This window comes from Variovorax gracilis (assembly GCF_030317115.1).
In the GTDB taxonomy this organism is placed as follows: Bacteria; Pseudomonadota; Gammaproteobacteria; order Burkholderiales; family Burkholderiaceae_C; genus Variovorax; species Variovorax gracilis.
This window is the reverse complement of sequence record NZ_JASZYF010000015.1, coordinates 55,611-111,087: the sequence shown is the minus strand read 5'-3', so window position 1 is coordinate 111,087 and position 55,477 is coordinate 55,611. Positions and strand designations below refer to the sequence as shown.

Below are 55,477 nucleotides of genomic sequence, written 5' to 3'. Positions count from 1 at the left end.
TGCAAGCAGATCCCTTACGCTCGACAGCGCGAGCGCCTCTGTGTTCGGTCGCCCTGTCTTCCGCAAGAACGCGCCAAGCCCGCACGGGATCGGGGAAGTTTTTCACTGCGTGTTCGCCCATATCGTCGAATATTGCGGGCACCCGCCCTTTGACGGCGGTCCGGACAGACTCCGACACGCAGATGCCGCCCGCGCCAGCCAGCGTTTGCAATCGAGCGGCGATATTTACCCCGTCGCCGTACACCGTGCCGTCATTTTTTTCGATCACGTCACCGAGGTGCAGGCCGATGCGAAAACGCATCTGCCGATTCGATGCTTCTGTCTCGGCTTGTGCGTTCAGCTGTGCCTGAACGACCAAAGCCGCCGCTACAGCGCCCGATGCGGTGCCAAAGATTGCCAGAACGGAATCGCCCGCCATGTCAATGACTCGCCCTTGCTGCGACTCGATCTGGGCACGGATCACCGCTCGGGCCGCATCCAATGCGGTCAGAGTGGCGCAATCGTCGCTGGCCATCAGACGCGAATACCCCACGGCATCGGCCACAAGAATGGCTGCGAGCCGGTGATGAAGACTCGCACCACTCATGGCGTAGCCCGAGCCGATCCCGATGACCGTTGCTCGGGATGTGCTGGCACTGTGAGTCCGGAACTCATTGGCACAGGATACGCAACGCGCGCCGCTTGGCAAGCCACTTCAGGTCGGCCATCACGCTTAGCAAGGAGGTTGCCTTGAAGCGCCCACCCCGAGGGGCCTCAGCGAGGTCGTTTCGGATGTCGACCCCGATTCAAGCCGCCCCGCGAAAGCAGGACAGTCCCCAAGGGGTGAGCTTCACCGGAAGATGGTAGTGCCGCGAAAGATCGGCCAAGCCGAAACGGAAACACTGGACGTCCATGAACGCCGGCTCGGGAAGCGTCTGTCCGCGTTCACGGTAGTAGTCCCCTACATGCAGCCGCATCTCGTACACGCCCACATTAAACAGTTGGGCCTGGCCCTCGAAGCCGTCGACCACGCCGTTGCGCCCTACTTTTCCGGCAACCAAAGGCTCCCAGCGTTCGGGCCGCCCTTGCTCGCCACTTGCCTGACGCAGGATCTCCACCCGCATGCCCACTGCAACAACCCCGTTGGCCACGTCTACGACGTGGATCGACACAGCTTGCATCCTCGCTCCTTGCCTTCCCGCGCCTCGCGCGCTACATGAGCGAATCTAACGGATTGGACGCCGGTCCATCCCTTGGCGAGGTCCGCCGCATCCTCTCATCATGCGGTGTACAGTTGCACGAGATCGAAAGTTGATCGTGAAAACCTTGTTTCTAGTTCGGCATGCCAAATCGAGTCGCGACGATCCGACCTTGCCCGATCGGGAGCGACCGTTGGACGATCGCGGCCGCCGGGACGCGCTCACAATGGGCAAGCGCCTCAGCGAGCGCGGGGTGAAGCCGGATCTGCTCGTGTCGAGCCCGGCACTGCGCGCGCTGACGACGGCACAACTCATCGCCGACGAGATCGGCTACCAACGCAAGGGCATCGTTGTCGATGAACGAATCTACGCCAGCAGCCCGGACGGCCTGCTCGCCGTCGTTTGCGCACTTGATCACAAGCTAAAACGGGTGATGCTTTTCGGCCATAACCCCGAGTTCACTGATCTCTCACATCGGCTGTCGAGCGAAATCACCGACATGCCCACATGTGCAGTCGCCGAGTTCCGCTTCGATGTAAAGGCGTGGGCAGATGTAGGGGAGATTGGTCCGGCGAAGACCAATCTGGACGTGCCAAAGAAGTAGATCGGGAGTCGCAGTTCGAAGCCCAACTCGGACCGAAGCAGCTCGTCTACGATGGCGGCAGCCGGCGAGAGATCGAGGCGTCGCCGGAGCCGGCGGCCCCGACTTCAGTGGGCCTGGATGAGGAATGTCACGCGAAGTCTCATGGACCTCGCGCTGTTACCGCCAATCGACAGCTCGCCAAACCACTAGTCAGACTTGGGCCGTCTTCGCAATCGATCGATGCCGTCCATGGTCTCAATATTCGCGTGGCCATCTCCGTCGCCGACTGCAATCTGGGGTGGTCGTACTTGTCGTGCGGAAGAGTGCGTCGAGCAGGAACTGGGCTTTGCGAATCAAAGGCTGGACACTTATAGTTTTTGCCGGGGGATTTTGGCGGTGCAAGTGCCTGTCGGACAGGGACTTTCATGAGCAAAGTGGACCGATTTCCATGAAAGGTACGACAACCCAGACGACCGCTGCCGGAAGGTCGGGTGCGAAGGTTCGTCGGGCGAAGGCTGCGGCGACAGGTTTGGGGCCACTGGGGTGGGTAGCAGCCAGCGAACTGGGTCCCGCGATCGAATCGCATCGCTCTCTTGACACTAGCCGTGAGCAAACTGAATATGGCGACCCCTCAACGACCGGGGCTTCCAATGCATCGCTCCCTTTCGATTCTTGGCTATGGCGTTCTTGTCCTGGCTGCAACTGCATCGTGGTCGGTGCAGGCCCAATCCTCCGGCATCCCGCCGCTGCAGACGCAAGGCAACGTGAAGTATGTCTGTGGTGGCATCGGGTCGAGACAGTCGACCGCGTTCCGCGAGGCGATGAGAAATCATCCGCTCTCGTTAATGTTCGTGAACCGTCGCGGAGAGTTCCTGGCGGCGGTGGCGGTGAACATCAAGAACGACGCTGGCGTCGGGGTACTTTCTATTCCTTCATCCGGTGGTCCGATCTGCCTGATCGACCTGGCACCTGGGCGTTACTCGGTCACCGCAGAACCGCAGGGGAAGGCGGCTCAAACCCGCGTGGTTGGCGTCGGCACCCGTAACAGTTCCCTCGAGTTCAGCTTCCCGTAAGTGCTGTGCTTCTCACGCGCAGAGTCATGCGCTGGCCTTGGCTGCGCGATGCGCTATCCACCCATGCGCTTCGTCTGCTCCTGCCCGAATGTGCAGACGTGGAGATCGTGCGTCATGCGTTTCCACTCCTGCGCGCGGTGCATTTCGTGATGCACGGCCTGCTGGGCAATGGCGGCTCCAGCAATTTGCGCCCCGATGAGGTCGGAAAGGCCGTCGGCGAGTACATCCTCTAGAAGAACATCGACATTCCGCTCGCACTGTTGGGCGAGATCAATGCCACCTCTTGGCGACACGCGTGGCCAGGAATGCCAGCAGCTCTACGCCCCAGACGCCTGGGGGCCCCTGGCCTGCTGCGCTAGCCTCCATGAGCGCGAATCTCATCACGTCGACCGCACCCTCGGCCTGGTCAAGGCACTGGTTGCCGGCGTCGCGCCCGACACGCTCGGCGGTCTCCTTGGTCTTGGTGGCGCCGAGTTCCGGCTGCCTCCGCTGATCGGCCTCTTCGGCTTCAGTGCACTGCCTGCGGTCATGCTCAACAAGACGATGAGCTTGGTGGTCGGTAAGCGGCCAGGCGTTCCACCTTGCACAGACTCCGTGACGGCGTAGGAGCGCCTATTTCGCTGGCTGCCAGCGATGCGGCAACAACTCGTCGATGCAGCTGTTGAGGTGAGTCGGAAGCCGCTCGAGTACGTCGCGCAGATAGACCCAGGGGTCGTGACCGTTCAGCGTGGCGGACTGAACCAGGCTCATCACCATCGCGGCGCGTTGACCGGTCATCTCGCTGCCCGCGAAGAGCCAGCCCTTTCTTCCGACAGCCCAAGGACGTATTTGATTTTCGAGATGATTGTTGTCGAAGGCGACATCGCCGTCGTCGAGGAATCCGCTCAGCGCTTTCCAGCGCTTGAGGCTGTAGTCCAGGGCTCGGGCCGTGGCACTTCCGTCGGCCACCCGACTTCGCTCCAGCTCGAGCCATTCGTGAAGCGCATCCCAGCGCTTCTGCGTGAGCAACATCCTTGCTTCGAGCCGCCGCTCGCTGCTCAGGCTCGCAATCGATCGCTCGATCCGATAGATCCTCTCGAAGCGCTTGATCGCCTCCGTTCCGACGGGGCTGTTCAGTTCGTCGAACTTTCTGCGCGCGTGCGCTCCACAGCCGGCTTCTTTGCGCACGCCGATCTTGGCCACCGTCTCGTAGACCTTGTAGTCGTCGCACACGATCGTGCCGTCCCAGCCCTTGAGGAACGCGACTGGGTACTTTGCACCGCGGCCGACACAGAACTCGTAGACGACACAGGGCTGAGCATCGAACGCGCTGCGGGCGTAGCCCCAGACGTAAGCCTTCTTGGTCTTGCCCGCACCGGGATCCAGCATGCGCACCGGCGTCTCGTCGATATGCAGCACGCGGCACGACAACGCGAACTTGCGCAGCGCTTCGTAAAGTGGCGTCAACGCCGCGCCAGCGCGACCCGACCAGGCGGCCAACGTGGACCGCGGCGTATGCACGCCGGAGCGCGCGTTGATCTTCTCGATCCGGTAGTACGGCAGGTGATCGACGAACCGACTCACCAGAAGGTAGGCCAGCAGCGCCGCAGTGGGGATGCCGTTGTCGATGATCTGCGGATCCACCGGCTCCTGCACCAGCTTCTCGCAGCACTTGCACGCCCACTTGCCACGGATGTGGCGATGCGCGAAGAACTCGGCCGGCACGATGTCCAGTCGCTCGCTCACGTCTTCGCCGATGCGCACCATCGGTCTGCCGCATCCGCAGGTCGTGTCCTCGGGCTCATGGCGGTGCTCTACGCGGCGCAGGTGCGCCGGCAGTGCCTCGCGGCGAGGCGTACGGCGATCGCGCGCCGAGTGGTTCGCGTCAGGCCTGTCGCCGAGCAAGGCGTCGAGCTCGGCCTGCAGGCTCTCCCTGTCTTCGACGAGCGCTTCTTCGAAGAGCTGGCGCTGCTCGGCCGTCATGCGTTCGCTGTGCGCGCCGAACTGCCAGTGCTTCAGACGTTGCAGCTCGAACGTGATCTTCTCGATCTTGGCGTCCTTGAATTTCAGCGCCTTGTCCCGCTGTTCGATTTGCTCCTGATGCGCCTTGGACTGCTGGCCGATGTGGTTGAGCATCTGCAGCAGCAGCGCGTCCTTCTCACTCGGTGCGAGGCGATCCAGATCGCCGGGCTGCAGAGTATGGACATCGAGCATGTCACCCATTGTGCGAGGCCGCCAACCAATCGTCATTGGTGCATGCGCCAATTGATCTCGCGAGGGCCGCCGAAGCGATAGACAACTACACGCGCGTGATGAGTTGCATCTGCTCCAGACGCTGCCACGGCAAACCAAGAACGAGGGCGTCGAACTGGGCTTGCGAGAGAGCCGGGAGTGGACTGGCCGAGCCTGGAGCCGGCCAAATGAAGCGACCCTGGTTCAACCGCCTGGCCGCGCACCAGATGCCGAAGCCATCGTGAATGAGCAGCTTGATGCGCGTGGCGCGCGCGTTGGCGAACACGTAGCCATGGTAGGCCTGGGCGGCCCCGAAGACTCGGACAACACTCATCAACAGTCGGTCCGGGCCGGCTCGCATGTCAATGGGTTCGACCGCGAGCCACATCGCGTCGATGCGGATCATCGCAGCAGCTCTCGCATCCACGCCGCGCATTCAGACACCGCCGCGGACGGCCACGTCACGACAACCTTGGTCGCCCCACGTTGGAGCTCAATCCGAATGCCCGGCATCGCCGGAGCCGAAGGCAATGGAACCTGCACAAAGCTCGACGGCAGTTGCGGAACTGCCTTCGAGGCGATCGCCACGTCGCCTGCGGGTTCTTCAGGGACCCCGCGCTCGAGTTCCAGGACCCAGCGACGGACCAAGTTGGCATTGACGCCGTTGGCCATGGCCACCGACGCCATCGAAACCCCCGGCTTGCAGCAAGCGGCGACGACATGAGCCTTGAATTCGGGCGAGTGCTTGCGCCGACGGCGCCGGCCCTCGTCGGGAGAAGAAGCAGTAGTGTTCACGTGTCCACGATTTGAGTTAAGTGGACAGGAGCATCCTATTGCCCTGGGGAAAATCAAGACGGGGCGGCCAGCCGCTTACGGTGGTCGTGGCATCGGCGCCGGTACAAGTGCATTGAGCCGAGGCCTGCTGAGCGACAGCGTGCCCGTCGTGTCGCTCGGCGAGCCGAGGGCACCGGGAGTGCGTTCTGCATGTGGGCGAACACCTGACGCTCACGCGCCGGGCTCCGACCAGGCCTGGTCTTGGCGCACATGGAGGCAGGCACCGGGGGCGCTGGGCAAATGAAGTGCCTCCTCATCGCAAGTCAGGATGTCGGCTGCGGAGGGCGGTTGGTTCGGGACGCCGCGCAGGCGCGGCCCTGCCACCCAGGTCAATCGACAAATCTAGTGACGCGCAGCAGGAGGGTTTTGGGCAGCTCGATGCCCAGAGCTTTGGCTGTGGCGCGATTGACAACGAACTCAAAGTCTCGCGGTTGCTCAATCGGCAAGTCGCGAGGCGACGCGCCCTTGAGAATCTTGTCGACGTATTCTGCTGCACGCCTCACGATCGTGTCATAGATTGCGCCGTAAGACATGAGAAACCCAGCTTCGGCAAGAGCGGGTAGGACGCTAACCGAAGGAAGGCCGGCGTCAATCGCGCGGCGCGCCAGTTCTGCCCGATGCTCATAAATCAATGGAGTGGGCAGCGCCAGAAACGCATGCGCGCGTTCGGCGGTAGCGGTCTCGATGGCCTTCGCAATGTCCGAATGATCCTTGACGAGCAGAATGATGAGATCCAAGGAGAGCTTCTGAGCCGCATCCTGCAGCTTGGGACCATCCGTCATCTTCGTCATGATGGCGGCAACCCGCTGCAGTCTGGGTACCGCCATCTGAAGCAGTTCAAGCTGCTTCTGTCCAAGCTGCGGAACCATAACGGTCATGCCGGTTACGTTGCTACCAGGCCGGGCGAGCGATCCGACCCAATGCTCAGCGATGGGATCACTACCTCCAACAGCGACGATTGGGATGGTTCCAGTGACGTTATGGGCAACCTCGCGAACTTCACCCCCCAGGGCGACAATCACATCGGCCTTGGATCGCACCAAGTCCTCAGCTTGATCGACGAGTTTCCGGGAATCGCTGGCCGCGCGAAAATCGATTACGACTGTCGCTCCCTCAACATAGCCCAGTTCCCCGAGGCGCCGAATGAGGGGGGCAGAAAGGCCTGAGCCCTGCGACGCAGATCCTAACCAAAGGATGCCTACGCGAGGAACTTTGCGGAACGCTTCGGGCTGGTCGCCGGCAAGTCTTTGCGTTTGAGCAAAGAGGCGCCCGGAAAAACCAATGGCACATGACGCGCCGCTGGCGAGCATCATTCTGCGACGAAGGCGAGATCGGTCGGCCATAGCCAAATTGGGCGCTCGGAGAGTGCCGTCGTCAAGCCGTGGTTCGGACGGATCGGCCTCGTTGACCGTGCCTGTGCCAACTCGATGCAAGTGCTGGATTGCGTGGGTTCGCTATCCTCTTATGAACACGGGTCGTGGAGCTATACCTGACAGTGTGGCCAGGCCGGCGGAGTCGAAGCTCTACTTGCGTCCTGAGTGGCACACTCACTAGCCTGGATTCACTGGGATTCACCCCGTTACCGCGACAGAAGCCTACGCAACGCCGACGCCTCTGAAAGGTGCGATTGCATGCTCATGGCTTCGAATTCACGAAGGGCTTGATCGAGAGATCGCTCGGCACGGTCCCTATCCCCTATTGCCACCTCGATTCTTGCGTAGCACAGCTGGGTCACGGCCGCTTCGTGCGTCGACTGGCGTGCGCGCGCCACCTTCATCGCGAGGTCGATGTAGTGCCGGGCCCGCTCGAGATCCGACGATTCCGCAGCCGCGCGGGCCAGTGCACGATAGGCCATCGCAGCCCCCAGAAGGTCGCGCTTTCGCAAACGCCAGATGGCTCGCGCGGCGCGGAGTCGCATTTCTGCCGGACGCCCTTCGGCCACAAAGGCATCCGCGAGCCAACCGTGGGTCAGCGAAGAAAAGGCGCCGCCGCGCCGCTCGAGCCAAACCGCCGCGTCCAGCATTGCTTGCAGAGGCTCAGCTGTCCGATCCAACGTCCAGCTGGCATACGCGCCTACTGCGCCACCCATCGAAAAGTACGACAGATTGCGACCGGCTTCAGCGATCCGACATCCGCAGACAGCGGCTTGTCTCGCCTCGTCCCAGCGGCCTTGCCATAGCAGCACGATGCCCTGCAATATGCGGGCAGCGGCCTCGACCTGATGGTTGGCTCCCCCGATCGCATGTAAGGCTTCGTCGAAGCACTCGTGCGCCTGAGCGAACTCACCTCGATCCCCCAGCACGTGTCCTTTGGTGGCAAGGGTATAGCCGAGACCGACGGACAAACGAACGCCTGTGCGGTGACTGCGTTTGACTGCGATCGCGCTGTCGAGCAGTTCGAGGGCGCGATCATAGTTGGATGAAGCCGCTTCAATCTGTCCCAATGCCGCAGCCGCCTGGACCGTCAAGCGATCGTCCCCGATGCATTGCGCGACCTCGAAGCAAAGCGTGCAATGGTGAAGCGCGGGACGTGTTTCGCCGAGCGCGCCATTGAAATAGCCCAGCCAGTAATGGGCCCGCGCTACGAGAGCGTCTTCTCCGCTCTCGATGGCCAAGTCAAGGGCGCGCTGAAACACTGCCAGCTGATCCTTGGATGGATCGAAGACGGACGCAAACCCCAATCTTTGAGCAATTGAGATCCATCGCAATGACAACGACTTTGATGGCTTCAGGCGATCCAAGGCAGCAAGCGTGGCCCGGTACTGAATATGCGCCCGATCAAGTGCTGCGGCATCCATGGCCTTGTCGCCCGCTAGCTCTGCATAGTGGGCAGCTAACGCGTGCTGGCTTGCCGCACCGTAGTGGTAGGCCAGTGCCTCGAAAGGTTCTTCCTCGCCGCTTGCCAGGCCTTGCTCACGTATCAGATCAGCAATGCGCAAATGCATAGCCTCGCGCTCGTGAAGGCCCACAGACTGGTAGATCACATCGCGCGTGATCCCGTGCTTGAAGCGAAGCGTTGTAGACGTTTCACCGGGAAAGATGAAGTCCTGCTCCGCCAGGCTGCGCACCAGCGGAGCGTCCTGCGCGTAGCCGGTGAGACTGAGGAGCAGCCAGGAAGGAATCACATTTCCGATGACCGCCGCAGTGCGGACCAGATCCGACTGCACGTCGCTCAGGCGCCCTACGCGAGACTCGATCACTGCGTTCAGCCAAGCCGCGCCTCCGTGCAGCTGACCGCGCCGGCGCGTCAGATCGCCATGCGCCGCCGAATGGCACAACTCCTCGATGTAGAGCGGATTGCCCCCTGCATACTTTTGCACTTCCTGCACCATGAAAGGGTTCCCTTTGGGTAGCAGATGCCGAATGGTTTCGACGGCTTCTTCCTCGTTCAGGGGTGCAAGCTCGAGCACTTGTGCACCACCGATGATGGGGTCGCCGGCCACTAGACCGCGCGTCGCGATGAGCACGAAGATTGCGCTGCGATCAAGGCCGCGTACCGCGTTGAGGATCTGGTTTGTAGCGTCATCGGCCCACTGCCAATCGTCGATGAAAAGCACAAGCGGCCTTCGCAACGCCAAGACCGCGTACAGCTCACACATCGCTCCAATAACGACTTCCATCGCAGGTCGCTTCGGGTCAGCGACTGAGGCCGTGGGGCTGCTGACAGAGAGTGTCCCAAGAATTGCCCTCTGGTTGGCAGCAGGCCCCGGACGAATTTCAGCGAGCACTTGGTCGACGCACGCCGCTGCGACGACGCCAGACGTAGCGTGGTGCAAGTGGAACAATGAACGCAGCGTCTGCAAGATGGGTTGCATTGGCTCTGCGCTCAAGTAGCTCTCGCAATAGCCGCGATACACTTGGCATTCCAGTGCCGAGGCGTGACGCAGGAATTCTTCAATCAGCCGCGTTTTGCCCACGCCCGTAGGCCCGCAAACGGCGACGCAGCCAGGCTGACCTGCTACCGTTTTGCTCAGGCCGCTCTGGAGCGTCTGCAGTTCGCGCCGCCGGCCAACAAAGGGGCTTAGCCCGCGCTGGACATGCGCCTCAAACCGGGTATGTACGAGCGTCCGCCCGAGTACGGGAAACACGATGACGGCTTGCGTGTGGCCCTTCAGTCGGAGCTCTCGGCGCTGACCGGTGCGAAAGAACTGGCGTTCGAAGCCGAGCGTCTCTTCGCTTACAAGGATCTCGTTGCGCTCAGCTGCATCGGAGAGCCGGGCGGCGATGTTGGGTGCATTGCCAAGAAGTTCGAAACGTCCCCGGACTAGATCACCTTCATCGAGAAGAACGAGACCCGCGTGGATACCGGTGTGAAGTCCCAGTGGGCCGAGCGCTTGCAGCCCGTGATGCCGGATCTGCGCGACGGCCCGGTGAAAATCCAGCGCGGCCTCGGTTGCCCGCCTACCATCGTCTTCGCGGACCTCGGGATAGCCGAAGATCGCCAGCATGCCGTCGCCCTGGATGCGGACGATCGTGCCGCAGTTCCTCGACACAACGTCGGCCCAGACTTGGCCGAGCTGGCCCAGCAACTCGGCATAGTGCTCGGCCTCCATGGAAGCAGCGAGCGTGGTCGAATCCGAAAGATCCGAGAAGACGATGGTGAGGTTGCGCCGAGTCGCTCGCCTCGTCGATGGTGAGACATGTGAAGACTGTTCGCTCATGTTCTATCCATCGAAAGGTTCAGCTGGAGGCTTGCTTCGCGCGAACGACAGCGGTGCGGCGCCTGTCCCAAAAATACAGGGCAACAGTCAAGACCACCCAAAGTGCAAGAACGACCCACGGCGGCACCTCTGAATGTGTCAGGTCTGTGCATGCCGAGAGCGCTTGCTTCCCTTCGTCGATGAGTTGTTGTTCGCATGGGGCAGCTCTCGCCACAGCACGGAAAAGCGTTTCTTCCTGTCAGTGGCGAAGAGGCATTCGAGCACGAAACCCATGGCTGGCTGAGCCGCGAGGAAAAGTACCGCTGCGAACCCGACGCCTTGTCCTTTGGTCCGATGCGGATCGACGTCATACGTGATGATCAACAATAAGATGGTGACGCCAATCATGATGCTGGCTGGCCCATACGGTCCAGGCGGAGCAACAAAAGATATGGCCGCTGAAAGGCACGCCGCAGCGAGCGCGGCGGGGTCGATGCCTCCGACCCCGTGCGATGGTTCCACGACGGCTCTCTCTGTGACCCATTTTGAGGGTTGTCCGGAGGTAACTCAATGCCGAATATCGCAAGAGTGAGTCGCATACGGTCGCTAGATCCAAACTGTCGAGACGTTCTATTCCGCCCGGGGCTAGTCGCTGGAACCCAGGAGTCATCTCTGGGAGAGCGCGCACCGATTTGCGCCGCCGGACCTACGCAGCCGGCATCCATACCAACGTACTGGTATCTTCTGATCACGCCCGGTCGAGACGCAGCTTGTCAATTTCACATGACCGTTTGCGAATTCCTGAAAAGACATTGCGTCATATTCGATTCCTGAGCAAGACTTCAGTTCGGCCACCGCGCCTGTGCATCGCTGAACTTCAAGGGTCTTCGCGGGGCGGCGACCACCTTTGACCTCCCCTTCCCAGGGCGCTCGCCCCTGCAGGGGACGGGCCATCCCCTGGAGCGTACGATTGAGGAGAATACGCCTTTCAGGGCTGGCGCACTCGGCAATACGGGTCAAGTCATGCAGACATGGGCTGCGCGAGCGTGGGATCGTGATCTACCGAGAGCCACTCAACGTTTTTCGGCCGAAGTATGTGCGTGACAAGCGCGACCCTTTTCATCGCAAGCTCCAAGGAAATCCTCCGACGTTTCGTCGCGCCGTGACTGATACGACGCCGGCCGCTGCAGAGGGAATCGTTGATATCCGGGGTGGTGAACATCTGCTACGCGCAAGGCTCTTCGCACTGCTCAGACCGCGTCGATAAGACGGGCCTCGCCATGGCGCATAGTCGACATTCCGATTCACGTCTCGCCACTGGCTTGTGGAGCACTTGCTGGGGTTCACCGCTTCCCTGAGGATCTGACCGGCGTCCGCGCTCGGCGCGCCATCATGCGGCCGATCGCCAGTCCGACAGCGAGGGTCGCGGAGAAGCCGACCAACGTGCCCTTGGACAAGGCGTGTGCAAGTCCGGGCGCCTTTGGCTGGGCATGGGCCTTTGGCGCTTCCGCGTTCGGAGGTCTCGGCAGCACCTTGCTCACGCCGACCGACACCGGATCACTCGCTGGGAACGATTCCTCGATGCCATGATCGAGCGCATGCTCCGTGGGCTCCTGCTCGACGGGCCGCGATTCAGTCATAGGATTTGCACGATGACTATCGGCGGTAGGAAAGGGGAAGGTATGGGACGTATTGGCCATGACGGACCTCCTGTGGCTCGGTTCATGCGGTTGTGGGTGCGTCAAAGCTTGCAACATGCACCTGCACACTCGCGTCCGATACGCGGCGCACACCGACGTAAGCTCCTGCCGACACGAACAGCTTTCGCTTGCGTCTTCATTGCCGGCCCGCTCCGCGCAAGCTGCCCTGCTGACGTCGCGCGCAGGATGAAGACCATAGCTTGCAGGAGTCTTCGCCGTGCGGCCTCCGGCGGCTGCTCAGCGAAGCGACGGCGTCCCGGGCCGTCAAACGTCGCGAAGGGGCCGGCCGGCGTGCAGGAGCCGCCGAAGCTCCTGCGCCCGACAAGATCGCGAACATGCAAGAGGCGTGTGGCCGCCGACCGATCGCATACTGGTAAGCGCGTTCTTCAAGTTTTCGGCTCTCACCTCCAATGAGCGTATGGCGGCCGCCTAAGCACCTGGACGGACATGGAGGGCTGCGCCGTTCTCGTACCGGTCAGATTGCGGTGCGGAAGGACAGCGACGCACACGTGGGTGACCTGTGGCCAAGGGCCGCGCTGTACTGGTGCATGAGGTTATCGAAAAACTTGAAACGCGAGGGAACGCGTGAAGTATGAGTGGCCGCGCCGCATCGGACCGGCGCACTTCTCACACATCAACTTTCGCGGCACGAAGAAGTTCAACGCTAGCCGAGAGATGAATCGCAACAGAAGGACGGCGGGCGTGAAAATGGGCTGCGTCGGTGTTCTCATCCTCCGCGTTTGGCTTGACCGCCACAGTCCGGCCTGCGCATGATGAACAATCCAAGATCGTTCTGCAGCGTAGCCAGAGCACTGTCATGAACCCTTTGGCCTCGATTCATGTCACCTGCGTGCTTCCTGTTAGGGGCTTGGCCCGCGCGCGTCGCTTCTAGGACAAACGCGCTGGGGTGGAGCCGCTCGGTACAATCCTGACTGCAGTTCATCTAACAGTGCGTCGGCGCCAATCGCCCATGCCCAGGCGATCGCTCTGAACAACCAGAGCTCGCCCGTCGCAGACCCGGTGATCATGAGCACCGGAACGATGGAAGACGGCAGGAAAGGCAGAACGTTCATGCGTGCTCCCCGTCGTCGCTGAGTGGCGCACGCATGATGGGAACCGCGGAGTCCATGGGGCGATCTCCGAAGACTGGGCCAATCTCTTGGCGGAGTGTAGGACTGAGCAGCCCCCCGCGAATCCACTCGATGGGGGGCTGGATGTGTTCCGTGATGCCCGGTTGGACTCGGCCCCGGGTGCCCGTTTGCCGCAGACGGCAAGTCGACCCGTGCGCGACCGGCACACGCTCCCACGCGCAGCCCAGGACCAGCGACCGTTCTGGCCAGACGTCACTGTCATCCACCGCATCGATGATGCGGTCGGCTCGCGCCCGGATGGAAACTCGGGTGCGCCAGCGGTGTGCGGCGGCATGAGCCAGGGCCAAGTTCGCCACGATGCCCCGATAGGTCTACATTGAACGCGCCACTGCGCACACCCGCCCGCCGCAACCAGATCAGGAGGCACTCATGCCCAGCCGCAAGACGAATCGCAGAGCTCCCATTCCGCCGCCGCCACCCGCCCCTGCCATGCGCCTGATCTTCGAGTACGAAGGCGAGACACTGCGGCTGGTCAGTCAGCAGCCGGTGGACATGGCCGTGACCGGCACAGATCTGGCCCAGCAGTACACGGCCGGCACCTTTGTCGATGCCCGAGATGCCACTGACCGCACGCTCGCGCGGGTCCACGCGCGCGGCATGTCGGAGAGCGCCGAGGTGTTCCCTGAGTCGCCCGGCGACCCCATCGTGCACGTGGCTCTCGAGCGCCCGAGTGGTGCTTTTACGGTGGTGCTGCCCGCACCTCAGGCTGCGACGCGGGTGGCGGTGGTCCGGGTGCGGCCGGGAGCTGTCACCAGGGATCAGGCGGCGGGCGCCGCGCTCGCCGGGGCCGGTGCCGCGCCTGCGCTGCAGACGACCGACCTGGCGTCGTTCCCTCTGCAGAGAAAGCCCTGATCGGAGGCCCGCATGACTATTAATGATGGTGCCGTCCTAGGCATGACCCAGATCGCTGGCGCAGCGCCACGCAACCGTGCGTTCAACGTCGTGGTCCTGGCCGAGGGATTCACGGCCGCGCAGCAGGCTGACTTCAACACCGCCTGCGCGACTTTCGCCAGCGCCTTCCTTGCCACCCCGCCCTTCGACGAGTTGAGTCCTGCGATCAACGTCTTTCGGGTCAATGTGAGCTCGACCGACGCCGGCGCCGACGATCCTGTGGCAGCCGGAGGCACGGGAGCGACGGCGCGCACCTACTTCGACGCCACCTTTGGCGGCAACGGCATCCGCCGTTTGCTGGTGTGCAACAACAGCACCGCGCTGCAGGTCGCCGCGGCGCAGGTGCCAGAGTTCTCGGTCGTGCTGATGGTGGTCAACTCCACGGTCTACGGCGGCTCGGGTGGCTCGGTCGGCACCTTTTCGCTCGCCGGCGGCGCCAACGAGATTGCCGTCCACGAGATGGGGCACACGGCGTTCGGGCTGGCGGACGAATACCCCTACTACGCCGGCGGCAACGAGACCGGGCACGACCATCATCCGCCCGGCGATCCTTTCGAGCCCAATGTCACGACCAACAGCGATTCGGCCACGCTGAAGTGGAAGTGGGCGGTGGCCGCGGCGACCGCGGTGCCGACCATGAGCAACCCCGCCTGCGGCCAGGTGGACAGCCGGCCGAGCCCTGTTCCTTCGGGCACCGTGGGCTTGTTCGAAGGTGCCCACTACTACCACTGCGGTGCCTACCGTCCCGAGTACGACTGCAAGATGCGCAACCTCGGCGTGCCTTTCTGCCGCATCTGCCGCCAGGCCATCTGGAACCGCATCGGTCCCCTCACCGCCCTGGTGGCGCGCCCTCGCACGCCCATCTCGGTGATTGCGCGCTTTCCCGAGCATCTGGACGTGTTTGCCGTCGCCGACAACGGCCGCACGATGACCGACTGGTGGAACCCCAGCACCGGCTGGGCAGGCTGGACGCACCTGATGGGTGGCATCGCGTCGCCCGGCGGCGCCGGTTCGCCGGTGACTGCCATCCACCGATACGCGGGGCACATCGACCTCTTCACGGTGGGAACGGACAACCGTGTCTACAGTGCCTGGTGGGACGGCAACGGCGGCTGGCGCGCGTGGTTCGCCATCGGCAACCTGGTGTGCCGCCCGGGCTCCACGGTGACTGCGCTGGCGCGCTACAGCGATCACATTGACCTGTTCACCACGGCGAGCGATGGCCGCGTGATGTCCACCTGGTGGGATGCGCGCACCGGTTGGGCCAACTGGTTCCAACTGCAGGGCGGGATCGCGGCTAACGGCGCCACTGTCACGGCGGTGGCGCGCTACCCGCACCACCTGGACGTCTTCACGGTCGGCACCGACAACCGCATCTACAGCCTCTGGTGGGACGAGCGCAGCGGCTGGTCCAACTGGTTCGCCGTCGGAACCCAACGTGCGCGCACCAACGCCACCGTGACGGTCGTCGCGCGGCACGCCGACCAGCTGGACCTGTTCACCACAGACCCCAGCGGCCGCATCGTTTCGACTTGGTGGAACGTCAATTCCGGCTGGGGCAACTGGTTCCAGGTCTCGGGTGGTGTCGCATCGCCGGGATCACCGGTGACTGCCATCGCACGGTACAGCGGCCAACTCGACCTTTTCACCATCGGCACCGACAAGCGCGTCTACAGCACATGGTGGACCCAAGGCGGCAACTGGGCGCCCTGGTTCAATGTGTCAGGCGGCGTCGGACAGGCGGGTGGACAGGTGGCGGCGATTTCGCGCTACGCCGAACACATCGACATCTTCACCGTGGGCAGCGACTCCAAGGTCTGGAGCACCTGGTGGCATGCAGGCACGGGCTGGGCAGGCTGGTTCCAGCTGGGTGTGACCTGAGGGTGAGGTCAGTTCTGACCTTCTCCAACGGGTCGCCGTGACATGAGGACGCCGCGATACGCGGCGACGTAGCTGCTCGTCATCCGGGCCGTCGAATAGTGCCGCACATTGTCCAGGCCCAGCGCGCGCATCTGCTCGAACCGGGCGGCCGCCTGCTCGATGGCGCGCGCGATGCCTTCAGGGTCGTGAGGATCGACGTAACAAGCCCCGGGACCTCCGATCTCATTCATCGGCGCCAGGTCGGAGGTAATGACCGGGCAGCCGCACGCCTGCGCCTCGATCAGCGGCCAGCCGAATCCTTCCTGGAGGGACGGAAACAGCAATGCCGTGGCGCGGGCGTAGAGCACGCGAAGTTCCCTGTGTGGCACCTTTTGAAAGGTCGCGATCCGGTCGGCAACGCCATGCCGCGCCGCCAGTGCCATCTGGTCGGGGTGCAACGCCGGTCCCACGAAAACCAGGTTCTGGACGTACAGGGGCAACGCCAGCCTCTGCGGCACGGCGATGGAGCGCAATGAACGTTTCGACCACCGCCTGCCGGTTCTTGCGCGCCAGATCCCCGCCGACATGGAGGAGGTAAGGCTGTTGCACGAGTGGTCCCAGCCGGCGAATCACATCGGCGACTTCCTCGGAGCTCGGGATCTCGAAGTTGTCGTTCAGGCCATTGAGCACCGTGGTGACCCTGGGTGTCACGGGCAGTTGAAGCCCGAGGAGCTCGCGCTGCGTGGTCTCCGATACACAAGCAATCAGGTCGGCCTGGGAGAGATTCGCGGCGATCAGCCGTTGAAACAGGCGTCCGGTCCAGCCGACTTGCCAACCCTGGATCTCGCCCCGCGCCGCTCGCACGGCAATGACGTCGTGGCATGTGACAACCGTTGGCTTGCGCTTCACCCAACGCACGTACATCGCGTTCGAGTGATCGCAGATGTGGACGACATCGGCCCAGCGGGCCTGCCAAACGAGCGATGGGATGAAGAAGACGAACTTGTCGAGATAGCCCAGCCATTTCCGAAGGCCGGACGTGGAGGGCAATCGCTGGAGCCACTGAGGTGGCGAGATGGCCCGCAGCTCACATCCCAGACTCGGCAGGCCGCGCTCCAGCATGTGCCTGAACGCCTGCATGCTCGGCTGGTTGTCCGGAATGTAGTTGCCGACCAGTAACACCTTCACTGCGGAACGCCTTCTCAAGTTGTGCCACTCCCTCAAACAGACAATTTTCCCCGTGCCGATTCGCTCTCCGGCAGACGCCGAAGCGAGGAGTTGCATCGATGCGAAACAGGCGCGCTCGCGTTTTTTTCCGCGACGCAGGAATCCCAACCAATGGCGTCGCCACGGCTGAACGCGCCGTGGGTTCTGAGAGAAAGCGGGGTTTCGGGCTCTGCGGGCGGGCGAACCCTCGCCATTAGCCATGTCGGTACCTGACCGGAACCTGACCAAACCGCGAAGATGAGGCGTGCCGCGGTTGTCGCACGTCCTTGGTTCGGTGCGTGCTTGACCCGGGCAGGTCCAGCCCCGACGCCGGCTGAGGCCCATGGACAGTCCAGCCAACTCGCCCTGCGGAAGACCGTCCAAGTTGAGCACAGCCGCAACCAAGTCGCGCCGTCCTACACGCGCAAGGACGACGGCACCACGGACTGGACGAGCATCGAACGTACGCTCGACGAGCGACCCGAGGGGTGTCCGCGGATCGGTTGACCCACGGACCGGTTCGGGTCGCCCCCGCAGGCTGGGACGGCGGCGTGCTTGCTTGCCTGCCGTCCCGGATTTCGACAACATGGCTCTGCATCACCATGATCACGACAAGAACACTCCATCCGATCATTCGCGACAGGCCCGGCCCGGTGCAGCCGATCCCGGCGGCGATCGCATCGATCACCGGGCAGCCGCTGACGGAAGTCGGGCGGATGCTATCGCAGTGCATCGATGGCCTGAAGGGGCTCTCCGGCGTCCATGGCGAGGTGTCGCCCGAGGATGCATGTCATGCGACGCTGCATCGGTTCGGCTATGAACCCCACCGTCTGTACGCCGATGAGCGCCGGCGCCCGGCGATGGGCGAGTTGCTTCGCGCCTATGCGCGTTCGCCGGGGCCGTGCGAGCGGCTCCTGGTCCTGGGCGAGTCGGGGGACGCATTCGCGTTCCTGGGCAACCAGGCCGCGGCCTGGACGAGCAGCTCCCCTACCAGTCTCACGGCCCTGGTTCGGGCAGGCGTGCTGAAACTGGATATGGCGGCGCGGTTCGCCATCACCGTCACCGCGCAACGTCCGCTTCCCATCGCCTCGCCCGACCACGAATTTCTCGAATCCGTGGCCATTCCGGCATTGGCATTGGCCGAGGCCTACAACATCGAGGTGCTCCCCGTGGGGTGGCCCTACTGGAACCTGTCCTTTCCCGCAGACATGTCGGGCGACGCGGCCGGCTCCGGTGCGACTCTGGTGTGCGGCGAGCACGAGCTCCTGAGCGTGATCAACGACCGCGTGCGCATGCTCGGGCGGGCGACCGAAGCGGCCGAAGAATTGATGGCGCGATTGCGGCGATAGGCTCATCGCCTCCTCGCCCTCCCCCTCAGCCCGCGTCCGATCGCGCCGTCGCGCAGCCCAGGTGCCTGCCATGAGTAGGCCGGCCACCGACAGAAGGACTGAGCGGTCGCCGACTTGAGCGGTGACGAATCGGGGCTACCTTCCTGCGCGCCCCATTCAAGAGGACACGCCATGTCTGTCGAGTTTCTGAGGCAGATCGCTGCCACACCCCTTCCCTGCTCGTTCAACGCGACGAAGGAGATTGACGCCATCCGAATCCTTCGCCAGGCCGGCTTGGTGCTGGCGCTGGTCGACGAACCCCCTGAGAGGGGCGCCAGGGTCCTTGCGATCACGGAGAAGGGCAGCAACGAGCTTCTGCGGATTCACTACCCCGAGGGCCGTCCCATCCGATCCGCCCAAGGCAAGTGGTTGCAGCTCGTTGCGGGGCGATCGCGCGCAGCAAGCAAGCCGATTGGGCACGATGGTTCGTAAGGGCGTCTGCGATCGGACCCGCTGGCACGTTCCAGCTCTCTTGAGAGGCCCTGCGTGTGGTTCCGTGCTGTCAGGCGTCGGCCTGACTTCAGTCTTGCGGTAGGCCCGGGAGAGGCGTTCCGCCGTCGATGGCACCGCCTCGACGCCCCGCGAAGCCGTGATTGCCCCCCATGTTCGACGGCGCCCAGCTGTTGAATGGATTCGGCCCCCCGATCGCCGCAGCGGCCGGACCCTGCGCGGCCCCGCGGATGAGGGTGCGACCCTGCGGCAACATGGCATGGCTGTCCGCCACGCCGAAGCCTGGCAAAGGCCCCGGGATCCCTCCCGCCGCGCCGAAGGGCAGGCCCATCTCGGGCGCCGGCGCTGCCCTCGAACGCGGGGCCCTGGCCGAGGGCTGTCCGGACACGATGATGTTGGTGGTGGGAGCCATGCCGGCATTTGCGGCCGGTGCCGGGCTGACCCTGGAGTTGGGCGCGGGAGAGCTGCTGGCTTCGCGCGGCGCGGTTCGCGCTTCCTCGAGTGCATCGCGCGCCTCGTCCAGTTCGGCCTCGAGCTGCTTCAGCCGAGTGTCTTTGGCCGCCTCGTCGGGCGATGGGCCCCGCGCGGGCGAAGGACCCTGCACGGCCGCGGCGGTCTGCGCCGGCGAGGGGCCTTGCGCCGGGTTGAAGCTGAAGTTGGAGGTCAGCGAGGTGTTGACCCACGGTACCTGTCGCTCCTTGGTGTCCTGCAGCACCTTCACCCGCACGTTCTTGAACATCTGCTCGACTTCCAGGCCCGGCACCATCATCTCTTCGCCCAGGTTTCGGGTGTAGACGCTGTTGCGCCCGGCCAGCCCGTCCTCCGCCGGTGCGCCGGGTGCCGAGGCATACGCGATCAGCGTCCCGCGCGCACCCATTTCCGCCAGTCCGCCGGCCGAGCGGATGTTGCGTGTCTTGCCGGCGAAGGGGTTGTCCCGGCAGGCGTCCAGGATCACGATGCGCGCGTGCGAGCGGGCCTTGTCGAGGCGGCTGAGGAACAGCTCCTCGATGTCGACCGATTCGTCCTTGACCTCCTCCTGGTCCCGCAGGTTGATGTCCACCGGCAGCAGGTAGTTGCGCCCGTCGATCTGCACGCCGTGGCCGGCGTAGTACAGCACCGCGACGGAATCGTTCTCCTGCACGCGACGCGCGAAGTCGCGCAATGCGCGGCGGAACGGGATCACGCCGAGGTTGACCTGCTCGTTGACTTCGAATCCGAGCTTGCGCAGGTTGTCCGCGATGAGGCGCGCGTCGTTCTCGGGATTGGCCAGCGGCATCGTCGGATAGCGTGCGTTGCCGACCACCAGAGCGATGCGCTTTTCCGGCTCACGCACCTGGGCCTGCGCCGTGCCGGTCGCCACCGCAAACGCAAGCAGCACGGCCGACAGCAGCATCCACCACAGACGCTGGCCATGCGCCGGTCGATGACCCTCCGCGACGCCGACGGCCGGGTCGAGCAGCAGGTCACAGGAAGGCATTGCGGGCATGACGGCAATATGCTCCGCGAACGGATGGGATCGCAAGATGGCCGGGTGTCATACGACCGGCCAATCGGCGCATCGCCTCGCCCGGTGTGCGCGCGCCAGACCGTGAAAGCAGTACCCCATTGGGGGGAGCGTCGAGCGTCGTGGCTGCACCTTTGCGGGCATGAGCCCCGCCAACGATCGGATAGAAACGTTATATTGCGTTACCGTCACCCGCCGCCGCATCGCCCGCATGGACAACGACGAGGTCAATCAGCTGCTCGTACGCATCGGCCGCGAAGACCAGGCAGCCTTTCGTCAGCTGTACAAGGCGTTCAGCCAAAAGGTCTACGCCTACGTGCTCAACATGCTGAACGACCATGCGCGGGCCGAGGAAGTCCTCGCGGACACGCTGTACGAGGTCTGGCGCCATCCGCAGCACTTTCGCGGCGACTCGCAATTTTCCACTTGGCTGATCGGGATCGCGCGCCGAAAGGCGCTGATGGTCTATCGTGCCCGCCGGCCCGACGAAGTGCACGGCGACCTCGATGACATCGCCGAGACCACCGCTTCGGACACGCCTGACGGCTACGCGGAGTTGGCGGGCAAGCAACGCCGCGAAGGCGTGCAACACTGCATGGGCAAGCTGTCGGACGAGCATCGCGAATGCCTGCACCTGGTCTTCTACGAAGGCATGGGCCTGGCCGAGGTGGCAGAGGTCCAGAACTGTCCCGAAGGCACCGTCAAGACGCGCCTTTTCCATGCCCGCCAGAAGATCAAGAAATGCCTGCAGTCGCTGCTGCGCAGCGAGGGGGGCGCCCCTGACGCCAAAGGCGCGCTCGCGTCATGAGGCTTGCGGGGTGTGTGGCAAGCGCGCAAAAATAAACTGAACCATCCGCCGGCTTCGTGCAACCCAGAGGCGACACGGGCATGTCCCGTGCAGGTAGATCGGGGTCTCGGTACGGTCGGTCGTGCACGCTATATTGCGTGATCTCACCACAGTGGCCGCTTGCATGGACAACGATCGGGTCAGTCACAGGCTCGCAGAGCCCGAAGAATTCTTGGTGGTCACCATGGTCGAGATCTTTTCATCGTTGCCGCACCGCGAGGGTGCGACCGTTGCCACGGGAGCGCAGGCATCATGAGTGAACGCTTCGAAGAACTGCTCCCCTGGTACGCCAACGGCTCGCTGGGCCCTGAAGACCGCGCCTGGGTCGAGGCCTACCTGGAACAGCATCCCGAGGCCCGCGGCGAGCTGGACTGGTATCGCTCGCTGCAAGCGCGCGTGCAGGAATGCGTGCCGGCGGTGCCGCCGACGATCGGCCTGGCACGCGCCATGCGCCTGATCCAGGGCGACCGTCCGACCTTCGCCGAGCGGGTCAGCGCCTTCTTCGGCAACTTTGGCATGCGCCCGAGCTATGCAATGGCCGCGCTGGCGGTGGTGGCCGTGCAAGGTGGCGTGATCGTGAACCTGCTGGGTGACGCTCGTGAGAATGCCGACGAGATCCGCGCGCTGAATGCAGTTCGCGTCGAGGAGGGCCCGATGCTGAAGATCAGCTTCGCGCCGGACGCCAAGGAGGCCGACATCCGCATGCTGATGGTCCTGGTTCACGGCGAGCTGGCCGGCGGCCCTGGCCAGCTCGGCGACTACTACCTGCGAGTGCCGGCCGGCAGCGAGGCTGCGGCGCTCGCCCGGGTGCAGGCTGCCCCCATCGTTCAAGCCGCCTCGCTGGCACCCGGCGTGCCGCCTCGGGAGTAGCCGCCATGGCCACGCTGCTGACCCGCCGCATCCTGCTGCGCTGCACGTTGGGCGCCACAGCGCTGCGCTACGGTCGCGCCATGAGCGCCCCTGCCGACGTCCCCGGCGCCGACTCGCGCATTGCCTTAGTGATCGGCAACGGCGCGTACCGCGCGGCACCGCTGAAGAACCCGCCGGGCGACGCCAACGCCGTGGCAACGGCGCTGCGTGGCCTCGGCTATGACGTGACCCTGCGTCAGAACACGCGGCTGGCAGACCTGATCGAGTCGCTGCGCGAGTTTTCGGTGCGCGCGCCGAAGGCGTCGGTGCGCATGCTGTTCTATGCCGGCCACGGCGTCCAGGTGAAGGGCCGCAACTACCTGGTGCCGATCGACGCGGATCCGCAGTCGGAGGAGGAGATCCAGCGGCAAAGCGCAGACGTCGGCGAGTTTGTCGACCGGCTCAGCGCCATTCGCACCGGCATCAACATCGTGGTTCTCGACGCCTGCCGCGTGAACCCCTTCGCCGGCGGCGTCATCGTCGGACCCGACGGCCGGCGCCTCAAATTCCGCGGCGCGACGCCGGGCGGACTGGCGACCCTCGATGCACCCGTGGGCACCCTGGTGGCCTTCTCGACCGCGCCCAACGGCGTCGCGCTCGACGGCGCCAACAGCAAGCACAGCGTCTATGCGCGTCACCTGCTGGCCAACCTGCCGACGCCGGGCTTGCAGATCGAGCAGCTTTTCAAGCGGGTCCGCATCGGCGTGGCCGAAGACACCGGGCGTGCGCAGGTGCCCTGGGAGTCGTCGAGCCTGACCTCCGACTTCTGCTTCAAATCGGACGACAAGGGACGCTGTGGGTAGGAGCGCCCTGCCGTCGGCGCCTGGCGTGGTTGGCGACTGAGCCCGCCCGGGCCCGCTCACGCGTGGTCGTCCATGAAGCGCTCGAGTTCGCGCGAGAAGCGCAGCGGCTCACTGACATGCGGGGAGTGGCCGGCGCGCGGATAGATCGAGATCTGCGCGTGCTTCACCGTGTCGCGATACCAGGCATCGAGCGGCAGGCCGGCGTAATGCGGGCTGCGAGCTCCGAGCACGACCAGCAACGGGGCGTCGAGACGCGACAGCGAAGCGCGGAAGTCGGCCTGCGCCATCGACTCGGCGAGGTCGAGCAACGGCCGGACGTCGATGCGTCCCAGGCGCCGGCGCAGCATCCGTCCGAGCGCTGCTTCGGCAGCGAGCTGGCGCCGGAGCCAGGCGCCTCCGATCGCTCCGACCTCGTTCAACAGCGTCTCGGCCAAGTCCTGGCGCGCCCCCGCGATCAGCCCCGCCAGCATCGCCGCGCTGCAGCCGCCGAACAGCCCGAGACGCCAGCTGTCGTCCGTCACGATGCGCGGTGACTGGTCGATCAGCGTCACCGCCGCCACGCGCTGCGTGCCATACAGATGCAGATACTGCATCAGCGTCAGGGCGCCCATGGAGTGGCCCACCAGCACCGAACGCTGCAGTCCGAAGTGGTCGAGCATCTCGGCCAGGTCGCAGGCCAGTCGCGCCAGCGTGATGCTGCCGCGCACCGGCCGGCAACTGCCATGGCCGCGTGCGTCCCAGGCGAGCACGCAATGGCGCCGCGCCAGCCGTCGCGCCACCGGCATCCAGTCGCGATGCGAGCACCCGACCCCATGCACCAGCACCAGCGGCGAGCCCTTGCCGAGCACGTACACGGGGACCACCTGGCCATCGCTGGCCGTGAAGCTGTCGTACTCGCCGGCTCCCGGGGTACCGAGGCTCACCAGGCCGAAATTGCGCAGCGCGTCCCAGGTGCCGCGCAAACCCGTCAAGCGCGGTGGATGGGGAGGAGGGTCAGGCGGAGCACTGTCGCGCATGGCGGGCGATCCTACGCTGGCACACCCGCCGCCAGCAATCGGCTGAGCCGAACGCCGCCCCGCTCGCCCGCCATGCGTGCAGCGAACGGCAGGCACGTCGCAAAGCCGCCGACATCCCCGCGATGCACTTCAGGAGGCCCTCCAATTTTTCTTTGCGCAACGGCCGCAAATCGTTTGAACCGATTCTGAACCGGGCGCAACCCATGGAGCGGGAAGGCAAGCAGATCGGCAAGCCCCACCAAAACCCTTGTTCACCACTCTCTGGAGATCATCATGCAAATCGTTCGCAAAGCATCCATCCTCATCGCCCTCGGTCTCGCCTTCGGTGGCGCGATGGCGGGCGAAATCGCCGGCTCGACGGTGCTGTCCACCAACGCCAACAACACCTCGTCCGGCTTCCTGGCGACGGCGCGTCAGAACATCGGTGTGTCCGAGGGGAACTCCAAGATCACCAACAGCACGGTGATCGCCAACGGGGCCAACAACTCCGCCTCGGGCTTCCTGTCGACGGCGAACCAAAGCGTCGGCCACGCACGGGACAACGGCGAGCTCACCAACAGCACGGTCATCGGAACGAACCTGAACAACAGGGCTTCGGGCTTCCTCAGCACTGCCACGCAGGAAGTGGGCTTCGCCAAGGGCAACGGCAAGGTGAGCAACTCGACCGTGATCGCCAATGGTGCAAGCAACACCGCATCCGGCTTCCTGTCCACGGCCAGCCAGCAGATCGGTGGCGCGCAAGGCAACGGCAAGCTGACCAACTCGACCGTCATCGCCACCAACTCCAACAACACCGCAAGCGGCTTCCTGTCCACCGCCGCTCAAAGCATCGGTGTCGCCAAGTAACCAGCACTGTGCCTTCGTCCCACATCCGCCAGCGCCGACGGCGCTGGCGGTTTTCCAGCAAGGAGACCCACCATGAATGCACCCCTCATCCGCCGCACCTCCCGCATCATCCTCGTCGCCATCACGCTGGGCGCATGCGCCAGTGCATTCGCGGGGCAGGAGCTGCTGGAGGTCGACTCACGGTTCCGCGCCAAGATCGCGAAGGAAAAGATCCGCATCAGCGCGCAGGAGCGCAAGGCTGAAGAACAAGGCAAGTCCCTGGAGCAAATCCAAAACCAGGGCACATGCGGGAGCCAGAGCATCGGCAACATCGACACGGGCGGGCGCATCGGAGCCGCGCCGCGCGAGGTGTTCGTGTTCGCACCCAATGCCATCAACATCGTCGGCCGCGGCAGTTGCCGGTGAGCCGAAATCGCCAAGAACGGAGATGTCATGAAACCGCCCCGCATCGTGCGCTTCCTGGCGATTGGCGCAATCGCAGCACTCGCAGGCTGCCAGGCGCTCGAGGTCAAGCAGCCAACCCTCGAACAGACCGCCGAGATCCGCGTCGGCCCCGAGCAACGCCCTCAGCGCTCGATCACGGGCTTTTCGCAGTCGCTGCGCTGCATGGACACGCTGATGCTCGACTTCGGCGTGCGCGACGTCACGATGCTGACCGAGGAAATCACCGACGAAACCAAGAAGCTGAACGCCGGAACGCGTGACATGCTGATCTCGGCGGTGTCGGACATGTCGCGGCGCAGCCGCGCGGTGCGCCTGGTCGCGTTCGGCAAGGACACATTGAACGTGGTCAGCTTCCTGTCGGCCGCGCAGACCACGGCGGTCTACCAGGCGATTCCGCGCTACGACATCAAGGGTTCCGTCTCGCAGTTCGACGAGAACCTGATCAAGAACCAGAAAGACTTCGGCATCGGCTACTTCCCGTACCTCAACCTTGGCGCTGCAAAAGACGCGTCCACCAGCATGCTGGCGCTCGACCTGAACGTGCTGTCGACCAGCGACATGGGGGTGCTGCCGGGTGTCACGTCACGCAATGCCGTGGTGATCATGAAGCAGGGCAAGGGCATCGACGGCGACGCCGCGTACAAAAAGTTCGGCATCAGCTACAGCATGAACCTGGCACGTTCGGAAGGCCAGTCGCAGGCGTTGCGCGGCCTGGTCGAACTGGCAGTGGTGGAGCTCATCGGCAAGCTGACGAAGACCCCCTACTGGTCCTGCCTGGGCGTCACCGACCCGAAGGCAAACGAGGAAACGCGTCTCGAGATGCTGGATTGGTACAGCGCGATGGCTTCGACGCGCATCGAGCTGATCGCCTACTTCCAGAACCAGCTGCGCCACCGCGGGTTCTACGACGGGCCGATCGACGGGGAATTCAATCCTGCCATCGACGAGGCGATCTCCAACTATCGCGAGCAGCTCGGCCTGAGCCGCGCGGCGGTGCTCGACGACAAGTTCTTCAGCGCCTTCCTCGCCGCAGACCACAGCAAGATCCAGCGCCCGGCGCAACCGGCACGCTACGTGGCCCCTGGAACGCCCGGCACGCCTGCCTCGACGCCCGGATCACGGACAGCTGGAGCCACCGCACCGACGACGGCCCCTGCACCCACGGCGACGCCCCTGAAGCTGTCCGTCTCGGCCCCGAACCAGCAGACGCGGTTTGCCCGCGGGGAGTCGATCAGCCTCTCCCTGGCGCCGTCGCAGGACGCCCACGTCTACTGCTACCTGCGGGACGAGGAGGCCAAGGTCATCCGCTTCTTCCCCAACCGGTTCACGCGGGACTCACGCATCGCTTCGGCGAAGCCTCTGACATTGCCCGGCTCGATGCGCTTCCAGCTCTCGATGAATGCGAAGGGCGTGCCCGAGACAGTGACCTGCTTCGCAACGCCGCGCGACGTGATGTCCTCGCTGCCCCAGGCGGTGGTCGGCATCGACTTCGAACCCCTGCCCGGCGCCACGCTCGAGATGATCAGCGCCGCCTTCGGCAAAGCCAGCGGCGGCACTTTCGCCCAGGAGAACTTCCATGTACAAGCCAAGTGACTTCCTCTCTGATCGTCAGGCACGGCGCGGCGCCCGCCTGGCAGCGCTTTCCCTGGTGGCCGTCGTCGCCGTGACCGGCATCGTTCTGCAGTGGCCCCGCGGCGCGACCGCAGCTGTCGCGGCAATCATCGGTGGCGACGACCGTGTCGCATCCCAGGTCGCGCCAACGCCGCCGGCAACGGGCGGGAAGGCACCCGCCACCTACCAGCTCCGCTGCTGGCAGTACGGCCGACTGCTGTTCGAGGAAGGTCCGGTCACGCTGAGCGCCGAAGCACGGCAGGGCGCAAGGATGGTGGCGACCGACCGTCGTGGCGGGGCCCTGATCGTCACCGCCGATCCCGGCGGAACCACCTGCATGGCGCGCCCTTACCCGCCCCCGCCCGCCCTCTGGCTGCCGCGCTGAGACCAATTCCGCCGCAACCCGGAGCCCCGTCATGAACTGGTTCACCCAAGCCTTCCCGCAACCGCCGTCGCTCCGGGCTGCGGCCCTTGCCGCCGGCTGCGCTGCGTTGCTTGCCGCGACCCCTTCGGGGCCCGCACAGGCAGCCACCGAAACCCGCAGCGTCGCCGACTTCGACGAGGTCGTGTTTGCCGTCGCCGGCGACGTCCGCATCGAACAGGGCCCGCGCGAGTCGCTGACCCTGGAGGCGGAGCCTGCGGTGCTGCGCAAGATCACGACCGAGGTCCACGATCGGCGCCTGCTCATCGGCCTTGCGCCCGGCCGGGTCGAGACGAAGCAGCCGATCCGGATGAAGCTCGGCGTGCGAACGCTGCGCGCCTTCGAGTCGCGCACGGCCGGCACGATCAGCATCGCAGCGCTGCGCAGCGACGCGCTCGTGCTGGTGCTGGCGGGCGGCGGCTCCATCCGCCTCGACCGCCTGGACAACGCACGCAGCCTCGACGTGCGGATCACCGGCGCCGGCGACGTCGCAGTGGACGGCGGCAAGGTCGTGGCGCAGCAACTCGCCATTACCGGCACGGGCAGCTATCTGGCACCCAGGCTCGCCAGCGAGCGCGCCGAAGTCGCGATCGATGGCAACGGCGAAGTGCGGCTGGCCGCCAGCAGCACGCTGGCGGTACGCATCGGCGGTATCGGCCATGTGCGCTATCAGGGCGACCCGGCCGTGACCCGCTCCATCCGCGGCATCGGCACCATCGAGAAAGATTGAACCGGGCCGGCGGTGCGCGCAACCCATGGGCATCGACGAACCCCATGCCCAAGGAGCCCGAAATGATCCGCTACCTCAGCACTCTCGCCCTCGCCCTCACCGCTGCCCTGGTCCCCCCGCTGGCGAAGGCCGAGAAGGTCGTCATGTACCGTGAAGGCCAGCTCGTGAACCCGCAGGACGTGGCGGAGGTGCTCGGCAAGACCCGCTCGATCCGCCTGCTCGACGATGAGCCCGCACCGCCTGCGAAGTTCATCGCAGCAGCGGCAGTCGCCCTGGCAAAGACCTCGGCACGTGTCCCGGTTTCTGCCCCTGTTGCGCCGGGCGGCTCCAACGCCGACGCCGCGGCGCTGTCCCTGCCGGTGCGCTTCGCCTTCGACTCCGTCGACATCCTTCCGGCGGCACGGGCCCAGCTCGACGCCCTGGCCGAAGGAATCAAGCTGCTTGGGCCGAGAAGCATCGTCACGGTCGAAGGCCACACCGACGCCGTCGGCAGCGATGCCTACAACCTCGAGCTCTCGCGAGGCCGCGCCCGTGCAGTGCGTGACTATCTGGTGCAGCACCACGGCATCGACGCCGCACGACTGAGGACGGTGGGCTACGGCGAAGGCCGGCCGGTCGAAGACGCCGATCCGAACGCCGCCGTGAACCGCCGCGTGCAGTTCCGCGGCGCCTGAACCGACCCGCTCTCGCGCCCCCGGGGCGGCACCATGGCCGCGCCCCGAGGGGCGCTCACTCCCTTGTGCCGCCGCGGCGCAGCGCCGAGAATGGATTCGATCGCCAGTGTCGCGCTTCACACGGTGTGGAACCCGGCATCTCCCGCCATGCCTGTCTGCAGCATCCGTCCTTTTGCCGCACCTTGGTTGCCCGCATGAGTCGCCGTCGCCTGCTCGCTTGCCTCGGCCTGCTGCCTGTGTGGTGGAACGGGGTCTGCCGCGCTCAGGCGCAAGGCAAGGTCGAAGCAACGAGGCAACGCCGCGTCGCACTCGTGATCGGCAATGGGCGATACCCCGACATTCCACTGAACAATCCCGAGCACGATGCCCGCCTGATCGCGCAGACCTTGCGCACCCTCGACTTCGAAGTGGGAGAGCACCTCAATCTCAACGCCCGCGACTTCAAGCGCGTGCTGCGGGAATTCGCTCGCCGCATGGACGACGACCAGGTCGCCTCGGTCTTCTACTACGCAGGCCACGGCGTGCAGATCGGCGGGCGCAACTACCTGCTGCCTGTCGACATCGCGCTGCGCGACGAGGCCGAAGTGCGCGACGAAGCCATCGACGTGCAGCAAGCGCTGCTCTCGCATGTCGACCGGGTGCGCCCCCGCGCGCGCATCTTCATCATCGACGCCTGCCGCAACGACCCCTTTGCGGCGCGCAGGCGATCGCGCAATGCCAACGGGCTGGCCGAGATGGCGGCCCCGGGTGCCCTCATTGCGTTCTCCGCAGCCCCCGGTGGGGTCGCCGAGGACGGCCCGATCGGCGGCAACAGCATCTACACGCGGCACCTGGCCACCGAGCTGCGCGCGACGGGCGTCGAAGTCGAGGAGATGATGAAGGCGGTGCGCATCAAGGTGCTGCGCGACACCGCGCAGCGCCAGATCCCCTGGGTCAACACCTCGATGGTCGTGAACTTCATGTTCAACCCCGGTGCCGCGCCGGTACTGGCCGCCCCCAAGCGCAACCTGCAGCTGCTCGTGCAGGCGCAACGCAGCTTGAACACCGATGCACACAACGCGTCGGCCTCCCTGGCGCTGCGGGTGTATGTGCTGCGCGATGCGGGCGGATTCGAGAAGGCAAGTTTCGACAGCCTCTACGACGATGACGAGGCGACCCTCGGGTCGAATGTCCTGGTGCGCGAGAGCCTGCACCTGCGCCCTGGCGAGGCGCGCGAGTTGGCGCTCGAGCTCAGCGGCGATGCGCGCGCCGTCGCCGTGTTCGGTGCGTTCCGGGAAATCGAGCACTCGCAGTGGCGTGCCATCCTGCCCTTGCCCGTCGGCCCGCTGGCGCCGCGCGCGCGCGTCGACGCGCAAGCGCGCCAGCTGCAAATGGGGTGGGCGAAATGAAGCGGCCCGGCACCGCACCCGCATCGCCGGCGCTCGGCGAATCCGACGGCGTCGACGAGCCGGCGGCCGCGCGTGCGCTGCGCGCGCAGGCGCTCCCGCTGGTCGCATTGATGGCCGGCCTGCGGGAAGCGACGCCCGCCGATCCGGCCGCGCTGCGCCACACGCTGGCTGCCTCGGTCAACCGTTTCGAAGCGGCTGCACGTGCCGCGGGCGTGGACGAGGCCAGTGTCGCGGCCGCGAGCTACGTGCTCTGCGCCTGGGGCGACGAGCAGTTCGGCGCGGCGCCCTGGGGTGCGGGAGGCGCACAACTGCTGCAGCGCTTTCACGGCGAAGCCAACGGCGCCGACAAGCTGTTGCGCCTGCTGACGCGGCTCGCCGAAAAGCCGCGCGAGCACCGCGCGCTGCTCGAGCTCTTCCACACCTGCCTGAGCCTCGGGCTGCGCGCGCGCATGGTCCTCGACAACCGCGACCACGAAACGCTGCGCTCGCGTGTGCACCTCGCGCTGCAACAGGTCTCGCCGGCTCCGGCCTTGGTCCCTCCCTGGCAGTGCGCGGCGGCCGCCGCCAGCCCGCCACGGGCGCCACGCGTCGCGCTGCCGGCGGTGCTGCTGCTGGGCGTTCTCGCCCTGGGAATCTACAGCGCCAGCCAGCTACAGCTTGCGGCGCGCGTCGACGGCGTGCTGGCGTCCTTGCAGAAACTCGTGCCCGCAAGCACCGCCGTGGCGGTACCCGCGGTGGGCACCCCGGCGGCGCCGCCGCGGTTGGCCTCGAGGCTGCGCGACGACATCGACGCCGGCCGCTTGTCGGTGCGCGACGAGGCGCTGCGCAGCGTGGCCGTGATCGGTGCCGACGCGCTGGGCGACGGCAGCGGGCCGCTGACGCGCCTCGGCGCAGCGCTGACGAAGCAGCCGGGCAAGGTCCTTGTCGTCGGCTACACGGATGGCAGCGACCCGCCGACGGCCCGCACGCCCTCGGCCTGGCACCAGGCGATGGAATGGGCGCGCGGCGCGGCCGACGTCTTGCGGCCGCAACTCGGCGACGCGCGGCTCGCGGTCGAGGCCCGCGTCGACGCCACGGGCGGCAAGCCGTTGCGCCGGGTCGAGATCGTCCTGTTCCCGGAATGAAGGCGCCGACCCGCTTCGTGCAAAACGCCGTGAACTTCGGCGCGGCCGGGGCTCTGCTGTGGTTCGCGGCCCCCCTGCTCGCCTTCGGCACCTGGCATCCCTTCGACGGCGTGCGCGCACGCGTCGTTCTGCTGGCGCTGGTCCTGTGCCTGTTGCTTGGCCTGCGTGGCCTGCGGACGCTGCTGGCCCGGCGGCGCAACGATCGCCTGCTGAAGGGCCTTGCATCGGGCGATGCCGGGCCCGAGCTGAGCCAGCGCTTCCGCCAGGCGCTCGCGATGCTGCGCCAGGGCATCGAGGCGGAGGGCGGCACTCGACGCTGGTGGCAGAGCCGCCGACAGGTGCAGCAGCTGCCCTGGTACCTGATCATCGGCGCGCCCGGCGGCGGCAAGACCACCGCGCTGTTGCATTCGGGTCTGCGCTTTCCGCTCGCCGAACGGCTCGGGCGGGACCCGCTCGCGGGCACCGGCGGCACGCGTCAATGCGACTGGTGGTTCAGCCAGGACGCCGTGTTCGTCGACACTGCGGGACGCTACACGACGCAGGACAGTGACGCCGCGGCCGACGCCCGGGAATGGCAGCAGTTCCTCGCGCTGCTGCGCCGGCACCGACCCGTGCAGCCCATCAATGGCGTGATCGTCAGCGTCAGCGTGTCCGACCTGCTGCAAGGCGGAGCCGAACTCGCGCGCCAGGCGGCGGCGGTCGCGGCGCGCCTGGACGAACTGCGGCACGAACTCGATCTCGCCTTTCCCGTCTACCTGCTGGTGACCAAGGCGGATCTGCTCGCCGGCTTCGTCGAAACTTTCGGCGATCTCGACGCGGCGCAACGCGAACTGCTCTGGGGCCTGGTGTTCGACCCCGACCTCACCGGCATCCCGGCCGACCTCAGGCCTCGCCTGGCCGACCTCGCGCAACGCCTGGCGCGGCGCAGCCCCGAGGCCCTGCAGCAGGAACACACGCCGCAGCGCCGCCTGCCCATCTACACGTTCGCGGCACAGGTCGAAGCCCTGCTCGCACCCCTCGAAGGATTCGTGCGCAAGGCCTTCGCCGGCATTGCTGCCGAACCACCGCAGCGCCTGCGCTCGATCGCTCTGACCAGCGGCACCCAGGAGGGCAATCCGATCGACCGGGTGATCGGCGAACTCGCACGCAGCCACGGCTTGACACTGAAGCCGCTGGCGCGACCCGATGCCGGCGGCAAATCGTTCTTCCTGAACGCGCTGCTGAAACGGCTGGTGATCGCCGAAGCGCCGCTGGCAGGCCAGCGTCTCCAGCGGCTGCGTGTGCGTCGGCGGGCCGCGATGTTCGGCGCCGGCTTTGCCGGCGCTGCGCTGCTCGCTGCCTCTGTCCTGTGGTGGCAGAGCTATCGGCGCAACCTCGAGTACGTCGACAACGTGCGCACGCGCGTCGAGCAGTTGACCCAGCGCATCGGCTCGCTGGAATCGGCGAGCCTCGAGCAGGTGCTGCCGCTGTATTCGCTGCTTGAGCGCCTGGCCGCCAACGATGGCGTCGATCCGAATGAACCGCCCGCGGGCTTCGGCTTCGGACTGTTCCAAGGGCCACGGCTCGCGCGCTCGGCCGAGCAGGCCTACCGCGAGATGCTCGATCGCAGCTTGGCGCCGCTGCTCATCGACCGGCTGCGCCGTGACCTGCGCGAAGCCGAGAACAGCGCGACGCGCTACGAGGCGCTGCGCGCTTCATTAATGCTCGCCACCCCGGCGCGGCTCGTGCGCGGCGACTTGCGGCGCTGGGCCGCGCAGACGCTGGGACAGGCAGGCGGCGCCGGCGAACGCGCCGAGTGGGCGCGCCACGCCGAGACCCTGCTCGAGCGCAGCGGGCTGCCCGAGGCGATGCGCTCCGACGAGGCAGGGGTGCAGGCGGCGCGCAGGGCCCTCGCGGAGCTGCCGCTGGCGCAACGCGTGCACGAGCACCTGCTGCGACGCGTTGCCGACGCCGGGCCGGCGCAGGATCTGCCGACGCGCCTCGGCGCGGCCAGCGCACTCGTGTTCGCAGCGTCGGGCGCCGGGCCGATGCCGGCACATTCGAGCGCAGGTGACTGGCGGCGCAATCTCGTACCGGCGCTCGAAGCGACGTTCGATGAGCTCGCGAACGAGGCAGAGTGGGTGCTCGGCGATGCCGGCAGCGATGTGCGGCGCCTGCAGGAAGACCGCGCCTGGCGCGACGAAACCGCCACGCAGGTCGGCAAGCGCCATGCCCAGCGCGTGATCGATGCCTGGTCGCGCCAACTCGATGCCCTTGCCCTGGCGCCCGGCACCGATGCGGATGGCGCCTCCCGCCAGGCCAGCGAACTCACGGCGCCCGATTCGCCGCTGCGCCGCCTCCTCACGCGCCTGGCCGACGAGTTCAGCGCGATCCCGCAGGGCGGCAGCGTGGCCGAGAGTGCTTTCGATGGCACGCTGCGGGCACGCTTCGGCGCCCTGGGCGACTATGCGGCAGGTGCCGGACCGCAAGCGCTCGACCGCCTTCACGCGTTGGCCGCCAGCCAGCGCGACGAGAGCGCCAATGCCGAGCTCGATGCGACCTTGCGCGCCGAGGCGACGCGCGCGCCGGCCGCACTGCGCAAGGTCTACATCGGCCTGGGGACCTTGATGCGCTCGCGCGGCGGCGCCAAGCCGGGTTTCGACACCGCGCTGGCAGAACTCGCGCAGACCTGCAGCGCGTTGACGCGCGAGCGCTTCCCGTTCGGCGCCACCGCGTCGCGCGACATGGCGCCGTCCGACTTCGCGCGCCTGTTCGGACCCGGTGGCCTGTTCGACGAGTTCCGGCGCAGTCAGCTGACCGAACGGGTCGACATGTCGATCAGGCCGTGGAAGGCGCGCAGCGCCCCTGCCGACCCGAACATTCCCGCCGTATTCGAGCAGGCGGCGGCGATCGGCACCCTGTTCTTCCCCGGGGGTGCACCGCTGCCCGAGCTGAACCTGCGCCTCACGCCGAAGCGCATGGATCCCGAACTGCTGCAGTTCAGCATCGATGTCGATGGTCAGCTGCTGCGCTTCGAAAACGGCCCGCCGCGTTCCAAGGAACTGGCTTGGCCGGGACCGGCGACGACGCAGAAGGTGCTGATACGTATCTTGCCGCCCGGCCCTTCCGGCGTCGGCGCCGAAATCCATGAAGGTCCGTTCGCCTGGCTGCGGGTGCTGCTGCGCGCCGACTGGAAGGGGGAACGGGGCGCGCCGGCGCGGCTGGCCCTTGCCGTCGACACGCGCACCCTCGATGTCGAGGCGAGCGCATCCGGGGCGTCAGACGCCGACATCTGGACCCTCCGGGAGCTGGCACGTTTTCGTTGCCCGAGATCCACATGGTGAGGCTGCCGTCGCGTCGCGTGTCCTGGTACGGCAAGCTGCCCACGCGCGGGGACTTCGTCGGCCGCGGCCTGCCGGCACGCTGGCGCAGCGAGTGGGATGGTTGGCTGCAGCGCGGCCTGACGCTCGCAGCGACCACGCTGGACGGCGCCGCGCTGCGTGAACGCCTGGGCGCCTTCGCGCCGTGGCGATATCTGGCGCTGGCGGCACCCGGCGAGACCTGGTGCGGCATCCTCGTGGCGTCGCACGACCGCGTCGGACGCGCCTTTCCCCTGACGCTGGCCGAACGCATCACCGCGCCGGCGCCACCTGACGAAATTGCCGCATGGCTCGCATCGCTGCTCGACGCGGCGGCCGAAGGGCCCGAAGCGCTCGAGGCGGCGATCGCCGCCCTGCCGCCGCGCTCCGGGCAGGACTTCTCGCCAGCCGAGGCGTGGCCGGCTTCGCCGGCCAGCCTCTGGTGGCCCCTCGGCGCGGCGCACGATGTCGTTCCGAAAGTTGCGGCCTGGCCACCGGAGCCGGCGCTGCTGCCTGAATTGCTCGGTATTCAACCGGCCGCACACCAGATCCCGAGCGCGGAATAGTTGTCCTGGTCGCTGCGATCGGCTCGCTGCACGCCCGCTTCGAGGCGATCGAGCCAGGCCTGGACCCCGCTGCAGCCGATCACGCTGCGCGCCATCTCGGCATCGTCGAAAGCCGACCACAGACCGTCGCTGCACAGCAGCAGCGCATCGCCGGATGCGAGCAATTGCGGCGTTTCAAGGACCTCGAAGTCAAAGCCTTCGGGCGAGCCCAGCGCCGAAGTCAGTTGTCCCGCGGCGGCCGCGCTCGCACGCAGGCCCGCGTCGCGCAAGTGCTGCTCGAGGCTTTGATCGCGCGTGCGCCCTAGCAGTCGGGCGTCATGCCAGCGGTACAGGCGCGAGTCGCCGGCATGGGCCCAGAGCGCAGTCCCGCCGTGGAGGTCGAGCAGCAGCACGACGATGGTGGTGCGCATGTCGGCAGTCAGGGTGCCGGCGACCTGCTGCGCGACGACGGCGTCGTTCGCGCCTCGAACAAGCCGCTGCAGCGCGTTCAAGCTGACCTCGGGATGGAGCGCGAAGGCTTCGAGCACATGCGTCACCGCGGCGCGCGACGCCGCCTGGCCGCCGCCATGTCCGCCGGCGCCATCGCACAGGGCGGCGACCAGGCAATCGGCGCCCTGCCAATAGCCGAAGGCGTCTTCGTTGCACGCGCGCCGACCGGTATGCGACAAGGCGGCGAGCGAGACGGTCAACGCACGCCCGGTCATGGCGCCTCCGTCGCGTCGGGGCTGGCGTCCTCGCCGAGGCGCGACTGGGCTTCGTAGGCGCGCAGGAATTCACGTCCGAAGATGGTCTGGAAGTCGTCGTCCAGGTGCTCGAGCAGTTGGGCGTGCTGCATGCGATGGCGCTGCCAGAGGGCCGCGGCGCGAATCAGGGGCAGGCGTGAAACACCGTGCGCCGGGCCCTCCCCGTTCTCGGCGGCCTCGGGACCCAGTCGGGAGAACAGCTCGAACACCGCCGCACGCATGCCGGCCACCATCGCCACCTGATGGACCAGCAGGTCGTGATGGGCGTCGTGCAACGCCGCCACGGGGTCGAGGAAGCCGGGGCTCGCGTCACGCTGCAGCATCCGAGTCAACGCTTCGGTCGCGTCCGGCGAGAACTTCAGGGGGTTGTTCTGGCGCGGAGCGATGTGCGTTCCCTCGGCGCGCATGTGGCGCTTCGCGACCGCGCGGCTTTGCAGCAGCGCCAGCGTGCCTTCGGCCGTCGCCCGCAGCAGCGCGCCGAGGTGCTCCATCCAGGCCGGGGTGAGCGGCGCGACCTCGGCGCCAAGCCCGGCGCCGCGGCCGAATGCCGCCGCAAGCTCGAGCAGGTCCGGCGACATGCCGTCCGCGGCCGGTGCTCCGCGAGCGGCCGCCGAGACGACAGCTGGAGCGGCGGCTGCCGACGCCGCAGCCGGCACCGGCGACGTCGCTCCGCCGGCTGCGGCGGGCGGTGACCGAGGTGTCGCTTCAGGTGCAGGCGCCTGCAACGGCGACGGTGCCGGTGGCATCGAGGGCGCCATCGGCTTCAACGACGTGACGGTGCGCACGACATGCCGACTCGTCTGCCAGGACACCACCGCGCTGGTGGCCGCCGATTCGGACGAAGGTGCCACCGCCGGCAGCGGCGATTCGGCAGCGAGCGGATCGGGCGCCTCGTCCAGATCGAACCAGCGATCCAGACGCGAGCGCTGCGCCGACGTCGCCGCAGCGGGCTCGACGGCAAGTTCGAATCCGCCGATGCGCAAGCGGTCGCCCACCAGCAGGGCATGTTCGCCGCCCGGGTCGAGCTGCATGCCATTCACCCACAAGGGGGCGCTGCTGCTGATGCAGCGCACGCGCGCGGCCTGGCCGACTGCGATCACTTGCGCATGCTGGCGCGACACCATGCGCAGCGGGTCATCCAGAGCCAGCCCGCAATCGACCGAGCGGCCGATCGTGAGGCCTTCGGGCGGCAGCGCAAGCGCCGTCGCGTCGGGTTCGGTGGCGCCGGGTCGGCGCGTGATACGCAGCGCGATCACGGCGATCTCGAATTCAGCCCAGGGCACGCCAGAGATCGGCCTGCACCCGGCGGGCATCGATGCCTGGCGTGAGCTGATCGACCACGTGGGCGACGAACTGCTCGCGAGTTTGCGACTTCGCGGCGCAGCGCTTGGCGACAACCCGCGCAATCGGACCCAGCGAGGACAGCAGTGCAGAGACCGCCTTGTCGATGTCACCCTCGCGCATCGGCATGCCGCCCGGCGCTTCGCCCTCGGGTTGCGTGGCCTGGAAGTCGGTGGCTGCTGCCGTAGCCACGGTCGCAGTGCGCGGCGCACCGGCCTTGGCCAGGAAGCGCTCGCGCGCTTCGAAATCGACGATCGAACTGGCGACGGCGTGGCGCACTGCCGCCAGCGAGGTGAGCCCCCGCGCGGCGCGGCGCACCAGGACGCGAGCCACCGGCCCGACATGCTGGGCGAGTTCGCGTTCGACCTCGGCCAGCGCCGCGGTGTCCCAGCCGGTCGGCACAGGGACCGACGGCGGGCCGGTGCCGGGCACCGACTTCGAGGGCGTCGAGGGTGCCGACGCCGAGCCAGGTGTGGACACGACCGATGGCGCGTGCGGCTTGGGGGGGCCGGGCGAGTCACGATCCTTCGCGGCCGCCGCCTTCGCCTCAAGGGCCTCGAGCCGCGGAGGGAGCACCATGTCGGCCGAAAGCACATCGGGCACCGCCTCCGTGGCGAGTGCCTGCAGCGCTGTTCGCATCGCCAAGGCGCTCGCATAGCGCTGCGCCGGATCCTTCGCCAGGGCCCGATCGAGCACCGCATCGAATGGCTCGAGCTCGGTGTCGTTCGTCACCTCGCTCAGCGGCTTGTGCGGCTCGTAGACGATCTTGTACATGATCGCCTCGTCGGTGCCGGCGAATGGCGTCGTCCCGCTCAGCATCTGATAGAGCAGTACGCCCGCCGAGAACACATCGACGCGGCGGTCGACTTCGCGATCGGTGTACTGCTCGGGGGCGATGTAGCCGGGTGACCCGATGACGGAACTGCGGCGGGTCAAGTTCGACGACTCGGTTCGCGCAATACCGAAATCGGTGATCTTGAGGCGCCCGTCGTCGGCAATCAGCAGATTCGCCGGCTTGATATCGCGGTGCACAATGCCGCGCTCGTGGGCGTAGTGCAAGCCGTCGAGCAGTTGCAGCATCAGGCACAGCACCTGCGAAACGTCGAGCTTGCGCGGTGCCTGGATGTAGTCGCGCAGGTTTCGCCCGGCGACGTACTCCATGACGATGTAGGCGCAGTCGCTGTCTTCGCCGAACTGGTAGACCGAGACGATGTTGCGGTGCGTCAGCCGCCCGGCCGCCTTCGCTTCGACGCGAAAGCGCGCCGTCGCGCTCGGTTCGTCTTCGCTGGATTCGAGCAGGCGACGGTGGATTGTCTTGATCGCCACCGGACGGTCGATGGCCAGGTCGTGCGCCAGGTAGACCATGCCCATCGCGCCCGAGCCGACCACGCCGCGGATCGGGTATGGACCGACAAAGAGCGGGGTGGGTGCGGGCATGGGCGTGATGAGGCTCAGGCGTCGAGCATCTTGATGGCGTGATCGAGGCTGTGGCGCATGCGCGCGAACGACTGGGCCAGTGTCCCGATCTCGTCACGCCCGTGCGTTGCGAAGGCCGGTGCATCGAGTTCGCCCAGGCTGACACGGTTGGCGAGCTTCGACAGCGCCGTCACGGGTCGGATCACGAGCAGATAGAGCATCAGGTTCAACACGATGCCGATGGCCACGAAGATGCCGATCAGTGAAGTCATGAAGACCTTGAAAACCTGGTCGGCACGTGCCAGCGGCACCGACATGGGCACCGACACCACCTGCGCGCCGATCACCTCGTTCAGTTGCCAGCCGAACCCATTGGCCGAACCGTACTTGTCGATCAGTGTGCGGGGCGCCGCCTCGACCGTGCTGTGGCATGCCAGGCAGGCGGCGTTCGTGATGCGCAGCGGGCGGGCGACGTAGAGCGCCCGACCGGTGCCCGACTCGCGCTCGCCCACGAACTCCTTCTGGTCGGCCTGGGTGCGAAAGCGATTCACGATGTCGGCTTCCCAATCGACGGCCCGGTCGCGCGGATTGGTCGGATTCAGCGTCGCTTCCTTGTAGGTGTAGTCGGGGAAACTCTTGGCCAGCGTCGCCAGCACTTCGGTGGCGGAGTAGGCCGGCACCGTCTGGGGCAGGAAGGTGTATTTCATCTGCGTTTCGAGCAGCGGGCGGATCTGGTCGTTGGTGTAGGTGCGTACCGCCACGGCCTTTTCCATCGTCAGGCGCGCATGGTTGAGCACCTCCTGCTTGGCGTTGCTTTGCAGCAGGTCATAGGAAACCTTGCCGGCGCCAAGCACTCCGGCAACGAAGACCACCAGGAAGATCAGGTTGAACTTGAGCAAGAGGCGCATGGAAGGTTCTCCAGTCGAGGCTGTCGTTGGTCGCTGAGTTGCGGCGAGACGCGCGACGGTTGCTATGGTTTACCCGACCCCGCGCTGGTGCTCGGGGAAGCGGCAGCGGCAGCGGCCGCAGCGGCGGCGGCGGCACGGGCGGCCTGGCGCGCTGCCTCGCGCGCGCGCCGGCGCTCGGCCTCTGCGGCCAGGCGGCGCGCATAGCCCTCGGGGTCCGCATACTGTTCCCATTCGGGGTGCTGCGCCAGATTGGCCTTGGCCTCCGCCCGGAAGGTCAAGTCGGCCGCCGCGCGCGGCCGCCACAACGGCAGCAGCGGCAGACGCAGCGCCGGCTCGGTGCGCAGCCAGGCGGCCACATCGGCGTAGGTGATCTCGCCGAGCGCCTTGGGTGCAACGTTGCGCTTGGCGAAGCGCTCGCCGCGCGCCGGCAGCCGGTCGCGGAACTGGCGCGGCACTTTGGCCAGGAACTCGGGCGAGGCGCTCCGCGCAACCGTCGGTGTGCCGCCTTCGCGCCGTTGTGCGAAGTCGCCGCTGGCCAGTTGCGAGACAGTCTGGGCGCCATCGCGCTGCGTCAGCTTGGCGGAGCCGGTCTCGACGAACACGTCGTACTGCGCGCCCTTGGTGTAGGCCACGGTCGTGGCGGCTTGCGTCGCGACCTCCAACGTCGGGCTCACAAAGCCGAAGGCCCCGCTGCTGCTGGTCTTGAGCCAGCCCTGGAGCAGATACAGAGGCGGCGCCGTCAGCCCCTTGCCGACCCGAGGCCGCAACATCAGCCGCGTCGATTCACCGATGCCGACCAGCACCCCCCCGGGAAGTTCGATCTGGGCAAAAGCGCCGGGAGCTGTCTCGATGATGTCCTGCTCGTTCAACGCCACGCCTTCGGCGAGCGCGTAGCGCGTGGTCTGGCGGATCAGCGTGGCGCTGCCTTCGACGATGCCAACGACGCTGGAAGATTGCGCGCAGACCAGCGACGACGCGAGCAGGATCGCGATGCCCAGCAGGAACGATTTCTTCGTGAGCCGCAAGGGGTACCTCCGCTGGCAGAGGGCGTCATTGAATCTCGTTGCCAAGCGAAATGACAACATTGATAGTACTAAAGTCTTCCGCGGTGCGTTCGCTTTTTTGCTGCGGTTTGCGAGGCGTCATGGAGTCCCGCTCAGCTTCCAGGCACGGGAGCGCAACGACGTCGATCGGCCGTGGGATGCAGCCGCCGCGCGCGCATGAGGCACCTCGTTGACGGAGCGGATGGCGGTTTGTAGCGCACATCCAAGGCGCGCGATTCCCCAAAAGAGGGGGTCGGCAACGCACGAATCGCGCATCTTCGAAGCGCTCGGAAACGCGTGCCCTCAGGAGCCGGGCTGCAACTCGATCTCCACCCCCTGCGCCGATCCGTCGCCGGGCAGCAGCGAAACTCTCGCAGCTACGCAAAGGGCGCGCGCCGCACCTCGTCCATCAGCCATCGCTGGAACGCGGCGAGCTTGGGGCCGATCGGCTTGCCTTTCGGGCGCACAAAGTAGTACGCGCTTCCGGGGTCGATGTGCACATCGAGAATCTGCACGAGCTGCCCTGAGGCGAGATCTTCCTGGACCAGTCCGCGGAAGAAGAGAGCGACGCCATGGCCCTCCAGCGCGGCGCGGCGCAGCGCGTGCGAGTCGTCGAATACGACGACATCGAGCTTTCGGCTGACCACGACGCCCGCATTGCGGAACCAGAGTTCCCAATGGCGCCGATCGAACTCGCACATCAGCCGTTGACGGGTCAATGTCCCGATGTCCTTGGCCACTGCGTCCAGGCTCTTCAGGGCAGGACTGCAGACGGCGACGAGTTCGCCCGTCAGCACGGGCTTCACTTCCGCTTCGTCCCAGTTGCCGTGGCCCCAGCTGATGCCAGCGTCGACCTTGTCATGCAGGAAGTCCGCTGGCTGGTACGCGTGTCGGAGCTGCAGGTCGATATTCGGATGCCGGGCCCACCAGCGACCCAGCCTGGGCGTGAGCCATCGTGCCGAAAAATAGGGTGCCACGCCGACGGTCAGTGTGCTTTCCGCATCGGTGTGCGTGAGCTGCCGCACGGCGCGCTCGAGCGTCTGGAGTCCCGCTGTGCAATCCGCGCACAGCTGTCGACCCTCGTCCGTCATCTCGATGCGTCGGTGCAGTCGCAGCAGCAACGCGACGCCAAGGTGTTGCTCGAGATGTCGGACCTGATGGCTCAGGGCCGACTGTGTGACGCTCAGTTCATCCGCTGCGCGCTTGAAGCTGCCGTGCCGTCCGACCGCCTCGAACGCGCGCAGCTGATGGACCAGAGTGGCCGACAAGGTCATGGCTTGGCATCTTACGCTTGAACATGATTCAAGTGAGCGCAACACAAAGCATTTGAGCCATCTACCGGGATCGATGAAGATGACTCATGCGACGCCTTTGCTCAGACGAGATGGGACAGAGGCGGAGACGGAGCTCGACGCGCGTCAACGCATGCCGACGGTCGCCTGCCCCACGGCACGACCGCAGGGTCTTTCACTGCCGTGGGTCTTTCTTCAAGGAGTATTCATGAAGCGCTTTCTGATCGAACGCGACCTGCCCGGCGTGGGGCAGTTGAATGGCCGGCAACTCAAGGAGGCCTCGACCACCTCCAATGCGGCCCTGGCCAAGCTGGCGGGCAAGGTGCAGTGGGTTCAGTCTTACGTCGTCGAAGACAAGACCTTCTGCGTCTACCTCGCCGATCACGAGTCGTCGGTGTACGAACATGCCGAGTTGAGCGGCTTCCCGGCGAGCAAGGTCACCGAGGTGCGCGCCGTCATCGAGCCGATGACCGCAGCCTGAGGCGGTCCAACGGCGCCGGCGGGGCACACCAATCGATGCCGGACCGCGCGCGTTCACACGGCAACGAGGCCGCCCGCCAGGTCGCATGATTCATGCTCGCGGTAGTCGGCGACACGCCAGCGCCCACGTGGTTCATATACTGGGGCGATGTTGGCGATCGACTTGCGCGGGTTATGGTCATGAGCGGTGCATTGCAGCACCAGGTCGACTCGCGCTATGCGATGTGGCGCCTGGCAGTCACGCTGCTGATCATGACGGTGGGCAGCAGCGGCATGTACGTCGTGTCGGTGGTGCTCTCCGCAGTGCAGGCCGACTTCGGCGTGGCGCGCGCCGAAGCCTCGCTGCCCTACACGCTGCTGATGATCGGCTTCGGCCTGGGCGGCGTGGTCATGGGCAAGCTGGCCGACCGGTTTGGCGTGATGTGGCCGCTGCTGGCCGGCGCCGTGTGCGTGGGGCTCGGCTACATCGCCTCCAGTTTCGCCACCGGCATCCTGGCGTTCTCGCTGGTCCAGGGCGCGCTCGTCGGCCTGGGCAGCGGCGCCGTCTTCGCGCCGCTCGTGGCCGACACCTCACTGTGGTTCGTCAAGCGCCGTGGCGTGGCCGTGGCAGTGTGCGCCAGCGGCAACTACGTGGCGGGCGCGGTCTGGCCGCCGATCGTCCAGATGTTCGTGGAGCAGGCCGGCTGGCGCGCGACCTATCTGGGCCTGGGTCTTTTCTGTGGCCTGGCAATGGCCGGGCTCGCGCTCTTCATGCGGGCACGACCGCCGGCAATGGTCATGGCCGCTGCACCGCATGCCGCGGCAGACGGTCCGGTCGCGATGTCGACCCTGCGGCCCTTTGGCCTCAGCCTCGGCGCCGCGCAGGGGCTGCTGTGCGTGGCGGGCGTGGCCTGCTGCGTGGCCATGTCGATGCCACAAGTGCACATCGTTGCCTATTGCACCGACCTCGGTTATGGCGCCGCGCGCGGGGCGCAGATGCTGTCGCTGATGCTGGCCTGCGGGATCGTCAGCCGCCTGGTCTCGGGCGCGATCTGCGATCGCATCGGCGGGTTGCGCACGCTGCTGCTCGGATCGGTGCTGCAATGCGCCGCGCTGTTCCTGTTCCTGCCCTTCGACGGGATGGTGCCGCTGTTCGTGGTCTCGGCGATGTTCGGTCTTTTCCAGGGGGGCATCGTGCCTTCGTACGCCATCATCGTGCGCGAGCATTTCCCGCCGGCCGAGGCCAGCGCCCGGGTAGGCACCATCATCGGCTGCACGCTGCTGGGCATGGCGCTGGGAGGGTGGATGTCAGGCAAGGTCTTCGACCTCACCGGTAGCTATCACGCCGCGTTCGTCAATGGCATCGCGTGGAACCTGCTGAACATGACGATCGCCGTCACGCTGCTGCTCCGGGCAAGAGGCAAGGTAGGGCACCATGCGCTTTCCCAACGGGCCACTTAGGCGCACAGAATCTATCGCGCCCCACTCGGCCCGGAATGCCGGCCATCTGAGAGACTTGCGTGGGTGTACCGATCTGGCTAGAACGGAGTCCTTGTTTCTGACCATGACTAACGACGAACTCGCTGAAAGGCTGGTCCGCGCGACGGACGACTGGATCTGCACGGCCGAGCCGGAGGATCTGCTGAAGGTGCTGACCGGTGGTGGACTGGACGCATCAATCGTTCAACTGGGCGACGAGATCAGCGTCTTCATCGAACTCAGTGATCGACGAGGTCTGCTGTCGAGTGTTGGGATACTTGGCGGCGACTTGCCAGCCGATGAGGCGCTCGCCCTTTACGCGCAGGCCTGGGGCGCCTCCGAGCCGCCTGCCGACGATGAGGCGCAGCGAGTCTGGCTGGCCGGCGATGCAATCGCGCAAGAGGCGGCGCGACGGCATCTGCAGGAAGATGTCGAAGAGAACGTCGACTTGTTCGTGGCGGTGGCCGAGGAGTGGCTTCGGCAGCGCCCGGGGGCGACGTGAGCCGGTGTCGAGCGCGATGTCCCCGGCGGCCCGACCTCGGCTCATGTGAGACGGCCGCCGCCCTGGCCAGCCATGCGACCCCGAAGCAGGACTGCCTGAAGGCCGCGGCCTCGGCTTCAGTTGTCGGGTTTCAGGCCGGCACGTTCGATGACCGGCTTCCAGCGACGCAGCTCATCGCTCATGAACTGGGAGAGCGCCTCGGGCGTGCTGCCGACAGGGTCGAAGTAGGCGGCTTTCAAGCGGCCTTGTGTCTCAGGATCCTTCAGCACCGCCGCGATCTCCCGGCTCATGCGCTGCACGACCTCGGAAGGCGTGCCCTTCGGTGCCATGTATGCGAACCACGGCACGGCCTGGATGTCGGGCAGGCCTGACTCGCGCAGCGTGGGCAAGTCCGGCAACAGCGCCGAACGCTCGGCGGAAGTCACAGCCAGGGGCTTGAGGCGGCCAGCGTTGGCCTGTGGCATCACCGTGACGGGAGGCAGGCAGGCGTACTGCACGTCTCCCTGGATGATGGCCGTGACGGCCTGGCCCGAGGACGCATACGGAATGTGGACGGCGAAGGAGTTCGTCTTGAGCTTGATCAGCTCGACGCCCAGGTGCGAGATCGAGCCGTTTCCGGTCGACGCGAAGTTGAACTTCCCGGGGTTCTGCTTCATGGCCGCGAGCCAGCCCTTGACGGAGTCGACGTTCAGCGCATTCGAGACTGCGCAAACGTTGGGCGTGGTGGCGGCGAGCGACACCGGCACCAAGTCCTTGAATGGATCGTACGGCAGGTTCTTGTAGAGGACCGTGTTGTAGACCAGCGGCGCGTTCACCGACAGCAGGAAGGTGTAGCCGTCGGGTGCCGCCTTCGAGGCCTGATCGGTACCCGAGTTGCCGCCGGCGCCCGGCTTGTTGTCGACGATCAGCGGCTGGCCGATGCGCCCGGAGAGCTTGTCGTTGACGATGCGGGCAAGGATGTCGGGCGATGACCCGGCCGCGAACGGCACCACGATCCGGACCGGGCGCTGGGGCCACTCCTGCGCCTGCGCGGCGTGAGCGCCGAACGCGGCGCAGGAGGCTGCGGCCACTGCCCGAAGGTGAAGGCGGAGGTTCAGCTGCTTCATGCGCCTCCCTCCACATCCACCATCTGCTGATGATCGTGCAGTTCGCGCGCGATGAACCCGGCCATCAAGGCACGGTAGCAGCCTTCGACCACTTCCGGGTAGGCGCCCTCCTGCTCGGCGAGCGCCCTGACCTTTTCAAGCACCTCCTGCTGGCGCTGCGGCGCTGACACCTGGAACGCGTCACGCTTGAAGCGGGCGGCATCCTTCACGTAGCGGCCGCGCTCGGCGAGCAGCGCGACGATCTTTCGGTCGAGTGCATCGATGTGGTCGCGCACCTCGGCGAGATTGGCGCACAGAGGCTGGTACGCGGGGTCGACAAAGCGCCGCAACGGCGCGCCATGGGTCTCGGGTTCTTTTGGCATGGTCGATAGATGCTGGAGTTGGGGATCGTCTTGCGGTCGAATAGCATAGACGCGAACTCAGACCATGCGGGTCGGCCGGGCGCTTCGACCCCCTTGCGCCGGCCCTGTGCGGCGGCGGCCGGCCGCCATCCGAGGCAACACCTACTTGGCGGACCCACCATGCCGAAAGACCGTGCGCATCCAGGTGAAATGTCGATCCAGAAGGCTGTGCCCGCCACCATCGACGAGTACATCGGCGGATTCGCGCCGGATGTGCAGGCGATTCTCCAGAAGGTCCGGCAGACCGTCGCCAACGTGGCACCCGATGCGCAGGAGACCATCAGCTACCGCATACCGGCGTTCAAGCAGGACGGCATCCTCGTGTACTTCGCCGCCTTCAAGAAGCACATCGGCTTCTACCCTCCGGTCAAAGGGGACGCGCGCCTGGAGAAAGCCCTGTTGCCCTACGCGGGCGAGAAGGGCAACCTCAGGTTCCCGCTGAGCGAACCTGTCCCCTTCGACCTGATCGAACGCATCACGCGACTGCGTCTGCAGCAGAACCTCGCGCGTGCCAGCGGCAAGCGCAAGCCATAGCGTGGCGCTCGCCGCGCCAGGCGAGCCCTAGCGCGGCCTTGACGAAGCGCGCGCAGCTGGGGCAGCCGAGGCGGCATTCGGGGCGAAAGGCCGGTCCATCACGACCGCCGAGATGTCTGCAAGACAGACGGTCAGCTCGCCGCCCTCCGCAAGCACCAGGTAGGCGAGTTCACCCTCCAGCCGGACCACACTGCCCTTCGAGCTGGGGCCCGTGCTGCCGCGAACCGTGACTTGGACCATGCGCCCCTGCGCCTGGGCATCCGCCAATACGGCTGCGAATCCGGTGGCGACGGGAACGGCCTCCATCGTCACCTTCACGCCGGTGGCTTCGGGTGCGACCTTCCGCACGCGTTTCGCGAACTCTGCCTTGATGGACTTCTTGATCGTGCTGATGCCCTCCACGATCTTGGGCGCCTTGGCGATGGCGTCGAGCGCGCCGTAGGCAAACACGGCGCCCGTCCAGAAGTTCACCACGGCCTCGATCTCCCAGGAGCCTGGGCGAGACTCGAGGATGACCAGCCTGCCTCGCACCGGGACATCGAGGTTCAGATCCAGGAGCATCTCGTCCATCGCGGCGTCGGCCGCGTCGACCAACGCCTTGTCGAGTTGCGGTCCGTGAGTCTCGACGGGACCGGAGACGATCACGGTCATGCGCGCAATCGGCAGGTAGGTTCCAGCATGCGAGTCTGGTGAGTCGGGCGATTCGAGCGATTCAGACGAGTCGGCCATGGCAGTCCCCCTCGGCGAGGCGCCGCCGAACGCGGCGTGCTGCCCATGCTAAGCCGGCAGAGGCACGGGCGGAACCCTCTCGTTTGGCGAGTTTCCCGGCCCGTGGACGTCATCCGCCTCTGAGTGGAAGGTCCCGCGTCGCGCAGCGACGGGGTCACCTGCGATGCGACCGCGGATCAAACCGCTCCGAACGCAGCGCTGAAGCCTTCGCGCCTGCGCGCATCCTTTCAGACGCGACTGGCAAGCAATACCTCTTCGAACAGCAGCAGAAGATGGCGTGCGAACAGGTCCATGTTCGCCGCGCGATCATGGCTGCCGGTCTCGAGGGTCCGGCTCCGCGTGGTCGAGCCGACGACGGCAATGCAAACGTGGCCCGGGGCATCGCCATAGGGACTGCCCGAGGGGCCGGCGGCGCCACTTTCCCCGAGGCCCCAGGACGCCCGATGGCTGACGCGGATCTTGCCGGCGACCATGCTTGCGTAGGGCTCGGTTTCCCCGCGCATGCCTGCAACGTCGTCCGCCGTCAGGCCCAGCAGGGCTTTGCCGGCCCGCCTTGAATACACCACCGCCCCTCCAAGGAAGAAGCTTGACGCGCCGGGTACGGCCAGCAGTGCGGCGGAAACGAGCCCGCCGGAAGACGACTCCACCACCGCAATCGTCTCTTTGCGCTCCTTCAACGCGGCCCCCGCCCGCTGCGCCAGATCGGCAAGCGAGGGAAGGCTGGAGTTTCTCGATGCAACCATTCTTGGCTTCCTCGTCGTGCGTCGGATTGATTCCCAATGTGATGCGCCGGCAGGGGTGTTCGCAGCCTGCGTCCTAGAGTTCCTTGAGGACTTCCGCACCTGGCGCCGTCATGCTGGGCGTGAACTCCACGACATCCGCCCGGGCGCAACCGCGTTTCACGAAGGGATCTTGCGCGAGGATGGTGTCGAGTCCTGCACGGTCGCCCGAGCGGGCAAGGATCACACCACCCTTGCGCGGAACCTGTCGACCCGACGCGATGAAAAGGCCGCTGGCGTAGTGCTTCTTCAACCACGCGACGTGCTGGGGCATGAGCGCGTCCAGTTCATCCAGCGGGCGCAGGTAGGTCAACGTGATCACGAACATGGCTGGGGTCCGTTGGGTGCAGGATTCATCCTATCGCAGCGCCATCGCTGCCAATGCGCAGCGCGCGGCATGCGCCTACTTGAAGATGGGCGGACGCGCCAGTGCCCGGACGAAGCGGGCGGGAGCAACTTGGACGGCATGAAAGTACTCATTGCCACCCTCCTCGCCGGTGCCGCCCTCGCGGGCTGCGTCGCCGTTCCCTATGACGCCGGGCCGCCGCCCGGTGCCTACTACGCCCGCCCGGCTCCGCCTGGGCCGCCGCCTGGTGCACGTCGCGACTACGACCGCGACGGCGTGCCGGACCGCTACGACCGCCGTCCGGACAACCCTTACCGCTACTAGATTTGGCCCCGTTTCTCCAATCGGAGAGGGGTCAGCCAGCAACGGAAAAGCTAGGGGCTGGCTTCGCCATAGGGGCAAGAACGGACAGAAACGGAAAAAATCTGTCAGACGAACGGCGTGACGCTAGCCACCTAGACGAAAACCATTAGCTATTCTCAGATAGGCGTTTGGTGAGTTGGCCCCCATTGCCATCCCTCAATTCTGGGCCTGGCGGCATCACAGAGGGAATTAACGTGAGTGCCCCACGCCGCCAGTCTGAGCTGCGAACGCTCGCGCAACCTTCGCCTTAGCTTCATCCAGCGAGCGCGCCTGAACTGCGTGCGTCATTTCATAGCCACGCCTCTCTAGGTCTGCGGCCCAATGCTTGTTTGCATCCAACGCATTCAACCAATTCATTGCACCCAAGAAGAGAAAGCTCCACCAGTCCCTGAGATTTTCCGCGCACTCAGGGTCGTATTGATCAAGGAAGAACTCTGCGGGTTTGCAAAGAACAGACACGAGAAATGGATTATCAAAGCTGCCGTTCACCAAACCGAACACGAACAACGTCGCGAGAGTGCCAGCGAGCCGCACCCAGAGCTTGCGCCACGCGAACCAAAGGGGGCCGATGAGCATGGCCGGCCACGAGAAGTCCATCCTTACTGCACGGGGATACAGCACCGGATGCTCGTAGAAGCGGTACTCGAACAAGCCAGCCGTTGCGGGATCACTCATGCCGACGATTGTGCGCGCGGCATGGGAGTTCCTTGTGCCAAGTTTTCCACGCTCCCGCCCTGCAAACGTTGACCATGGGCAGGTCCACGCATGTCTGAGGTGGTGCTGAGCCAATTCACCAGCACATCAGCCCGGCGCATGAGCGGATACAGAGCGTCGGCGCATCAGGCTGAACCCAGCGGCTACGCGAAGCGTGCGGTGAAGGAGCATGAGGTGCAGGAATCTCCTACGGCATGCGCCGGCCAATCCTGACCAGCCGCCACACCGAGCCCTCTAGTCTGATCTTTTTCGCGCCAGAGCCGCGACGGAGACCCACGATGACATCGACCACAGGTGACATTCTCGAAGTGCGTCGGCGAGGCGTGCTCGTCGGCAGCCTGGCCACGGCGGCAGGCGCGCTGATGCCGGCCTCGCGATCCGAAGCGCAAGCGACCGGCGCGCCGGGCCAGGGCGGGGTTACCGCGGCGCCACCGGCCGCGCAGGTTACGCTCAAGGTCAACGGCCGGGCGCACACCTTGACGCTCGATACGCGCACCACGCTGCTCGACGCCCTGCGCGAGCACTTGCACCTCACCGGCTCGAAGAAGGGTTGCGACCACGGGCAGTGCGGTGCCTGCACCGTGCTGGTGGGCGGGCGACGCATCAACAGCTGCCTCACCCTCGTGGCGATGCACGACGGCGACGAGGTCACGACGATCGAGGGCCTGGGCACGCCGAGCAAGCTCCATCCGTTGCAGGCCGCCTTCATCAAGCACGACGGCTTCCAGTGCGGCTACTGCACGCCGGGACAGATCTGCTCGGCGGTGGGCACGCTCGCCGAGATCAAGGCCGGCATTCCGAGCCATGTCAGCACCGACCTCGATGCCGGCCAGCAAGCCACGCCCGAAGAGATCCGCGAACGCATGAGCGGCAACGTCTGCCGCTGCGGCGCTTACTCGAACATCCTGATGGCGATCCAGGAAGTCGAAGGAGCGAAGTCATGAAGGCCTTCACTTTCGAACGCGCGCCATCGGCCGCTGCGGCCGCCGCGTCGCTTGCGAACCACCCGGGCGCGAAGGTGATCGCGGGCGGCACGAACCTCCTCGACCTGATGAAGCTGCAGATCGAGACGCCCACGCATCTGATCGACATCAACCACCTCGGTCTCGACCGGATCGAGCCCGATGCCGGTGGCGGCCTGCGCATCGGCGCGCTGGTGCGCAATACCGACCTCGCCGCCGACGCGCGCGTGCGCCGCGACTACGCGGTGCTCAGCCGTGCGCTGCTGGCCGGTGCGTCGGGCCAGTTGCGCAACAAGGCGACCACCGCCGGCAACCTGCTCCAGCGCACCCGCTGCCCCTACTTCTACGACACGACCAAGCCCTGCAACAAGCGCCAGCCGGGCACCGGTTGCTCGGCGCAGGGCGGCTTCGACCGAAACCTCGCGATCCTCGGCGCGAGCGAGCAATGCATCGCGACGCACCCGAGCGACATGGCGGTGGCGATGCGCGTGCTCGATGCCACGGTGCAGGCAGTGCGCGCCGACGGCTCCCAGCGCACGATCCCGATCGCCGAGCTGCATCGCGCGCCCGGCAGCACGCCCGATGTAGAGACGGTGCTCGCGCGGGATGAAATCATCACCTCGGTCACCCTGCCCGCGCCGCTCGGCGGCAAGCATTTCTATCGCAAGGTGCGCGACCGCGCCTCGTACGCCTTTGCGCTGGTGTCCGTGGCCGCGGTCATCCAGCCCGACGGGCGCGGCCGGTTCGCCTATGGCGGGCTCGCACCGAAGCCCTGGCGGGTGGAGGTGGCCGAGCAGCAGGGCAGCGCGCAGGCCATCACGCAGGCCACGCTCGCTGGTGCGCGCACCAGCGAGCACAACGCATTCAAGCCGGTGCTGCTGGAGCGCACGCTGGCATCGGTGCTGTCGGAAGCGAAGGGCTGAGTCATGAAATTCGATCAACCCGCGACCCGCAATCCGATCGACCGCCTGCAGGTTGTCGGCAAGCCCTACGATCGCGTCGACGGTCCCTTGAAGACGACGGGCACCGCGCCCTACGCCTACGAGCGGCACGACGTGGTGCCCAACCAGGCCTACGGCGTGATCGTCGGTGCCGCGATCGCCAAGGGGCGCATCGTGCGCATCGATACGAGCGCGGCGCGCGCCGCGCCCGGCGTGCTCGCGGTGGTCACGCACGAGAACGCGGGCAAGGTCGGCAAGGCGAAGGCGATCACCGCGAAGCATCTCGCGGGGCCGGAGGTCGATCACTTCCACCAGGCCGTGGCCGTGGTCGTCGCCGACAGCTTCGAGCAGGCGCGCGCGGCAGCCCATCTGGTGCGCATCGACTACCAGGCCGCATCCGGCCAATTCGATCTCGCGCGCGGGCGCGAGTCGGCGGTCAAGCCGAAGATGGATGACCAACCGCCCGATTCCGCCGTGGGCGACTTCGACGGTGCGTTCGCGCAGGCGCCGGTCAAGGTCGAGCAGACCTACACGACGCCCGACCAGAGCCACATGGCGATGGAGCCCTTCGCGACGATCGCCGCATGGCAGGGCGACAAGCTCACGCTCTGGACCTCGTGTCAGATGATCGACTGGGCGCGACGCGACCTGTCCGAGATCCTCGGCATCCCGCGCGACAAGTTGCACGTCATCTCCAGCTTCATCGGCGGAGGCTTCGGTTCCAAGCTGTGGGTGCGCAGCGATGCGGTCATGGCCGCGCTGGCATCGCGCGCGGCGGGCCGTCCGGTCAAGGTGGCGCTCGCGCGGCCGCACATTCCCAACAACACCACCCACCGGCCCGCGACCATCCAGCGCATCCGCATCGGCGCGGGGCGTGATGGACGCATCACCGCGATCTCGCACGAGAGCTGGTCCGGCGACTTGCCCGGCGGCCAGCCCGAAACGGCGGCGATGCAGACACGCCTGCTGTACGGCGGCGCGAACCGCCTGACCTCGCATCGCCTTGCGACGCTCGACCTGCCCGAAGGCAACGCGATGCGCGCGCCGGGCGAAGCCCCCGGGATGATGGCGCTCGAGATCGCGATGGACGAGCTCGCCGAAGCGCTGAGGATGGACCCGGTCGAACTGCGCATCCTCAACGACGTGCAGACCGACCCGGAGAAGCCGGGCCGCGCGTTTTCGCACCGCGACCTCATTGGCTGCATGCGCACCGGCGCGCAGCGCTTCGGCTGGGAGCGCCGCAAGGCAACGCCCGGGCAGGTGCGCGACGGGCGGTGGCTGGTGGGCATGGGCATGGCCAGCGCGTTCCGCGGCAACCTCACGATGAAGTCCGCCGCGCGCGTGGCGATCGATGGGCGCGGCAAGGTCACGGTGTCCACCGACATGACGGACATCGGCACCGGCAGCTACACCATCATTGCGCAGACCGCCGCCGAGATGCTCGGCGTGCCGCTCGCGCAGGTGGAGGTGCGGCTTGGCGATTCGGACTTTCCGGTTTCCGCCGGTTCAGGCGGCCAGTGGGGCGGCAACAGCTCGACCGCGGGCGTCTTCGCGGCCTGCATGAAGCTCCGCGACGCGATTGCGCGCAAGGCGGGCCTGATGCCGGCCGACGCGCGCTTCGCGGAGGGACGGGTCAGCGCCGGTACCCGCAGCTTAGCGCTGGCCGAGGTGGTCGGCCGCAACGGCATGACGGCCGAAGACGCGATCGAGTTCGGCGAACTCACCAAGACCTACGCGCAGGCCACCTTCGGCGCTCACTTCGCCGAAGTCGCCGTCGACGCCGCCACCGGCGAGGTGCGGGTGCGCCGCATGAGCGGCGTCTTCGCGGCCGGCCGCATCCTCAATCCGAAGACCGCTCGCAGCCAGGTGATCGGCGCGATGACCATGGGCCTTGGCGCGGCGCTGATGGAGGAAGCGGTGGTGGACACGCGGTTCGGCTATTTCGTCAACCACGACCTCGCCGAGTACCACGTGCCGGTGCATGCCGACGTGCCCCTGCAGGAGGTCATCTTTCTCGACGAAGTGGACGAGAAGTCTTCGCCGATGAAGGCCAAGGGCATCGCGGAGCTGGGCCTGTGCGGCTGCGCCGCGGCGGTGGCCAACGCGGTCTACAACGCGACCGGCGTGCGGGTGCGCGACTATCCGATCACGCTGGACAAGATCATTCGCTCGCTCATGTGAGTCGGGCGGCCGTGGGGATCGCTCGGACATCCCCGAGGCCCGCTTCGGGCGACCGCACCCGATTCAGATCGGCCAGTGCCCGGGCACGGAGCCTAGAGCGGCGCGCGGCGTGAGCCATTCGATCGCTGCCCGATTGAACGCCTCGGCGTTCTCGATATTGCTCAGGTGCCCGGCGTCCGGCAGGACGGTGACCGGCGCGCCGCCGATCTTCGCCGCCATCTCGTAGTGCATGGCCGGGGGCGTCAGCCGGTCGTCCGCACCGACCACGAAGTGGGCCGGCGCCGCGATCCGCGTGATGTCGCCGAGCACCACCTGATCGACGGTGGCCTGCAGCGACTTGATGTACGAAGCCTTGTGCAGCGCAGCGATGCTGTCCACCAGTTGCTGCAACTGCGCGGGCGTCGCCTTGGGCCCGACCAGCGACCGCGCCACCGCATCGGCGATGTCGGCCGGCTCCTTGCCGGCAAGGAGTGGCGCGCGGCGGCTGTCCACGAAGGCCTGGCGTTGCGCCGGCGTGAAGGCTTCGAAACCCTCGTGCGTATCGAGCAGCGTGAGCGTCGCGATGCGCTCCGGATGCAGCAGCGCGGTGCGCATCGCGATGCGCCCGCCCATGGACAGGCCGACGAGATGCGCACGCTCGACGCCGAAGTGATCGAGTACGCGCAGCACGTCGTCGACGAAATCGTCGAAGGCCAGTGCACCCTCGTAGTCCTCGCTGTCGCCATAGCCGCGCGCATCCCAGGCCGCGCAGGCAAAGTGCGGCGCAAAGGCCGGCAGCTGTGCGCGCCAGTTGCCTCGATTGCCGCCGATGCCATGCATGAACAGGGCGAACGGGCCTTCACCCGCGAGGTCGACGGCCAGCGACGGAGCGCCGGGGATGCGGTAGGTCACGGGCATGTCAGAGTCCCAGATAGGCTTGGCGGATGCGGGGATCGCCGGCGATCTCGGCGGCCGGCCCTTCGGCGGCCACACGACCGTTCTCGACGACGTAGGCATGGGTGGCGACTTCCAGCGTGCGGTGCACGTCCTGCTCGGCCAGCAGCAGCGTGAGGCCTTCCGCCGTCAGCCGCCGCACCAGCGCGAAGATCTCGAGCGCCATCACCGGCGCGAGGCCCAGCGTCGGCTCGTCCAGCAACATCAGCCGAGGCTCGGCCATCAGGCCGCGCCCGATCGCGAGCATCTGCTGCTCGCCGCCCGACAGCGTCATGGCCTGCTGCGAGCTGCGCTCCCGCAGGCGCGGGAAGATGTCGAACACGCGCTCGACGTTGTGCTTCCACCGCGGGCGCGCCCGCACGTTGACGCCGCCCAACCGCAGGTTCTCGTGCACGGTCAGCGAGGGGAACACCATGCGTCCCTCGGGCACCAGGACCAGGCCGGCCAGGACCCTGCGGTCCGCGGCGGCGTGGCCGATATCCTCTCCGAGGAACCGCAGCGCACCGCCCTGCACCGGCAGCAGCCCGCACAGGGTCTTCATCAGCGTCGTCTTGCCGGCCCCGTTCGCGCCGAGCAGCGCGGTCACGCCTCCTTCGCGCACCTGCAGCGACAGGCCGTGGACCACGCGCGTCGAACCGTAGCCGGTGACCAGGCGGTCGACTTCCAGCATCGCCGTGTTGCTCATGCATGCGCTCCGAAGTACACCGACAGCACCTTCTCGTTGTCGCCGATCTGCGCCGGCGTTCCCTCGGCGATCAGTTCGCCGTGGTGCAGTACGACGATGCGGCCGCACAGTTCCATCAGCGCCCGCATGACGTGCTCGATGACCAGCAGGGTCAATCCCCGCGATGCCTGGAGATGGCGCAGGGTCGCCAGCATCTGCCCGACTTCCGTCGGCGTCAGGCCGGCCATGACCTCGT

Annotated in this window: 55 protein-coding genes and 1 pseudogene (2 of these 56 only partly in view); 28 read left to right on the top strand and 28 right to left on the bottom strand. The window is 66.4% G+C overall.

Going from position 1 to position 55,477, the window contains the following annotated elements:
- Positions 1-586, bottom strand: partial view of an adenylate/guanylate cyclase domain-containing protein gene (locus tag QTH97_RS24445; RefSeq protein ID WP_286571081.1) — the 5' portion only. Its footprint begins 218 nt before the window's first position; 586 of the gene's 804 nt are visible here — the first part of the coding sequence; the start codon lies at positions 584-586; its stop codon lies beyond the left edge, outside the window.
- 199 nt (positions 587-785) lie between these two features.
- Positions 786-1,160, bottom strand: coding sequence for a hydroxyisourate hydrolase (locus QTH97_RS24440; protein WP_286571080.1), 375 nt, complete (start codon positions 1,158-1,160; stop codon positions 786-788).
- 136 nt (positions 1,161-1,296) lie between these two features.
- On the opposite strand from QTH97_RS24440, the gene QTH97_RS24435 reads away from it, so the two are divergent.
- The 4 genes from QTH97_RS24435 to QTH97_RS24420 all read left to right on the top strand — a co-directional run bounded on the left by QTH97_RS24435 (position 1,297) and on the right by QTH97_RS24420 (position 3,440).
- On the top strand, positions 1,297-1,782 hold the full coding sequence (locus tag QTH97_RS24435; RefSeq protein WP_286571088.1) for a SixA phosphatase family protein: 486 nt from the start codon (positions 1,297-1,299) through the stop codon (positions 1,780-1,782).
- Between the two features lie 584 nt (positions 1,783-2,366).
- A complete protein-coding gene (locus tag QTH97_RS24430; RefSeq protein ID WP_286571079.1) occupies positions 2,367-2,834 on the top strand; it encodes a carboxypeptidase regulatory-like domain-containing protein in 468 nt (155 codons plus the stop codon).
- A 26-nt stretch (positions 2,835-2,860) separates the two neighbouring features.
- Positions 2,861-3,067, top strand: a complete 207-nt coding sequence (locus QTH97_RS24425) for an AtuA-related protein (RefSeq protein WP_286571078.1) — start codon at positions 2,861-2,863, stop codon at positions 3,065-3,067.
- 40 nt (positions 3,068-3,107) lie between these two features.
- A complete protein-coding gene (locus tag QTH97_RS24420) occupies positions 3,108-3,440 on the top strand; it encodes a hypothetical protein (protein WP_286571077.1) in 333 nt (110 codons plus the stop codon).
- A 6-nt stretch (positions 3,441-3,446) separates the two neighbouring features.
- Here the strand turns inward: QTH97_RS24420 and tnpC are convergent, their stop codons facing one another.
- The 7 genes from tnpC to QTH97_RS24385 form a co-directional block, all read right to left on the bottom strand.
- Positions 3,447-5,009 carry an IS66 family transposase gene (gene tnpC, locus QTH97_RS24415; protein ID WP_286571087.1) on the bottom strand — a complete coding sequence of 521 codons (1,563 nt, stop codon included), beginning with the start codon at positions 5,007-5,009 and terminating at the stop codon, positions 3,447-3,449.
- 103 nt (positions 5,010-5,112) lie between these two features.
- Positions 5,113-5,451, bottom strand: coding sequence for an IS66 family insertion sequence element accessory protein TnpB (tnpB, locus tag QTH97_RS24410; protein WP_286571076.1), 339 nt, complete (start codon positions 5,449-5,451; stop codon positions 5,113-5,115).
- Positions 5,448-5,840 carry a transposase gene (locus tag QTH97_RS24405; protein WP_286571075.1) on the bottom strand — a complete coding sequence of 131 codons (393 nt, stop codon included), beginning with the start codon at positions 5,838-5,840 and terminating at the stop codon, positions 5,448-5,450. The genes tnpB and QTH97_RS24405 overlap by 4 nt, the downstream gene beginning before the upstream one ends.
- 368 nt (positions 5,841-6,208) lie before the next feature.
- Entirely contained in the window at positions 6,209-7,192 is a 984-nt protein-coding gene (locus QTH97_RS24400; protein ID WP_286571074.1) for an ABC transporter substrate-binding protein, read from the bottom strand.
- Between the two features lie 266 nt (positions 7,193-7,458).
- The gene (locus QTH97_RS24395) at positions 7,459-10,539 is read right to left on the bottom strand and encodes an ATP-binding protein (protein ID WP_286571073.1); all 3,081 of its coding nucleotides are present in this window, start codon (positions 10,537-10,539) and stop codon (positions 7,459-7,461) included.
- A gap of 138 nt (positions 10,540-10,677) precedes the next feature.
- Positions 10,678-10,926, bottom strand: a complete 249-nt coding sequence (locus tag QTH97_RS24390; RefSeq protein WP_286571072.1) for a hypothetical protein — start codon at positions 10,924-10,926, stop codon at positions 10,678-10,680.
- A gap of 935 nt (positions 10,927-11,861) precedes the next feature.
- On the bottom strand, positions 11,862-12,158 hold the full coding sequence (locus tag QTH97_RS24385) for a hypothetical protein (RefSeq protein WP_286571071.1): 297 nt from the start codon (positions 12,156-12,158) through the stop codon (positions 11,862-11,864).
- A gap of 1,580 nt (positions 12,159-13,738) precedes the next feature.
- On the opposite strand from QTH97_RS24385, the gene QTH97_RS24380 reads away from it, so the two are divergent.
- Together QTH97_RS24380 and QTH97_RS24375 are read left to right on the top strand one after the other, a co-directional pair.
- Positions 13,739-14,221, top strand: coding sequence for a hypothetical protein (locus QTH97_RS24380; protein ID WP_286571070.1), 483 nt, complete (start codon positions 13,739-13,741; stop codon positions 14,219-14,221).
- A 12-nt stretch (positions 14,222-14,233) separates the two neighbouring features.
- Positions 14,234-16,141, top strand: a complete 1,908-nt coding sequence (locus QTH97_RS24375) for a M64 family metallopeptidase (protein ID WP_286571069.1) — start codon at positions 14,234-14,236, stop codon at positions 16,139-16,141.
- A gap of 8 nt (positions 16,142-16,149) precedes the next feature.
- Here the strand turns inward: QTH97_RS24375 and QTH97_RS24370 are convergent, their stop codons facing one another.
- On the bottom strand, positions 16,150-16,653 hold the full coding sequence (locus tag QTH97_RS24370) for a glycosyltransferase (protein ID WP_286571068.1): 504 nt from the start codon (positions 16,651-16,653) through the stop codon (positions 16,150-16,152).
- A gap of 196 nt (positions 16,654-16,849) precedes the next feature.
- Positions 16,850-17,404, bottom strand: a pseudogene (locus tag QTH97_RS37035) (glycosyltransferase family 4 protein); the annotation flags it as partial.
- Positions 17,405-17,928: 524 nt separating this feature from the next.
- Here QTH97_RS37035 and QTH97_RS24360 point away from each other — a divergent pair.
- Positions 17,929-18,675 carry a hypothetical protein gene (locus tag QTH97_RS24360; protein WP_286571066.1) on the top strand — a complete coding sequence of 249 codons (747 nt, stop codon included), beginning with the start codon at positions 17,929-17,931 and terminating at the stop codon, positions 18,673-18,675.
- Between the two features lie 559 nt (positions 18,676-19,234).
- On the opposite strand, the gene QTH97_RS24355 is transcribed toward QTH97_RS24360, so the two are convergent.
- A complete protein-coding gene (locus QTH97_RS24355; protein ID WP_286571065.1) occupies positions 19,235-20,650 on the bottom strand; it encodes a caspase family protein in 1,416 nt (471 codons plus the stop codon).
- A gap of 160 nt (positions 20,651-20,810) precedes the next feature.
- Here QTH97_RS24355 and QTH97_RS24350 point away from each other — a divergent pair, with 160 nt between their 5' ends.
- The 3 genes from QTH97_RS24350 to QTH97_RS24340 all read left to right on the top strand — a co-directional run bounded on the left by QTH97_RS24350 (position 20,811) and on the right by QTH97_RS24340 (position 23,227).
- Entirely contained in the window at positions 20,811-21,476 is a 666-nt protein-coding gene (locus QTH97_RS24350) for an RNA polymerase sigma factor (protein WP_286571064.1), read from the top strand.
- A 291-nt stretch (positions 21,477-21,767) separates the two neighbouring features.
- Positions 21,768-22,385, top strand: coding sequence for an anti-sigma factor family protein (locus tag QTH97_RS24345; RefSeq protein WP_286571063.1), 618 nt, complete (start codon positions 21,768-21,770; stop codon positions 22,383-22,385).
- Positions 22,386-22,390: 5 nt separating this feature from the next.
- A complete protein-coding gene (locus QTH97_RS24340) occupies positions 22,391-23,227 on the top strand; it encodes a caspase family protein (RefSeq protein WP_286571062.1) in 837 nt (278 codons plus the stop codon).
- A gap of 56 nt (positions 23,228-23,283) precedes the next feature.
- On the opposite strand, the gene QTH97_RS24335 is transcribed toward QTH97_RS24340, so the two are convergent.
- The gene (locus QTH97_RS24335) at positions 23,284-24,243 is read right to left on the bottom strand and encodes an alpha/beta fold hydrolase (RefSeq protein WP_286571061.1); all 960 of its coding nucleotides are present in this window, start codon (positions 24,241-24,243) and stop codon (positions 23,284-23,286) included.
- A gap of 273 nt (positions 24,244-24,516) precedes the next feature.
- On the opposite strand from QTH97_RS24335, the gene QTH97_RS24330 reads away from it, so the two are divergent.
- The 10 genes from QTH97_RS24330 to tagF all read left to right on the top strand — a co-directional run bounded on the left by QTH97_RS24330 (position 24,517) and on the right by tagF (position 35,385).
- A complete protein-coding gene (locus QTH97_RS24330; RefSeq protein ID WP_286571060.1) occupies positions 24,517-25,089 on the top strand; it encodes a hypothetical protein in 573 nt (190 codons plus the stop codon).
- 72 nt (positions 25,090-25,161) lie between these two features.
- Positions 25,162-25,494, top strand: a complete 333-nt coding sequence (locus QTH97_RS24325) for a hypothetical protein (protein WP_286571059.1) — start codon at positions 25,162-25,164, stop codon at positions 25,492-25,494.
- 27 nt (positions 25,495-25,521) lie between these two features.
- Entirely contained in the window at positions 25,522-27,126 is a 1,605-nt protein-coding gene (locus QTH97_RS24320) for a DUF4384 domain-containing protein (RefSeq protein ID WP_286571058.1), read from the top strand.
- Positions 27,110-27,529 (top strand): hypothetical protein, encoded by a 420-nt coding sequence (locus QTH97_RS24315; RefSeq protein WP_286571057.1) that lies wholly within the window; start codon positions 27,110-27,112, stop codon positions 27,527-27,529. The genes QTH97_RS24320 and QTH97_RS24315 overlap by 17 nt, the downstream gene beginning before the upstream one ends.
- Positions 27,530-27,560: 31 nt before the next feature.
- The gene (locus QTH97_RS24310) at positions 27,561-28,295 is read left to right on the top strand and encodes a head GIN domain-containing protein (RefSeq protein ID WP_286571056.1); all 735 of its coding nucleotides are present in this window, start codon (positions 27,561-27,563) and stop codon (positions 28,293-28,295) included.
- Between the two features lie 62 nt (positions 28,296-28,357).
- Complete coding sequence (locus tag QTH97_RS24305) at positions 28,358-28,969, top strand: OmpA family protein (RefSeq protein WP_286571055.1); 612 nt, start codon at positions 28,358-28,360, stop codon at positions 28,967-28,969.
- 194 nt (positions 28,970-29,163) lie between these two features.
- Complete coding sequence (tssJ, locus tag QTH97_RS24300; RefSeq protein ID WP_286571054.1) at positions 29,164-30,357, top strand: type VI secretion system lipoprotein TssJ; 1,194 nt, start codon at positions 29,164-29,166, stop codon at positions 30,355-30,357.
- Positions 30,354-31,481, top strand: coding sequence for a DotU/TssL family secretion system protein (locus QTH97_RS24295; protein WP_286571053.1), 1,128 nt, complete (start codon positions 30,354-30,356; stop codon positions 31,479-31,481). Before tssJ ends, QTH97_RS24295 begins: the two co-directional genes overlap by 4 nt.
- A complete protein-coding gene (tssM, locus tag QTH97_RS24290) occupies positions 31,478-34,804 on the top strand; it encodes a type VI secretion system membrane subunit TssM (RefSeq protein WP_286571052.1) in 3,327 nt (1,108 codons plus the stop codon). Before QTH97_RS24295 ends, tssM begins: the two co-directional genes overlap by 4 nt.
- Positions 34,798-35,385: a type VI secretion system-associated protein TagF gene (gene tagF, locus QTH97_RS24285; protein WP_286571051.1), complete on the top strand. Its 588-nt coding sequence runs from the start codon at positions 34,798-34,800 to the stop codon at positions 35,383-35,385. The genes tssM and tagF overlap by 7 nt, the downstream gene beginning before the upstream one ends.
- On the opposite strand, the gene QTH97_RS24280 is transcribed toward tagF, so the two are convergent.
- The 6 genes from QTH97_RS24280 to QTH97_RS24255 all read right to left on the bottom strand — a co-directional run bounded on the left by QTH97_RS24280 (position 35,349) and on the right by QTH97_RS24255 (position 42,110).
- Complete coding sequence (locus QTH97_RS24280) at positions 35,349-36,089, bottom strand: PP2C family protein-serine/threonine phosphatase (RefSeq protein WP_286571050.1); 741 nt, start codon at positions 36,087-36,089, stop codon at positions 35,349-35,351. The two genes, tagF and QTH97_RS24280, sit on opposite strands and share 37 nt — an antisense overlap.
- Positions 36,086-37,411 (bottom strand): type VI secretion system-associated FHA domain protein TagH, encoded by a 1,326-nt coding sequence (tagH, locus tag QTH97_RS24275; RefSeq protein ID WP_286571049.1) that lies wholly within the window; start codon positions 37,409-37,411, stop codon positions 36,086-36,088. Before tagH ends, QTH97_RS24280 begins: the two co-directional genes overlap by 4 nt.
- On the bottom strand, positions 37,398-38,906 hold the full coding sequence (locus tag QTH97_RS24270) for a serine/threonine-protein kinase (RefSeq protein WP_286571048.1): 1,509 nt from the start codon (positions 38,904-38,906) through the stop codon (positions 37,398-37,400). The genes tagH and QTH97_RS24270 overlap by 14 nt, the downstream gene beginning before the upstream one ends.
- Before the next feature lie 14 nt (positions 38,907-38,920).
- Positions 38,921-39,793: a Tll0287-like domain-containing protein gene (locus tag QTH97_RS24265; protein WP_286571047.1), complete on the bottom strand. Its 873-nt coding sequence runs from the start codon at positions 39,791-39,793 to the stop codon at positions 38,921-38,923.
- 62 nt (positions 39,794-39,855) lie between these two features.
- Entirely contained in the window at positions 39,856-40,818 is a 963-nt protein-coding gene (locus QTH97_RS24260; RefSeq protein ID WP_286571046.1) for a FecR family protein, read from the bottom strand.
- Between the two features lie 395 nt (positions 40,819-41,213).
- Positions 41,214-42,110, bottom strand: a complete 897-nt coding sequence (locus QTH97_RS24255; protein WP_286571045.1) for a LysR substrate-binding domain-containing protein — start codon at positions 42,108-42,110, stop codon at positions 41,214-41,216.
- Between the two features lie 226 nt (positions 42,111-42,336).
- Here QTH97_RS24255 and QTH97_RS24250 point away from each other — a divergent pair, with 226 nt between their 5' ends.
- From QTH97_RS24250 to QTH97_RS24240, 3 genes are all read left to right on the top strand, one after another.
- Positions 42,337-42,609, top strand: coding sequence for a DUF4242 domain-containing protein (locus QTH97_RS24250; protein ID WP_286571044.1), 273 nt, complete (start codon positions 42,337-42,339; stop codon positions 42,607-42,609).
- A 173-nt stretch (positions 42,610-42,782) separates the two neighbouring features.
- The gene (locus QTH97_RS24245; RefSeq protein WP_444813466.1) at positions 42,783-44,048 is read left to right on the top strand and encodes an MFS transporter; all 1,266 of its coding nucleotides are present in this window, start codon (positions 42,783-42,785) and stop codon (positions 44,046-44,048) included.
- 91 nt (positions 44,049-44,139) lie between these two features.
- Positions 44,140-44,568, top strand: coding sequence for a hypothetical protein (locus tag QTH97_RS24240; protein WP_286571042.1), 429 nt, complete (start codon positions 44,140-44,142; stop codon positions 44,566-44,568).
- A gap of 116 nt (positions 44,569-44,684) precedes the next feature.
- Here QTH97_RS24240 and QTH97_RS24235 read toward each other — a convergent pair whose 3' ends face one another.
- Positions 44,685-45,674 carry a Bug family tripartite tricarboxylate transporter substrate binding protein gene (locus QTH97_RS24235; RefSeq protein ID WP_286571041.1) on the bottom strand — a complete coding sequence of 330 codons (990 nt, stop codon included), beginning with the start codon at positions 45,672-45,674 and terminating at the stop codon, positions 44,685-44,687.
- Positions 45,671-46,036 (bottom strand): chorismate mutase, encoded by a 366-nt coding sequence (locus QTH97_RS24230; protein ID WP_286571040.1) that lies wholly within the window; start codon positions 46,034-46,036, stop codon positions 45,671-45,673. The genes QTH97_RS24235 and QTH97_RS24230 overlap by 4 nt, the downstream gene beginning before the upstream one ends.
- 159 nt (positions 46,037-46,195) lie before the next feature.
- Between QTH97_RS24230 and QTH97_RS24225 the strand changes: the two genes are divergently transcribed.
- Positions 46,196-46,609 carry an iron chaperone gene (locus tag QTH97_RS24225; protein WP_286571039.1) on the top strand — a complete coding sequence of 138 codons (414 nt, stop codon included), beginning with the start codon at positions 46,196-46,198 and terminating at the stop codon, positions 46,607-46,609.
- Between the two features lie 27 nt (positions 46,610-46,636).
- On the opposite strand, the gene QTH97_RS24220 is transcribed toward QTH97_RS24225, so the two are convergent.
- From QTH97_RS24220 to QTH97_RS24210, 3 genes are all read right to left on the bottom strand, one after another.
- On the bottom strand, positions 46,637-47,338 hold the full coding sequence (locus QTH97_RS24220; protein ID WP_286571038.1) for a hypothetical protein: 702 nt from the start codon (positions 47,336-47,338) through the stop codon (positions 46,637-46,639).
- Positions 47,339-47,565: 227 nt separating this feature from the next.
- A complete protein-coding gene (locus QTH97_RS24215; protein ID WP_286571037.1) occupies positions 47,566-48,081 on the bottom strand; it encodes a CinA family protein in 516 nt (171 codons plus the stop codon).
- A 73-nt stretch (positions 48,082-48,154) separates the two neighbouring features.
- A complete protein-coding gene (locus QTH97_RS24210) occupies positions 48,155-48,445 on the bottom strand; it encodes a YciI family protein (protein ID WP_286571036.1) in 291 nt (96 codons plus the stop codon).
- Between the two features lie 138 nt (positions 48,446-48,583).
- Here QTH97_RS24210 and QTH97_RS24205 point away from each other — a divergent pair, with 138 nt between their 5' ends.
- Positions 48,584-48,787, top strand: coding sequence for a hypothetical protein (locus QTH97_RS24205; protein WP_286571035.1), 204 nt, complete (start codon positions 48,584-48,586; stop codon positions 48,785-48,787).
- 228 nt (positions 48,788-49,015) lie between these two features.
- Here QTH97_RS24205 and QTH97_RS24200 read toward each other — a convergent pair whose 3' ends face one another.
- Complete coding sequence (locus tag QTH97_RS24200; RefSeq protein ID WP_286571034.1) at positions 49,016-49,501, bottom strand: DUF2628 domain-containing protein; 486 nt, start codon at positions 49,499-49,501, stop codon at positions 49,016-49,018.
- A gap of 317 nt (positions 49,502-49,818) precedes the next feature.
- Between QTH97_RS24200 and paoA the strand changes: the two genes are divergently transcribed.
- The 3 genes from paoA to paoC are packed head-to-tail and all read left to right on the top strand — an operon-like array spanning position 49,819 to position 53,624.
- Positions 49,819-50,484, top strand: a complete 666-nt coding sequence (gene paoA, locus QTH97_RS24195) for an aldehyde dehydrogenase iron-sulfur subunit PaoA (protein ID WP_286571033.1) — start codon at positions 49,819-49,821, stop codon at positions 50,482-50,484.
- A complete protein-coding gene (locus QTH97_RS24190) occupies positions 50,481-51,425 on the top strand; it encodes an FAD binding domain-containing protein (protein ID WP_286571032.1) in 945 nt (314 codons plus the stop codon). Before paoA ends, QTH97_RS24190 begins: the two co-directional genes overlap by 4 nt.
- 3 nt (positions 51,426-51,428) lie before the next feature.
- Positions 51,429-53,624, top strand: coding sequence for an aldehyde oxidoreductase molybdenum-binding subunit PaoC (paoC, locus tag QTH97_RS24185; RefSeq protein WP_286571031.1), 2,196 nt, complete (start codon positions 51,429-51,431; stop codon positions 53,622-53,624).
- A 63-nt stretch (positions 53,625-53,687) separates the two neighbouring features.
- Here paoC and QTH97_RS24180 read toward each other — a convergent pair whose 3' ends face one another.
- The 3 genes in view from QTH97_RS24180 to QTH97_RS24170 are tightly spaced (at most 1 nt apart) and all read right to left on the bottom strand, a layout consistent with a single transcriptional unit that may run on beyond the window.
- Complete coding sequence (locus QTH97_RS24180; RefSeq protein WP_286571030.1) at positions 53,688-54,521, bottom strand: alpha/beta fold hydrolase; 834 nt, start codon at positions 54,519-54,521, stop codon at positions 53,688-53,690.
- A gap of 1 nt (position 54,522) precedes the next feature.
- Complete coding sequence (locus tag QTH97_RS24175; protein ID WP_286571029.1) at positions 54,523-55,242, bottom strand: ABC transporter ATP-binding protein; 720 nt, start codon at positions 55,240-55,242, stop codon at positions 54,523-54,525.
- Positions 55,239-55,477 carry the final stretch of an ABC transporter ATP-binding protein gene (locus tag QTH97_RS24170; RefSeq protein ID WP_286571028.1) on the bottom strand. 493 nt of this gene lie beyond the right edge of the window, so the window shows 239 of its 732 coding nt (coding positions 494-732); the start codon falls outside the window, past its right edge; it ends in the stop codon at positions 55,239-55,241. Before QTH97_RS24170 ends, QTH97_RS24175 begins: the two co-directional genes overlap by 4 nt.

What these genes read in the sequence shown, in the direction of transcription:
- QTH97_RS24440 (WP_286571080.1), bottom strand. Translation starts at nt 1,160, where the DNA reads ATGCAAGCTGTGTCGATCCACGTCGTAGACGTGGCCAACGGGGTTGTT.
- QTH97_RS24425 (WP_286571078.1), top strand. Translation starts at nt 2,861, where the DNA reads ATGCGCTGGCCTTGGCTGCGCGATGCGCTATCCACCCATGCGCTTCGT.
- QTH97_RS24420 (WP_286571077.1), top strand. Translation starts at nt 3,108, where the DNA reads ATGCCACCTCTTGGCGACACGCGTGGCCAGGAATGCCAGCAGCTCTAC.
- tnpB (WP_286571076.1), bottom strand. Translation starts at nt 5,451, where the DNA reads ATGATCCGCATCGACGCGATGTGGCTCGCGGTCGAACCCATTGACATG.
- QTH97_RS24400 (WP_286571074.1), bottom strand. Translation starts at nt 7,192, where the DNA reads ATGATGCTCGCCAGCGGCGCGTCATGTGCCATTGGTTTTTCCGGGCGC.
- QTH97_RS24395 (WP_286571073.1), bottom strand. Translation starts at nt 10,539, where the DNA reads ATGAGCGAACAGTCTTCACATGTCTCACCATCGACGAGGCGAGCGACT.
- QTH97_RS24390 (WP_286571072.1), bottom strand. Translation starts at nt 10,926, where the DNA reads ATGATTGGCGTCACCATCTTATTGTTGATCATCACGTATGACGTCGAT.
- QTH97_RS24385 (WP_286571071.1), bottom strand. Translation starts at nt 12,158, where the DNA reads ATGACTGAATCGCGGCCCGTCGAGCAGGAGCCCACGGAGCATGCGCTC.
- QTH97_RS24380 (WP_286571070.1), top strand. Translation starts at nt 13,739, where the DNA reads ATGCCCAGCCGCAAGACGAATCGCAGAGCTCCCATTCCGCCGCCGCCA.
- QTH97_RS24375 (WP_286571069.1), top strand. Translation starts at nt 14,234, where the DNA reads ATGACTATTAATGATGGTGCCGTCCTAGGCATGACCCAGATCGCTGGC.
- QTH97_RS24360 (WP_286571066.1), top strand. Translation starts at nt 17,929, where the DNA reads ATGATCACGACAAGAACACTCCATCCGATCATTCGCGACAGGCCCGGC.
- QTH97_RS24355 (WP_286571065.1), bottom strand. Translation starts at nt 20,650, where the DNA reads ATGCCCGCAATGCCTTCCTGTGACCTGCTGCTCGACCCGGCCGTCGGC.
- QTH97_RS24350 (WP_286571064.1), top strand. Translation starts at nt 20,811, where the DNA reads ATGAGCCCCGCCAACGATCGGATAGAAACGTTATATTGCGTTACCGTC.
- QTH97_RS24345 (WP_286571063.1), top strand. Translation starts at nt 21,768, where the DNA reads ATGAGTGAACGCTTCGAAGAACTGCTCCCCTGGTACGCCAACGGCTCG.
- QTH97_RS24340 (WP_286571062.1), top strand. Translation starts at nt 22,391, where the DNA reads ATGGCCACGCTGCTGACCCGCCGCATCCTGCTGCGCTGCACGTTGGGC.
- QTH97_RS24335 (WP_286571061.1), bottom strand. Translation starts at nt 24,243, where the DNA reads ATGCGCGACAGTGCTCCGCCTGACCCTCCTCCCCATCCACCGCGCTTG.
- QTH97_RS24330 (WP_286571060.1), top strand. Translation starts at nt 24,517, where the DNA reads ATGCAAATCGTTCGCAAAGCATCCATCCTCATCGCCCTCGGTCTCGCC.
- QTH97_RS24325 (WP_286571059.1), top strand. Translation starts at nt 25,162, where the DNA reads ATGAATGCACCCCTCATCCGCCGCACCTCCCGCATCATCCTCGTCGCC.
- QTH97_RS24320 (WP_286571058.1), top strand. Translation starts at nt 25,522, where the DNA reads ATGAAACCGCCCCGCATCGTGCGCTTCCTGGCGATTGGCGCAATCGCA.
- QTH97_RS24315 (WP_286571057.1), top strand. Translation starts at nt 27,110, where the DNA reads ATGTACAAGCCAAGTGACTTCCTCTCTGATCGTCAGGCACGGCGCGGC.
- QTH97_RS24310 (WP_286571056.1), top strand. Translation starts at nt 27,561, where the DNA reads ATGAACTGGTTCACCCAAGCCTTCCCGCAACCGCCGTCGCTCCGGGCT.
- QTH97_RS24305 (WP_286571055.1), top strand. Translation starts at nt 28,358, where the DNA reads ATGATCCGCTACCTCAGCACTCTCGCCCTCGCCCTCACCGCTGCCCTG.
- tssJ (WP_286571054.1), top strand. Translation starts at nt 29,164, where the DNA reads ATGAGTCGCCGTCGCCTGCTCGCTTGCCTCGGCCTGCTGCCTGTGTGG.
- QTH97_RS24295 (WP_286571053.1), top strand. Translation starts at nt 30,354, where the DNA reads ATGAAGCGGCCCGGCACCGCACCCGCATCGCCGGCGCTCGGCGAATCC.
- tssM (WP_286571052.1), top strand. Translation starts at nt 31,478, where the DNA reads ATGAAGGCGCCGACCCGCTTCGTGCAAAACGCCGTGAACTTCGGCGCG.
- tagF (WP_286571051.1), top strand. Translation starts at nt 34,798, where the DNA reads ATGGTGAGGCTGCCGTCGCGTCGCGTGTCCTGGTACGGCAAGCTGCCC.
- QTH97_RS24280 (WP_286571050.1), bottom strand. Translation starts at nt 36,089, where the DNA reads ATGACCGGGCGTGCGTTGACCGTCTCGCTCGCCGCCTTGTCGCATACC.
- QTH97_RS24270 (WP_286571048.1), bottom strand. Translation starts at nt 38,906, where the DNA reads ATGCCCGCACCCACCCCGCTCTTTGTCGGTCCATACCCGATCCGCGGC.
- QTH97_RS24265 (WP_286571047.1), bottom strand. Translation starts at nt 39,793, where the DNA reads ATGCGCCTCTTGCTCAAGTTCAACCTGATCTTCCTGGTGGTCTTCGTT.
- QTH97_RS24255 (WP_286571045.1), bottom strand. Translation starts at nt 42,110, where the DNA reads ATGACCTTGTCGGCCACTCTGGTCCATCAGCTGCGCGCGTTCGAGGCG.
- QTH97_RS24250 (WP_286571044.1), top strand. Translation starts at nt 42,337, where the DNA reads ATGAAGCGCTTTCTGATCGAACGCGACCTGCCCGGCGTGGGGCAGTTG.
- QTH97_RS24245 (WP_444813466.1), top strand. Translation starts at nt 42,783, where the DNA reads ATGGTCATGAGCGGTGCATTGCAGCACCAGGTCGACTCGCGCTATGCG.
- QTH97_RS24235 (WP_286571041.1), bottom strand. Translation starts at nt 45,674, where the DNA reads ATGAAGCAGCTGAACCTCCGCCTTCACCTTCGGGCAGTGGCCGCAGCC.
- QTH97_RS24230 (WP_286571040.1), bottom strand. Translation starts at nt 46,036, where the DNA reads ATGCCAAAAGAACCCGAGACCCATGGCGCGCCGTTGCGGCGCTTTGTC.
- QTH97_RS24225 (WP_286571039.1), top strand. Translation starts at nt 46,196, where the DNA reads ATGCCGAAAGACCGTGCGCATCCAGGTGAAATGTCGATCCAGAAGGCT.
- QTH97_RS24220 (WP_286571038.1), bottom strand. Translation starts at nt 47,338, where the DNA reads ATGGCCGACTCGTCTGAATCGCTCGAATCGCCCGACTCACCAGACTCG.
- QTH97_RS24215 (WP_286571037.1), bottom strand. Translation starts at nt 48,081, where the DNA reads ATGGTTGCATCGAGAAACTCCAGCCTTCCCTCGCTTGCCGATCTGGCG.
- QTH97_RS24210 (WP_286571036.1), bottom strand. Translation starts at nt 48,445, where the DNA reads ATGTTCGTGATCACGTTGACCTACCTGCGCCCGCTGGATGAACTGGAC.
- QTH97_RS24205 (WP_286571035.1), top strand. Translation starts at nt 48,584, where the DNA reads ATGAAAGTACTCATTGCCACCCTCCTCGCCGGTGCCGCCCTCGCGGGC.
- QTH97_RS24200 (WP_286571034.1), bottom strand. Translation starts at nt 49,501, where the DNA reads ATGAGTGATCCCGCAACGGCTGGCTTGTTCGAGTACCGCTTCTACGAG.
- paoA (WP_286571033.1), top strand. Translation starts at nt 49,819, where the DNA reads ATGACATCGACCACAGGTGACATTCTCGAAGTGCGTCGGCGAGGCGTG.
- QTH97_RS24190 (WP_286571032.1), top strand. Translation starts at nt 50,481, where the DNA reads ATGAAGGCCTTCACTTTCGAACGCGCGCCATCGGCCGCTGCGGCCGCC.
- paoC (WP_286571031.1), top strand. Translation starts at nt 51,429, where the DNA reads ATGAAATTCGATCAACCCGCGACCCGCAATCCGATCGACCGCCTGCAG.
- QTH97_RS24180 (WP_286571030.1), bottom strand. Translation starts at nt 54,521, where the DNA reads ATGCCCGTGACCTACCGCATCCCCGGCGCTCCGTCGCTGGCCGTCGAC.
- QTH97_RS24175 (WP_286571029.1), bottom strand. Translation starts at nt 55,242, where the DNA reads ATGAGCAACACGGCGATGCTGGAAGTCGACCGCCTGGTCACCGGCTAC.